Source organism: Sphingobacterium kyonggiense (assembly GCF_039536825.1).
GTDB classification, from domain to species: Bacteria; Bacteroidota; Bacteroidia; order Sphingobacteriales; family Sphingobacteriaceae; genus Sphingobacterium; species Sphingobacterium kyonggiense.
Map to the genome: position 1 here is coordinate 115,343 of NZ_BAAAZI010000015.1, position 57,671 is coordinate 173,013.

At 38.2% G+C, this 57,671-nt stretch carries 55 protein-coding genes (2 of these 55 running past the window's edge); 29 read left to right on the forward strand and 26 right to left on the reverse strand.

From position 1 onward, the window contains the following. Both ABD676_RS17165 and ABD676_RS17170 read left to right on the forward strand, forming a co-directional pair. Positions 1 to 102: the final stretch of a M28 family metallopeptidase gene (locus ABD676_RS17165; RefSeq protein WP_344675899.1), read on the forward strand. 1,566 nt of this gene lie to the left of the window's left edge; only the last 102 of its 1,668 coding nucleotides appear in the window; its start codon lies off the left edge, out of view; it ends in the stop codon at positions 100 to 102. 41 nt (positions 103 to 143) lie between these two features. Beyond that, on the forward strand, positions 144 to 560 hold the full coding sequence (locus tag ABD676_RS17170) for a hypothetical protein (RefSeq protein ID WP_344675900.1): 417 nt from the start codon (positions 144 to 146) through the stop codon (positions 558 to 560). Between the two features lie 171 nt (positions 561 to 731). On the opposite strand, the gene ABD676_RS17175 is transcribed toward ABD676_RS17170, so the two are convergent. The 4 genes from ABD676_RS17175 to proS form a co-directional block, all read right to left on the reverse strand. Next, a complete protein-coding gene (locus tag ABD676_RS17175; protein ID WP_344675901.1) occupies positions 732 to 986 on the reverse strand; it encodes a hypothetical protein in 255 nt (84 codons plus the stop codon). 74 nt (positions 987 to 1,060) lie between these two features. After that, the gene (locus tag ABD676_RS17180; protein WP_344675902.1) at positions 1,061 to 2,209 is read right to left on the reverse strand and encodes a cystathionine gamma-synthase; all 1,149 of its coding nucleotides are present in this window, start codon (positions 2,207 to 2,209) and stop codon (positions 1,061 to 1,063) included. 29 nt (positions 2,210 to 2,238) lie between these two features. Continuing rightward, on the reverse strand, positions 2,239 to 3,027 hold the full coding sequence (locus ABD676_RS17185) for a Rossmann-fold NAD(P)-binding domain-containing protein (protein ID WP_344675903.1): 789 nt from the start codon (positions 3,025 to 3,027) through the stop codon (positions 2,239 to 2,241). Between the two features lie 13 nt (positions 3,028 to 3,040). After that, positions 3,041 to 4,513 carry a proline--tRNA ligase gene (proS, locus tag ABD676_RS17190; protein WP_344675904.1) on the reverse strand — a complete coding sequence of 491 codons (1,473 nt, stop codon included), beginning with the start codon at positions 4,511 to 4,513 and terminating at the stop codon, positions 3,041 to 3,043. A 179-nt stretch (positions 4,514 to 4,692) separates the two neighbouring features. Between proS and ABD676_RS17195 the strand changes: the two genes are divergently transcribed. Together ABD676_RS17195 and ABD676_RS17200 are read left to right on the forward strand one after the other, a co-directional pair. Next, positions 4,693 to 5,949: a hypothetical protein gene (locus tag ABD676_RS17195; protein ID WP_344675905.1), complete on the forward strand. Its 1,257-nt coding sequence runs from the start codon at positions 4,693 to 4,695 to the stop codon at positions 5,947 to 5,949. A 77-nt stretch (positions 5,950 to 6,026) separates the two neighbouring features. Further along, complete coding sequence (locus ABD676_RS17200) at positions 6,027 to 7,586, forward strand: OmpP1/FadL family transporter (protein ID WP_344675906.1); 1,560 nt, start codon at positions 6,027 to 6,029, stop codon at positions 7,584 to 7,586. Between the two features lie 75 nt (positions 7,587 to 7,661). Here ABD676_RS17200 and ABD676_RS17205 read toward each other — a convergent pair whose 3' ends face one another. Then, the gene (locus ABD676_RS17205) at positions 7,662 to 9,014 is read right to left on the reverse strand and encodes an NfeD family protein (RefSeq protein ID WP_344675907.1); all 1,353 of its coding nucleotides are present in this window, start codon (positions 9,012 to 9,014) and stop codon (positions 7,662 to 7,664) included. Positions 9,015 to 9,052: 38 nt separating this feature from the next. Here ABD676_RS17205 and ABD676_RS17210 point away from each other — a divergent pair, with 38 nt between their 5' ends. From ABD676_RS17210 to ABD676_RS17220, 3 genes are read left to right on the forward strand one after another with little or no spacing between them, the layout of a single operon-like run. Further along, complete coding sequence (locus tag ABD676_RS17210; RefSeq protein WP_344675908.1) at positions 9,053 to 9,802, forward strand: hypothetical protein; 750 nt, start codon at positions 9,053 to 9,055, stop codon at positions 9,800 to 9,802. An 8-nt stretch (positions 9,803 to 9,810) separates the two neighbouring features. Further along, the gene (locus ABD676_RS17215) at positions 9,811 to 10,725 is read left to right on the forward strand and encodes a DPBB and LysM peptidoglycan-binding domain-containing protein (RefSeq protein ID WP_344675909.1); all 915 of its coding nucleotides are present in this window, start codon (positions 9,811 to 9,813) and stop codon (positions 10,723 to 10,725) included. Between the two features lie 11 nt (positions 10,726 to 10,736). Beyond that, on the forward strand, positions 10,737 to 11,375 hold the full coding sequence (locus tag ABD676_RS17220; RefSeq protein WP_344675910.1) for a uridine kinase family protein: 639 nt from the start codon (positions 10,737 to 10,739) through the stop codon (positions 11,373 to 11,375). Positions 11,376 to 11,635: 260 nt separating this feature from the next. Here the strand turns inward: ABD676_RS17220 and ABD676_RS17225 are convergent, their stop codons facing one another. After that, positions 11,636 to 12,862: an MFS transporter gene (locus ABD676_RS17225; protein ID WP_344675911.1), complete on the reverse strand. Its 1,227-nt coding sequence runs from the start codon at positions 12,860 to 12,862 to the stop codon at positions 11,636 to 11,638. 91 nt (positions 12,863 to 12,953) lie between these two features. Here ABD676_RS17225 and ABD676_RS17230 point away from each other — a divergent pair, with 91 nt between their 5' ends. From ABD676_RS17230 to ABD676_RS17245, 4 genes are read left to right on the forward strand one after another with little or no spacing between them, the layout of a single operon-like run. Then, positions 12,954 to 13,475, forward strand: coding sequence for a DUF4442 domain-containing protein (locus ABD676_RS17230; protein WP_344675912.1), 522 nt, complete (start codon positions 12,954 to 12,956; stop codon positions 13,473 to 13,475). Between the two features lie 10 nt (positions 13,476 to 13,485). Then, complete coding sequence (locus ABD676_RS17235) at positions 13,486 to 13,917, forward strand: transposase (RefSeq protein WP_344675913.1); 432 nt, start codon at positions 13,486 to 13,488, stop codon at positions 13,915 to 13,917. Between the two features lie 6 nt (positions 13,918 to 13,923). Beyond that, positions 13,924 to 14,562: an SCO family protein gene (locus ABD676_RS17240; RefSeq protein ID WP_344675914.1), complete on the forward strand. Its 639-nt coding sequence runs from the start codon at positions 13,924 to 13,926 to the stop codon at positions 14,560 to 14,562. After that, positions 14,562 to 14,987 (forward strand): c-type cytochrome, encoded by a 426-nt coding sequence (locus ABD676_RS17245; RefSeq protein ID WP_344675915.1) that lies wholly within the window; start codon positions 14,562 to 14,564, stop codon positions 14,985 to 14,987. Before ABD676_RS17240 ends, ABD676_RS17245 begins: the two co-directional genes overlap by 1 nt. A gap of 281 nt (positions 14,988 to 15,268) precedes the next feature. On the opposite strand, the gene ABD676_RS17250 is transcribed toward ABD676_RS17245, so the two are convergent. From ABD676_RS17250 to holA, 7 genes are all read right to left on the reverse strand, one after another. Further along, positions 15,269 to 16,183, reverse strand: a complete 915-nt coding sequence (locus ABD676_RS17250) for a class I SAM-dependent methyltransferase (protein ID WP_344675916.1) — start codon at positions 16,181 to 16,183, stop codon at positions 15,269 to 15,271. Positions 16,184 to 17,169: 986 nt separating this feature from the next. Then, positions 17,170 to 20,340, reverse strand: a complete 3,171-nt coding sequence (locus ABD676_RS17255) for an efflux RND transporter permease subunit (protein WP_344675917.1) — start codon at positions 20,338 to 20,340, stop codon at positions 17,170 to 17,172. Between the two features lie 29 nt (positions 20,341 to 20,369). After that, complete coding sequence (locus ABD676_RS17260; RefSeq protein WP_344675918.1) at positions 20,370 to 21,512, reverse strand: efflux RND transporter periplasmic adaptor subunit; 1,143 nt, start codon at positions 21,510 to 21,512, stop codon at positions 20,370 to 20,372. Positions 21,513 to 21,551: 39 nt separating this feature from the next. Beyond that, positions 21,552 to 22,883 carry a TolC family protein gene (locus ABD676_RS17265; protein WP_344675919.1) on the reverse strand — a complete coding sequence of 444 codons (1,332 nt, stop codon included), beginning with the start codon at positions 22,881 to 22,883 and terminating at the stop codon, positions 21,552 to 21,554. A 5-nt stretch (positions 22,884 to 22,888) separates the two neighbouring features. Further along, positions 22,889 to 23,509: a TetR/AcrR family transcriptional regulator gene (locus tag ABD676_RS17270; protein ID WP_344675920.1), complete on the reverse strand. Its 621-nt coding sequence runs from the start codon at positions 23,507 to 23,509 to the stop codon at positions 22,889 to 22,891. Positions 23,510 to 24,035: 526 nt separating this feature from the next. Further along, on the reverse strand, positions 24,036 to 24,599 hold the full coding sequence (locus ABD676_RS17275) for a hypothetical protein (RefSeq protein ID WP_344675921.1): 564 nt from the start codon (positions 24,597 to 24,599) through the stop codon (positions 24,036 to 24,038). Positions 24,600 to 24,601: 2 nt separating this feature from the next. Continuing rightward, positions 24,602 to 25,609 carry a DNA polymerase III subunit delta gene (gene holA, locus ABD676_RS17280; RefSeq protein ID WP_344675922.1) on the reverse strand — a complete coding sequence of 336 codons (1,008 nt, stop codon included), beginning with the start codon at positions 25,607 to 25,609 and terminating at the stop codon, positions 24,602 to 24,604. A 73-nt stretch (positions 25,610 to 25,682) separates the two neighbouring features. Between holA and ABD676_RS17285 the strand changes: the two genes are divergently transcribed. From ABD676_RS17285 to ABD676_RS17310, 6 genes are all read left to right on the forward strand, one after another. Then, positions 25,683 to 26,135 carry a type I restriction enzyme HsdR N-terminal domain-containing protein gene (locus tag ABD676_RS17285; RefSeq protein ID WP_344675923.1) on the forward strand — a complete coding sequence of 151 codons (453 nt, stop codon included), beginning with the start codon at positions 25,683 to 25,685 and terminating at the stop codon, positions 26,133 to 26,135. Positions 26,136 to 26,192: 57 nt separating this feature from the next. Next, complete coding sequence (gene clpP / locus ABD676_RS17290; RefSeq protein ID WP_344675924.1) at positions 26,193 to 26,891, forward strand: ATP-dependent Clp endopeptidase proteolytic subunit ClpP; 699 nt, start codon at positions 26,193 to 26,195, stop codon at positions 26,889 to 26,891. A 5-nt stretch (positions 26,892 to 26,896) separates the two neighbouring features. Next, complete coding sequence (clpX, locus tag ABD676_RS17295) at positions 26,897 to 28,147, forward strand: ATP-dependent Clp protease ATP-binding subunit ClpX (protein WP_344675925.1); 1,251 nt, start codon at positions 26,897 to 26,899, stop codon at positions 28,145 to 28,147. 72 nt (positions 28,148 to 28,219) lie between these two features. Then, positions 28,220 to 29,038: an AMP nucleosidase gene (locus tag ABD676_RS17300; protein ID WP_344675926.1), complete on the forward strand. Its 819-nt coding sequence runs from the start codon at positions 28,220 to 28,222 to the stop codon at positions 29,036 to 29,038. A gap of 44 nt (positions 29,039 to 29,082) precedes the next feature. Continuing rightward, on the forward strand, positions 29,083 to 30,447 hold the full coding sequence (locus ABD676_RS17305; protein WP_344675927.1) for a pyridoxal-phosphate dependent enzyme: 1,365 nt from the start codon (positions 29,083 to 29,085) through the stop codon (positions 30,445 to 30,447). Positions 30,448 to 30,492: 45 nt separating this feature from the next. Further along, entirely contained in the window at positions 30,493 to 31,194 is a 702-nt protein-coding gene (locus tag ABD676_RS17310) for an FkbM family methyltransferase (RefSeq protein WP_344675928.1), read from the forward strand. Positions 31,195 to 31,228: 34 nt separating this feature from the next. Here the strand turns inward: ABD676_RS17310 and ABD676_RS17315 are convergent, their stop codons facing one another. From ABD676_RS17315 to ABD676_RS17350, 8 genes are all read right to left on the reverse strand, one after another. Further along, the gene (locus ABD676_RS17315; RefSeq protein ID WP_344675929.1) at positions 31,229 to 31,537 is read right to left on the reverse strand and encodes an FtsB family cell division protein; all 309 of its coding nucleotides are present in this window, start codon (positions 31,535 to 31,537) and stop codon (positions 31,229 to 31,231) included. A gap of 148 nt (positions 31,538 to 31,685) precedes the next feature. Continuing rightward, complete coding sequence (gene eno, locus ABD676_RS17320; protein WP_344675930.1) at positions 31,686 to 32,984, reverse strand: phosphopyruvate hydratase; 1,299 nt, start codon at positions 32,982 to 32,984, stop codon at positions 31,686 to 31,688. Positions 32,985 to 33,192: 208 nt separating this feature from the next. Further along, positions 33,193 to 34,293 (reverse strand): glutamine-hydrolyzing carbamoyl-phosphate synthase small subunit, encoded by a 1,101-nt coding sequence (gene carA / locus ABD676_RS17325; protein ID WP_344675931.1) that lies wholly within the window; start codon positions 34,291 to 34,293, stop codon positions 33,193 to 33,195. 288 nt (positions 34,294 to 34,581) lie between these two features. Next, a complete protein-coding gene (rseP, locus tag ABD676_RS17330; RefSeq protein ID WP_344675932.1) occupies positions 34,582 to 35,892 on the reverse strand; it encodes an RIP metalloprotease RseP in 1,311 nt (436 codons plus the stop codon). Positions 35,893 to 35,918: 26 nt separating this feature from the next. Then, on the reverse strand, positions 35,919 to 37,088 hold the full coding sequence (locus tag ABD676_RS17335; protein ID WP_344675933.1) for a 1-deoxy-D-xylulose-5-phosphate reductoisomerase: 1,170 nt from the start codon (positions 37,086 to 37,088) through the stop codon (positions 35,919 to 35,921). 16 nt (positions 37,089 to 37,104) lie between these two features. Next, the gene (locus ABD676_RS17340) at positions 37,105 to 37,893 is read right to left on the reverse strand and encodes a hypothetical protein (protein ID WP_344675934.1); all 789 of its coding nucleotides are present in this window, start codon (positions 37,891 to 37,893) and stop codon (positions 37,105 to 37,107) included. 103 nt (positions 37,894 to 37,996) lie between these two features. Further along, positions 37,997 to 40,117, reverse strand: coding sequence for a DPP IV N-terminal domain-containing protein (locus ABD676_RS17345; protein WP_344675935.1), 2,121 nt, complete (start codon positions 40,115 to 40,117; stop codon positions 37,997 to 37,999). Positions 40,118 to 40,362: 245 nt separating this feature from the next. Continuing rightward, positions 40,363 to 40,701, reverse strand: coding sequence for a DUF3276 family protein (locus ABD676_RS17350; protein WP_344675936.1), 339 nt, complete (start codon positions 40,699 to 40,701; stop codon positions 40,363 to 40,365). A 268-nt stretch (positions 40,702 to 40,969) separates the two neighbouring features. Here ABD676_RS17350 and ABD676_RS17355 point away from each other — a divergent pair, with 268 nt between their 5' ends. From ABD676_RS17355 to ABD676_RS17370, 4 genes are read left to right on the forward strand one after another with little or no spacing between them, the layout of a single operon-like run. Then, a complete protein-coding gene (locus ABD676_RS17355; protein WP_344675937.1) occupies positions 40,970 to 41,836 on the forward strand; it encodes a LiaF transmembrane domain-containing protein in 867 nt (288 codons plus the stop codon). Between the two features lie 3 nt (positions 41,837 to 41,839). Continuing rightward, entirely contained in the window at positions 41,840 to 42,880 is a 1,041-nt protein-coding gene (locus tag ABD676_RS17360; RefSeq protein WP_344675938.1) for a sensor histidine kinase, read from the forward strand. Further along, entirely contained in the window at positions 42,877 to 43,623 is a 747-nt protein-coding gene (locus tag ABD676_RS17365; protein WP_344675939.1) for a LytR/AlgR family response regulator transcription factor, read from the forward strand. Before ABD676_RS17360 ends, ABD676_RS17365 begins: the two co-directional genes overlap by 4 nt. A gap of 20 nt (positions 43,624 to 43,643) precedes the next feature. After that, the gene (locus ABD676_RS17370; RefSeq protein ID WP_344675940.1) at positions 43,644 to 45,092 is read left to right on the forward strand and encodes a serine hydrolase; all 1,449 of its coding nucleotides are present in this window, start codon (positions 43,644 to 43,646) and stop codon (positions 45,090 to 45,092) included. 211 nt (positions 45,093 to 45,303) lie between these two features. Here the strand turns inward: ABD676_RS17370 and ABD676_RS17375 are convergent, their stop codons facing one another. From ABD676_RS17375 to ABD676_RS17385, 3 genes are all read right to left on the reverse strand, one after another. Next, complete coding sequence (locus ABD676_RS17375; protein ID WP_344675941.1) at positions 45,304 to 45,678, reverse strand: RidA family protein; 375 nt, start codon at positions 45,676 to 45,678, stop codon at positions 45,304 to 45,306. Positions 45,679 to 45,753: 75 nt separating this feature from the next. Further along, positions 45,754 to 46,182, reverse strand: coding sequence for a helix-turn-helix transcriptional regulator (locus tag ABD676_RS17380; protein ID WP_344675942.1), 429 nt, complete (start codon positions 46,180 to 46,182; stop codon positions 45,754 to 45,756). A gap of 414 nt (positions 46,183 to 46,596) precedes the next feature. Then, entirely contained in the window at positions 46,597 to 47,094 is a 498-nt protein-coding gene (locus ABD676_RS17385) for a TlpA family protein disulfide reductase (RefSeq protein ID WP_344675943.1), read from the reverse strand. A gap of 203 nt (positions 47,095 to 47,297) precedes the next feature. Between ABD676_RS17385 and purN the strand changes: the two genes are divergently transcribed. The 8 genes from purN (at position 47,298) to rimK (ending at position 54,579) form a co-directional block, all read left to right on the forward strand. Beyond that, complete coding sequence (gene purN, locus ABD676_RS17390; RefSeq protein WP_344675944.1) at positions 47,298 to 47,873, forward strand: phosphoribosylglycinamide formyltransferase; 576 nt, start codon at positions 47,298 to 47,300, stop codon at positions 47,871 to 47,873. A 162-nt stretch (positions 47,874 to 48,035) separates the two neighbouring features. Continuing rightward, a complete protein-coding gene (gene purH, locus ABD676_RS17395; protein WP_344675945.1) occupies positions 48,036 to 49,562 on the forward strand; it encodes a bifunctional phosphoribosylaminoimidazolecarboxamide formyltransferase/IMP cyclohydrolase in 1,527 nt (508 codons plus the stop codon). A 453-nt stretch (positions 49,563 to 50,015) separates the two neighbouring features. After that, a complete protein-coding gene (locus ABD676_RS17400; protein ID WP_344675946.1) occupies positions 50,016 to 50,615 on the forward strand; it encodes a hypothetical protein in 600 nt (199 codons plus the stop codon). Positions 50,616 to 50,617: 2 nt separating this feature from the next. After that, positions 50,618 to 51,106 (forward strand): DNA-deoxyinosine glycosylase, encoded by a 489-nt coding sequence (locus tag ABD676_RS17405; RefSeq protein ID WP_344675947.1) that lies wholly within the window; start codon positions 50,618 to 50,620, stop codon positions 51,104 to 51,106. Positions 51,107 to 51,193: 87 nt separating this feature from the next. Beyond that, positions 51,194 to 51,937, forward strand: a complete 744-nt coding sequence (locus tag ABD676_RS17410) for a helix-turn-helix transcriptional regulator (RefSeq protein WP_344675948.1) — start codon at positions 51,194 to 51,196, stop codon at positions 51,935 to 51,937. A gap of 46 nt (positions 51,938 to 51,983) precedes the next feature. Further along, the gene (locus ABD676_RS17415) at positions 51,984 to 53,162 is read left to right on the forward strand and encodes an AIR synthase related protein (protein WP_344675949.1); all 1,179 of its coding nucleotides are present in this window, start codon (positions 51,984 to 51,986) and stop codon (positions 53,160 to 53,162) included. An 11-nt stretch (positions 53,163 to 53,173) separates the two neighbouring features. Next, entirely contained in the window at positions 53,174 to 53,605 is a 432-nt protein-coding gene (locus tag ABD676_RS17420; protein ID WP_344675950.1) for an ATP-dependent zinc protease family protein, read from the forward strand. A 38-nt stretch (positions 53,606 to 53,643) separates the two neighbouring features. Then, positions 53,644 to 54,579, forward strand: coding sequence for a 30S ribosomal protein S6--L-glutamate ligase (rimK, locus tag ABD676_RS17425; RefSeq protein WP_344675951.1), 936 nt, complete (start codon positions 53,644 to 53,646; stop codon positions 54,577 to 54,579). 652 nt (positions 54,580 to 55,231) lie between these two features. On the opposite strand, the gene ABD676_RS17430 is transcribed toward rimK, so the two are convergent. Continuing rightward, the gene (locus tag ABD676_RS17430; protein ID WP_344675952.1) at positions 55,232 to 56,350 is read right to left on the reverse strand and encodes a TlpA family protein disulfide reductase; all 1,119 of its coding nucleotides are present in this window, start codon (positions 56,348 to 56,350) and stop codon (positions 55,232 to 55,234) included. Between the two features lie 446 nt (positions 56,351 to 56,796). After that, positions 56,797 to 57,671, reverse strand: partial view of a DUF3857 domain-containing protein gene (locus tag ABD676_RS17435; protein WP_344675953.1) — the final stretch only. 1,717 nt of this gene lie beyond the right edge of the window; only the last 875 of its 2,592 coding nucleotides appear in the window; its start codon lies beyond the right edge, outside the window — the gene reads right to left on this strand; it ends in the stop codon at positions 56,797 to 56,799.

Sequence of the window (57,671 nt, forward strand, 5' to 3'; positions counted from 1 at the left end):
CATTTTGATATTGGTTACACGCTTTCTATGGAAAAAACCTTCCCTAATTTCAAAGCAAAATCAGAGTTTAAAGAATTAGGCGATAAAAGGCTTTCAAAATAGTATATTTGTGATTGAAATTTAACGAAACTATGCTCAAAGGTATGCTACATCTACATTCAACCCTAGCAATTGTATTGCTTCTAGCCCTAGTAATCGCTATTGTGATTACCTTAATTAACTTCGCAGGAAACAAACCGTACAACCGTAAGATTGCCTTAATTGGTTTAATCAGTGCACACTTGCAATTGGTGGTCGGCTTAATTCTGTATTTCACTTCTAACCGTGGTTTTGCTAACCTATCAGGTGAGACTATGGGAGACAGTGTTTCTCGTTTATATACCGTAGAACACCCAATCGCGATGATTCTATCTATCGTGTTGATCACTATCGGTTATTCGAAATCTAAAAAGATTGCTGATTCTAAGCAAGCAAACAAAACCGTATTGATTTTTTACATCTTAGGTTTGATCCTTGCTTTATCAAGAATTCCTTATGCTACTTGGTCAATCTTAAACTAATCAAGATTCCAAGCGCATAAGCGTAAAGAAATACTCCTATCAAATAAACGGCTGCATAAAATCTATGCAGCCGTTTATTTTTATATCCTGTTCTAAAATAGCAGTCAACAAAAAAGCATCAGGAATACATCCTGATGCTTTTCTTTATATTTCAATATCGAATATTTCTTCTTATTTCTTACCGAAACCTAAGATCGCGAATACTACTTTGAATGCGATAAAAGAAGCGATAATGATAGCGATATTAGCGATCCAAGAGAATACAGAACCCAATTGATCAAGGGCAGGTATTACATCTGGTACAAAGCGAATAAATACACCTACTAAACCGATTACGATTGCAATGGTTAATGTAACATAATATTCTGTACGGTTAGCGTTGTTATCCGTATGTTTTGCTGGTCTTTCTACTGTTGTATTTTCCATATTTGATAAATCCTAATAATAGCTGCACAAATGTACAAAAGTCTTATAGGTATTAAAAATAATATTACAATAAATTAATATGCTAAGGCTTGTTCTAAATCGGCGATTAAATCTTCTGCATCTTCTACCCCTACAGATAGGCGCAATAGATTATCCACTACACCTACTTTTTCACGAATTTCCTTTGGAATAGAACCGTGGGTCATAGTCGCTGGATGATTGATTAATGATTCCACACCTCCCAAAGATTCTGCTAAAGTAAATACTTTAAAGTTCGATGCGATACGGAAAGTTTCTTGTAAGTCAGCACCTTTCAACACGATTGACACCATACCACCAAAGTCTTTCATCTGCTTTTTCGCCAACTCATGTCCTGGATGATATGTAAAACCTGGCCAATAGATCTTCTCTACTTTAGGATGATTTTTAAGGTATTCAGCTACCTGACGACCATTCTCACAATGCGCACGCATTCTCAAATGTAAAGTCTTGATCCCACGTAAAACCAGGAAAGCATCTTGAGGGCCTGGCGTTCCGCCACAAGCATTGTAGTAAAACCACAATTGTTTGTACAGTTCCTCATCATTCATTACTAAAGCCCCCATTACCACATCCGAGTGTCCACCCAAATATTTAGTCACCGAATGCATCACGATATCCGCACCTAAATCCATTGGATTTTGCAAATAAGGCGAAGCAAAAGTATTATCTACTGCATAGCGGATGTTATGCTCTTTGGCGATTTTACCAATACCTTCAATATCGGCAATTTTTAAAGTTGGGTTTGTAGGAGTTTCAATCCAAATTAATTTGGTTTTATCCGTAATAGCCGAACGAACAGCTTCCAAATCCGAAGTATTAACAAACTTGAATACAATGCCTAGAGGTTCATAAACCTTAGTGAATATACGATAAGATCCACCATACAAATCATCGCCAGTTACCACCTCATCCCCCGGTTTCAGTAAGCGAAGTACACAGTCCGTAGCAGCCATACCAGAAGAAAAAGCTAAGCCATATTGCGCATTTTCTAATGCTGCAAGACAATCTTCTAAAGCTTTTCTTGTCGGATTGGTACCACGCGAATATTCATATCCCTTGTGATCACCTGGTGCTTTCTGTTGGTAAGTCGATGTTTGATATATTGGAGTCATCACCGCTCCAGTGGTCGGGTCAGCTTCTTGACCGGCATGAATGGCTTTGGTTGCAAACTTATAATTCATATTATTTTTTATTAATTCTGACTAAGTTATTAAAATTCCAATGGAGAAGGATATTTAAATCGATAATTAAAAATTCGAGGTAAGCGATCTCCATCAACTACCTTTTGAATTGAATCCTGAGGATCAAAGGCAGCAGGTAAATCTAATTGATATTTCTTTGCAGAAGCCAATATAACATCCCTTTTCAATGGATGCTCTGGAGCGACTACATGATAGACAGACTCTGCCAGATCTTGTTCCAAGGATAGGCTTAGTAATTGACAAACATCATCTAAATGAACAAAATTAGCTGGTTGATCACCCGTCGTGCAAACACGACCTTGGAAATACTTGGCAAAAATACGCTGCTTTCCAAATAACCCAGCCAAACGAAAGATGTAGGAATTTGGCAAAAGTCCCATGATATCTTCTGCTAATTTCAACTTAGGGCTCATTCGCTCAGCATCTTTAAAGCCTTCATCAAAGACCCCATCCTCATCTGGAAAGATACCAATGGAACTTAAGAAGATCAATTTGGCATAATTTACCTTCTCCAAATAAGCCTTCACTCGATTAAACCGAGCCTCCAATTGCTCTAAAGAATTCTTATGTGTAGCAGGAATAGAACACAATACAGCATCAAATGCAGGTAAGTCAACCTCATTTATTTCAGTATCCTGATCAAAGTCATGGATATAGGCAAAAATACCATCGGCTTTTAGGCGATGGTATTTTTCCTCATTGGTGCTGGTTGCCCAGACTTGCCAATTATTTTTAAGCTGTAAATGAGCGAACTCCTCGCCTACCCATCCACAACCTAAAATGAGTAATTTTTTCATGTATTAAGCTCGATTAATAAGCCTTCGCAAATAACACGCGTTTAGTGGAAGGTTTACCGGTGAAAATACAAACGCCCTCTTCTTCTTTTGCATCCAAAGGAATACAACGAATAGTTGCTTTTGTCTCTTCTTTCACACGTTTCTCTGTTTCAACCGTTCCATCCCAGTGACAAGAAATAAAGCCACCTTTTTCTTCTAATACCTGCTTAAACTCATCATAAGAATTTACTTCGGTGATGTGTTCATTACGGAAATTAAGCGCCTTCGTGTAAATGTTCTCTTGGATTTCATCCAATAAAGTAACAATGCGAGCAGCTAATCCGGCTTGTTCAACAGTTTCTTTGGTTTGTGTATCGCGGCGTGCTAATTCCACTGTTCCGTTTTGCATATCACGCGCACCAACCGCCACGCGCAATGGCACACCTTTCAGTTCCCATTCTGCAAACTTAAATCCAGGGCGTTGTGTATCACGGTCATCGTATTTCACCGAGATATTCTGTTGTTTTAATTCACTATTTAATTGATCTACGAAAGCATCAATAGATGCTTTTTCTTCATCTGTTTTAAAGATTGGAACAATCACCACTTGAATAGGCGCTAATTTTGGAGGCAATACCAATCCTTGATCATCCGAATGCGCCATAATCAATGCACCCATCAAACGGGTAGAAACTCCCCATGAAGTAGCCCAAACGTAATCTAGCTTTCCTTCTTTGGAAGTAAACTTCACATCAAATGCTTTGGCAAAGTTCTGACCTAAGAAATGCGAAGTTCCAGCTTGTAATGCTTTTCCATCTTGCATTAAAGCTTCAATACATAGGGTATCCAGCGCACCTGCAAAACGTTCATTCTCTGTCTTACGACCACGAACAACTGGAACAGCAAGTGTTCCTTCAGCAAACTCCGCATAGACATCCAACATTTGTGCTGCCTCAGCGATTGCCTCCTCTTGGGTAGCATGTGCTGTGTGTCCCTCTTGCCATAAGAATTCAGCAGTACGTAAGAAAAGACGCGTACGCATTTCCCAACGAACCACATTTGCCCACTGATTAACCAAAATCGGTAAATCACGGTATGACTCAATCCAGCCTTTATAGGTATTCCAGATAATGGTTTCAGAGGTTGGACGAACGATTAATTCTTCTTCCAGTTTAGCTTCCTCATCCACAACGATCTTTCCATTTCCGTCATTTTTCAATCGGTAATGCGTTACTACAGCACATTCTGTAGCGAATCCTTCTACGTGGGAAGCCTCTTTTGAAAAGAATGATTTGGGGATAAATAAGGGGAAATAGGCATTGGAGTGTCCTGTCTCTTTAAAACGCTTGTCCAAGATCGCTTGCATACGCTCCCAGATAGCATATCCGTATGGTTTAATCACCATACAACCCCTTACTGCAGAGTATTCTGCTAGATCGGCTTTGATAACCAGATCATTGTACCACTGCGAATAATCTTCGCTTCGGCTGGTAATTCCTTTACTCATTCTATAAACTAAATATTAATTACGATAATAAAAACGCGGTTCTAAGCACCTTAAGGCTATAATCTCACAAAAATAAAAATATTTCGTAAATTTGAATACCGGATTAAACCCCGCTGTAAAAATTGCGTCTAAGATACTAAATAAAGACTGTATAATCGAACATTAACTGTTTTAGCATCATGAATAACAACAAGATATTATTGGGTGGGTTAGCATTAGCATTTGTCGCTTTTCTAAGCTCCTGTTCGACTAGCCAACGAACAGTATACCGCGACGATGTGTATAATAACCGCGATACACGTACCGTGTATCAAAGCCCGGATTACTACTACACCGATGAGGAAGTAGCGAGTTCTCCATCAGAATCGGCTTATTACGAAGATGAATATTCCGATGAATCGTATGCTGAAGGGCAATACGAAGAGTTAGAATATGCTAATCGTATCAATAGATTTTATTATAACGCTCCTGGTATGGGCTACTATGACCCTTGGTTTGATCCATGGTATGGTTATAGTGGATTCGGCTTTGGCTGGAATAGTCATTGGGGATGGTCATTCGGTATGGGATGGGGTTCTCCATGGTACGGTTCAGCATACTGGGGCTCACCTTACTACGGTTATGGTTGGGGATACCCAAGTTATGGCTATGGATGGGGTGGATATCCTTACTATGGTTATGGATATGGCGGATATTACGGCGGAGGCTATTGGGGTGGAACATCCTATTATAGCCACTGGGGTAATCCAAGCTATAACGTAAGAAATAATGGTGGTCGTGTTTACCGTACTCCGACAGACCGTAGCCAACGTATCTATGGAAACTCTAGCGGAAGCCGTTCATCAGTTATTACTCGTGACCGTTCTGGAAGAATCCAAACAGGTCGTGCAGCAACTGATCGTAGTGCAAGAATTAGCAATGGTTCAAGAACGGATAGTCGTGGTACTGTAAGCAGAAGTAGAGATGGAATCTCTGGTTCTCGTGGTTCGACTTCTAGATCAGAAGGTATCCGTTCAGGATCATCTTCACGTACTGAAGGTATAAATCGTGGATCATCAGGCTCTCGTTCTGAAGGTATCCGTTCAGGATCTTCTACAAACAGATCTGAAGGTATCAATCGCGGTACTACCACACGTCCTAGCAGCAATACGGGTAGAACAGCACCATCTTCTTCTAGAGGTACAATAGATCGTTCGCCTAGTGGCAGATCACAAACTCCGGTTCGTCAATCTGTTCCTTCGCGTCAAACACAACCTACACGTTCTAGTACACCTTCTCGTTCTTATGAACCACCAACCCGTTCATCAGGTAGTTCAGAACGTAGCAGCAGTGGTAGCTTCAGCAGAGGTAGCTCTTCTTCATCTTCTTCAGGTGCAGGAAGTAGCAGCAGCCGTAGCGGTGGAGGCTCTTCTTCAAGAAGTGGCAGCAGACGTTAATTTTTAAAAAAAATACATATAGCCAATATAGAATTATATTGGCTATATTCTTTTCCCCAAATTCAATCATTCATTCTATGAAAAAAAGCATACTCCCATTATCCTTTCTTTTAGCTTTTTCCGTACAACAAGTTGCCATGGGGCAATCTATTTATGACGATGCCAAAATTCTTTCCTTAGATGAGTTAAATGGAACAGCACGCTTTCGTGCTATGGGTGGTGTCAATACAGCCCTGGGTGGAGACATTAGTTCGGTATCCGGAAATCCTGCAGGCTTAGGATTCTTTGGTCAATCGGATGTTTCTGTTTCCCTCAATGTGCTTAACAATAACAATACAACCAATTTCTTTGGCAATAATAAATCAACGAATTACGCCAAATTTGGAATAGATAATGCAGGTATAGTATTGTATTTCCCTACAGCCTACGACCAAAACTATGGTTGGCAAAACCTAAACATTGGTGTAAGTGTTAATCGCCAAAACAATTATTCTGATAAAGTTACCTACTCAGGAATTAACAATCAAAACACCTTAGTACAATACATGACGGATGTCATGCATTCTGCTTCTGGCTTTGCAGCAGATTTCAAAAACTCGTATTTAGTAGAGCAATTTGCAAATCCTGATGACGGCTACTTCCCCACTGTTTTGGAGGCGGCTCCTAAAGGTCAACAAATAGACTTGATTGCAGGAGGCTATAAATACCTAACCAACTTTTCCATTGGTGCCAATTACAGCCATAAATTCTATATCGGAGGTGGCGTGGGTCTATTAGCCTATAAAAACACATACGAATCGAACGTGTATGAGCGTGGATGGACCAAACGTGCTGATGAAATCGCACCGGATAATCCAAATTCTGCCTTTACTAAACCAGGTACCATTCAAAATAAATACACCGACATAAATTACTCCATTAGTGACCGCATTATGAGTGAATCAACGGGCTATGGTGCTAATTTCAATTTTGGTATGATTATAAAACCTACTTGGGATTGGAATATAGGTTTAACTTTTACCTCCCCTACTTGGACCACCATCAAATTCGACGATTATTTGGATACAGAAGTGCATTACTACGATAATGAAACAACAACTTCTGATTTGTATAATCCATACTATTCAAAACCTGATGGAGGATCACGTGATTATTCCATTATCTCGCCTTGGAAAACTGCCTTCGGTTTAACCAAATTCTTTGGTCGAGGACTTCTTTCCGCAGATGTAGAGTATGTAGGTTATAATTCCATCCAATATGTGGATGAATCAGCTGACGCGATGATCGGTTCGGATGTGGAAATTAACGATGATTTGAAGGCAACATATAAAGGTGCTTTTAATTTCCGTGTCGGTACAGAAGTGGTGGTAACTGATCGTTTAACTGCTCGAGCAGGATATAATTATCGTGGTTCTGCATTTAAGGATACCGACAAAGGCAATTCCATCGGTACTATAGGATTAGGATATATCTTTCCTAATGCCATGTATATTGATGTGACAGCCATGCAATATCAAGCTACAGAATATTATCACCAGACGTACAGCTTAGCGCCGCTATGGAAATCAGAAGCTCCTGGTACTGACGTTAAAAACAAACGATTTAATGCAGTTATGACCATCGGTCTGAAGTTCTAACAAGAAGAACATCATAGCAATAAAAATAGGCTCTAGTAATCAAACTAGAGCCTATTTCTTTTCTTTTAAATCGCCTTAAGCATTACGCTCGGAGATCTTACGAACAAAGAGGTTGTAATTTTCATGCTTCTCCACGTAAATTTCCTCACCGGCATCTATAAATCCGTCCAATGCCACGGCATCATACCATACATTGTCAATTTCTATTTTTCCCGCAGGTCTTAATACGGTTTTCGCTACACCAACTTTATTAATCATATTGGTTTTAGTAACAGAAGAGGTATAGCCGCTATCTGATCGTTGTTCATCCTCCAACACCAATCGCTTGAATGCCCTAGATTCCAACATGTTCTTGCCAAAGATAACCATCAATACAATGGCTAAGACCATTGCACCGACTACAATAATAAATGAATTCATCAATAATCCAGGTTGAGTAAGTTTAAAATCAAAATAATCGTTGGCAACCATCGAGAATGCCAATCCGCAAAGCATTAAAATAATACCTGCAATCCCTGCTACACCGAAGCCCGGTATCACAAATATTTCCAAGGCTATCAATATCACACCTAAGATAAAGATGGCAATTTCCCAATTATCTGCTAAGCCTTGTAAATATAGTGGGGCAAAGAATAATGCAGCACAAACCAGTGCAACAAGCAATGCAAATCCAATCCCTGGAGATTGCATTTCAAAATAGATACCGCCAATAATACCAATAATCAATAAGCCACTTACCAGTGGATTAATAAGGAATGCAATCAAATGATCCACCCATGAAACCTGATGTTGTGTAACAGTAGGTTTTGAAAATTGCAGGTCGGAATAAATGTCTACATCACTTTTCACTTCTTTCTTTGCTAGACCAATCTTGACCGCTTCAGCAGTTGTCAAGGTCAGTAATTTACCATCTTCTTTAAGCTCTGGAATGGAAATACTAGGATCTACAAAGGCTTCCGCCATTTTTGGATCCCTACCACGTGCTTCAGCAGTCGCACGCATCAATCCGCGCATATAGGACTGGTATTTTTCAGGTAATACCTCTCCACTTTGATTGACTACGGAGGCAGCACCTATACTAGCACCTGCATGCATGTAAATATAATCCGCTGCTAATGAGATTAATGCACCCGCAGAGGCCGCATTGTTATGAACATACACAATAGATTTAAAGGTATTGTCGTTCAAAAGACTAGAGCGCATGGAATCCGCGAAGTTCAGAGCACCACCAAACGTATTTAGTTCAATGAGTAAATAATCGGCTTTTGTGCTTTTAGCTTGTTGGATAGCCTTTTTTAAGGTACGCCAAGAATTAGGTCCAATGTCCTCTTTAATCTGAACAGAATAAACCTGCTGCGACCAGCCCGGAACGATGTTCAGAAAATAAAGGAACAGAATTCCTAAAATGTATTTTGTAAATTTGTCCATACGTTTTGTCTTAGTGACTTAAAAAATTATCATCTCGGATGACTAAATATACGATAAATAAAGTTTTCGAGAAAGCGCTGGCATCGAATATCTGGAAAATTGAGGTTGACCCTATGCAACCTTTAATTGCAGTGGAAACACGAGATATGGATAGTACAGAAGCTACTTTTCAAGTTTTTGACTTGGAAGGCAACTGTCGTATGTCTCCTTGCCAAGCGGATGGTAAAGAATGGACGCTAGACAGCATACAGGATGGACATCTTATTCTAAAACGCGTAGGAGAACACACACCTATACAAGAAGGTATACAGATCATTGATTCTTCACAGAATAAAACGGTATTCACATCTTATGAATTTATTCTATTGGATGTGTTTTACCGAAAAGTCCATGCTCGACACCGCAGTATTGCCTCCGGTGAAACCATCGCTATTGATATTCTAACAGGACAATACAGTCCCTCACCTGAAAATAAATTTGAAATCTGTCCCAACAAGATACAATATCCAATAACCTACCAGACCAAACCCCACTTTTTAGCGTCTGAGGAAATTGAAGGGCCAATTTGGCTCTCCAAATGTGCTACACACTACCTTTGGTGTTACCACCAAGCGAATGCCGATGGTTTTTCGCTAATTTTAGCTTTGAGCGATTTAAACCGTTTACTAGATCGTCAAGTCATACTTAGTCAAATGGGGAAAATGATCCCGCAGCCTTATTTCCAGATGGACAGACAGCTGTTTTTTATGACTTTTGACAAGCGGGAAATTGTCTCTTATTTAGTATAATTGCAAGAATGATGAATGAATATTTGAATTTTAAGTCTTTTCAAAAGACAATTAGCATATTTTCAACCTGTTTCCTTTTATGTGCTGCTTCCGTAGCAAATGCGCAGTCTACAGGCCAAAGTAAAAAAACAACCCAAATCAATGGACGTACTTTTATCGTTCATACAGTTTCTTCCAAAGACACGTATTATCAGTTGAGTCGTATATATGGCATTCCTGTCAACGATATTATGGCTGCCAATAACAAGAAGAACTTACGTGTCGGCGATACAGTGAACATCCCTTCGGTAAATGCCCTTGTTGCCCCTACTGATACTGTAAAAGATCCGGTAGTAAGCAACAGTCAAGTTACCCTTGGACAACCGACAAACTTGCCTACAGCTAAGATTTTGACTGAATACAAAGTTGGCGATAATGAAACCTTATACTCCATTGCTCGCCGCTTTGCGACAACAGTAGACGATATTAAAAAAATTAATGGCTTAACCTCCGATACCCTTCGTCCTGGTCAAAGCTTAAAAATTCCAGATGGAAAAGTAATTGACCCGCAACCAACGGTAGAATCGACGACAGGCAGAATCCCAATTCCGGAAGAGATGAGTAAAGAGGAAATAGCTTTTGAAACCAATCGTTACGGTATTCGGGAGAAAAAGGAAAAAGGGATAGGCATGTGGATGTCAGACTTAGAATCTTCTGGAAAAAGTAATCTAGCCTTGCACCGCACTGCCCCTGTAGGGACCATTCTAAAAATTACCAACCCATTGACAAAAAGTGTTACCTTTGCCAAAGTCGTAGGAAAATTCTCCAATACTGCAGAAAGCCATGATGCTATTGTCATCCTTTCTAAGTCTGCAGCATCGCATATCGGTGCCTTAGATAAACGTTTTTTGATTGAAATTACCTACGGTGCCCCAATAGAATAGATAGAATACGAATGAGTGAATTGGACAAACCCTATGTCATAGGTATTGCTGGTAGTAGCGGCTCCGGAAAAACATTTTTCCTTAAAAGTTTTTTAGATCATTTCTCCGAAGATGAAATCACCTTGATTTCCCAGGATGATTATTATATCCCCGCAAACACAAAAACAAGAGAAGAAAATCGATTATATAATTTCGATTTACCAACCTCCATTGACAGGGAGACTTTTTACGCGCACATCAAAGACCTTTTTGAAGGACGAACCATCTATAAAGAAGAATATACCTTCAACAATCCAGATATTAAGCCAAAGATGCTTGAAATCAAGCCAGCAAAAGTCTTGGTTGTTGAGGGACTTTTTATTTTCCACTACGATGAAATCAATAGATTGCTGGATTATCGGATATTTTTAGATGCGGAAGAACATATAGCTCTAGAACGTCGTCTCAAAAGAGATTTAATTGAAAGAGGATATGACCACGATGACGTCATGTACAAATGGATCAATCATGTCGTGCCATCTTACAACGAATACCTATTGCCTTATCGGGAGCAATGCGATTTGGTAATCCATAACAATGTCGATGACCCTTTGATCATTCAAACGTTCACAAACGACATCGCCCAAGAACTGAAGAAAAGAATAGGCTAGTTATTTTGAATTAATCTAAATTAACTATATTTGTCTTCATGTTTGAGACAATGATTCGGTTGCAGGTATTGGATAATCTTCCTTTTGAGGATAAAAAAGGTATAAATCCCTTTTCAGACCAAGGTGAGCAGGTTTTTAAGAAATGTTGCAAGAAATACAAACGTGGAAAACGTTGTAAGAAATGCCCAGATAGATTATAATAGCAGTCTTAACTAAGCAATGCGCTGTTACAATTATTCTTAGATTATTCTTTCAAAAAATTAGTCCTCTTCCACAAAATCGAGATCTCGATCAAAACTCTCTTTTAATTTCGTCAAGGCAAATATGGCTATTCCGGTCAACAGGATCATCATAATCATCGCTGCCCAGATAATCCCAAAATACCCAACAAGCACCCCATACAACAAGGTGGAAGGTATCAATGCGCCCCGCACAAAGTTAGGTGCAGTAGTAGTCACTGTCCCTCGAATATTCGTTCCAAACTGTTCAGCTGCTATGGTAATAAATGTCGCCCAATAACCAACGCCTAGTCCCATTAAAAAGGCCAAAATCATAAACGCTTGTTCGTTTATACCTTGCCAAGTCAAATAGATAATGGAAAAAAGTAATATGAGGATTTGGTAAATAAATACTACGCGTTTTCGAGATCGAAAAACTTGCGCTAATATGCCGGCTAAAAAATCACCTAGGGAAATACCCAAATAGGTAAACATTACGCCTTTCCCGGCACTCAATGTGGTTTCTGCATTTAAGGCTTTACCTATTTCAGGTGCTTGTGTGACTAATATCCCTACGACAAACCATATCGGCAATCCAATACATAAACAATAGATATATCGTCTAAAACGTTCTTTATTATTAAACAGGATACTGATTTTCCCTTTTTCCACGCCTAGTTTTTCCAAGTTGGCAAACATTCCAGATTCCAATACACCCACCCGCATTAAGAGCAAGAGCAAACCCATTCCTCCACCTACAAAGTAGGCTGTCCGCCAACTAAACCATTCGGAAATATAATAAGCCAAGATAGCTCCTAATACCCCTACTCCAGCGACAATCATGGTACCATAACCACGCCTTTTCCGATGCATCGTTTCACTTACTAATGTTATTCCGGCACCCAATTCTCCGGCTAATCCAATTCCAGCAATAAAGCGGATAATACCATAGGTTTGGACATCATGCACAAAACCATTGGCAATATTGGCCAAGGAATACAATAATATGGAACCGAATAAAACTTTTAATCGACCATATTTATCAGCCAAAATCCCCCAGATAATCCCTCCAATCAACAGACCTCCCATTTGCATGTTCAGGACATACTCACCTAGATGGCGCATATTGGCCTCTGCAACCCCTAATTCTTGAAAAGAAGGTATACGCACTATCGAGAAGATAATCAGATCGTAAATGTCCACAAAATAGCCTAAGGCAGCTACGAAAACCAATATCCAGACATTCTTTGAGTTTTGTTCGGCACTCATAATTTAGAAATATGCCCTTAATTTAGGATAGTTCTTTTTTTATTACAATAGCAGGGCATATAATATTGGAAATTAGCTGTATTTTTACCACATGAGAGTATCTCCAAATACCTTAAAATGGGGCCTTCGACTATATCCCCCATTCTTTTTCCAACGCATCTGGGTAAAAAAGATACTCGATAATTTTTTAGGTGCGGAAGTAAAAATAAACAAGAGCTTACTGAACATTAACTCCAACAAGACCATTTTCGGAGGAACCATTTTTTCTGCTATCGACCCCTTTTATCCTATTTTGCTGGACCAATACTTCAAACATCAAGGGATTTTGAGAACAGTCGCTTGGTTGAAAACGGCACATATAGATTATATCAAGCCTGGTAGACATGACCTCTATGTATCTTTTCATTTGAAAGAAGAGGTTTTATTGGAAGCATTGCAGACCATCAAGAAAGAAGGTAAGGTCGTGAAAACCTTTCAAACGCAGGTTTTTGATAAACATGGAACCTTATGTGCAGTGGCACATAACGAGATCTATATTCGAGACTTGGAGTTTGACTTTGAAACATATCGAAAAATTAACTCCTCAGAAGAGGAACATTCCATTAAATCTTAAATAAAAAATCATGAAAAAACTGATTATCCTTAGTATCGGATTGACAGCCATTCTTAGTGCATGCAACAACAATAAGGCAGCCAAGGAAACCGAAGATCAAAAGATCTCTGAGCAAGCGATTCAGATCCATGATGAAATCATGCCGCAAATTTCTGTTTTTGACCACACAACGGTTAAAATTGATTCTATATTAACAAACCTAGCCGGTATCAAGGCTGCTCATCCAGCTATTGACACCACCAATACCCGTACCGAGCTAAGTGAGCTCAAAACGAAATTGGAAGACGCAACGGATAATATGATGACCTGGATGAAAGATTACGATGCTGTCAATGAAGATAAAGCTTATCAACAGAAAATGTACGACCGTGTGGTAGAGATGAAGAAACAATTTGAAGATGCGCAAGCAGGGATCGGTAAATCCTTAGCTGTTTTTAAATAAAATATAATGATGAGAAAATTCCTAGGCTTTGCTGGCCTAGCCTTAATAGGCAGCATTTACCTAAGCAGTTGTAGCCAAGCTGAACGCAAGCTACCCATCTTTAAAATCGCAGCTGAAGATGCCAATGGACAAGAAATCCAGGATTCTATCGAACGTAAAATCCCAGATTTCAATTTCCTGAATCAGGACAGCACGTATATCAGCCAAGATTTCTTTAAAAACAAGATCTATGTGGCTAACTTTTTCTTTACGCATTGTCCTAGCATCTGCCCTACCATGCAACGAAACTTGCTAAAGGCATATGAGAAATATAAAGGAAATCCTAAAATAGCTTTTCTATCCCATAGCATTGACTTTAAATACGACCAACCTTACGTCCTGAAGGACTATGCAAATAAATTAGGCGTTGATAATGATCAATGGCAATTTGTTACGGGCTCCAAAGCCGATATCTATGGCATGTCTGACAATTACTTAGTTTATACTAAGGTCGATGCAAATGTCCCTGGTGGATATGATCACTCAGGATACTTAGTAGTAATTGATCCTGACAAACGCATTCGCGGTGCTTATGACGGAACAGATCCAGATCAGGTGCAAAAGCTTTTAGCCGATTTAGATATCTTATTAAATGAATACAAATAATGATCTATAGATTCAGTACGATCATTTTATCCTTGGTTTTAGCGCTTAATTTATTGTTCTCCTGTAACAATAAATTGAGCGTGGAAGCCATGCAATATGCTACAATGGGGCAGAAAGTCTATACCCAGCATTGTCAAAACTGTCATGGTGCAAATGGTGAAGGCCTTGGTAAATTATACCCACCTCTCACAGATGCCAAATACCTCAACGAAAACAGAAAGAGTTTACCCTGTATCGTAAAATTTGGAATGAAAGGTGAAATTCAAGTGGACGGCAAAAGCTATAATCAAGAAATGCCAGGAGTTCCAACTCTTTCTACGCTGGATGTGGCCTATGTGCTCAGCTATGTGTCTACTTATTTCGCAAAAGATAACAAGCACTTCTCCAAAGAAGAGGTAGAGAATCTACTAAAAAACTGTCCATAACAACGCTTCTCAAAAAGAATCAATCATTTGTTTACCAGTAAGTTATAGGGGATTTGTCGATTGAAATTTTCGGGTTTTCTATAAAAAGATAAAGGTTTTCAAGCGGGGAGAATGAAAACCTTTAATAACCAATTATAAACCTAAATTATGATACCACAAAGATAAGTGTAAAATGTACACTCGTCAAGTCTTTTTTGAATATTTAACAATTTATTAACATTGGGAGATTAAAATGATAATTCTCTCTTTTACATTTTAACCTAAAGGGATGCTCCTCTCTATTATATATAGGGATTTGCCTTAATTTTCGAAATTCGAAAATGAGCATGCTTTAAGGAATTCAAAACTTCTGTATTAGGCTCCTCCTTAAAAACAATCAAACAGAGTGTTTGACCTGGGATGATTCCTAATTTCATCAACAAATCCAAAAGCATTTTCTTCATCCGTATTCGAAGAAATTTTGGGGCTGAGAGTTTGGCTTCAATTTGATCACTACCCTCAAACCAAAAATTCGGATTAAAGGACTTCGTCGCAATCATGGGTAAGTTTAAACCCGCAGCAAATTTCTCCAACTCGCGTTCGGATACCTTATACACAAAATTACCTACGGACTCATAGGAAATTCGGTTTTTCCAAACCTTATCAATTAAACCAGGTCGCAAGCGGTTCAGCACATTGTATAGTCCGAGTAATATCGGCATCCGAATCAAAGGATCCTGAGGCTCCATTAAGACAATAGCTTTTCGAGCTACTCGAACCATTTCATACAAGGCAGCATAAGGCCTAGGGAAATGATGATAACTCTCCTTACACAGCACATAATCCAAACTGGACGATTCCAAGTCCATGCGTTCAGCATTTAATCGCTGAAATTGATGTATCAAACCCTCCTGCTTCGCTAACTGCAATAAATTATCATTGAGATCTGATGCAATAACTGATTTAATATCCTGACTTAATAAATATTGCGAATCATGTCCATAGGCATCACCTAATGTTAACCAAGATGCATCCTTATCATGCAATAATGGACCTAACTGCTGAAAAAACTGATCTTGTAACCAATGATGTATACTTCCCTGATAATTCTTGAACGTACGGATAACACGCATCTTCTTTTCCATATCTGGAAATTGACTGTGGTACCAGCCACCATGTCTTTCATAACTTTCTTCTTCAAAAGAATTTCCGTACATCTTTTTTTTACAATTGATTAGTTAGGTGTAAAATTATTTAAACCAAATGTTATATATGGTATTCCACAGGTTAAATATAGGTTAAATATAATAGAGAATTACATAAAATTGCTTTGTAACCCAAGTAGATTTACTCATTCGCGTAATTGGAAGTAAGTTTATAAAAATCAACAGGTACCTCAGTCAATATTGCTTCGTAATAAGCTTTGGTATAATGGTGGATTTCCTGCATATTGCTTCGAGACTCTTAGGGAATTTCTTAGGATCTGATACGGATCTTGTTCGGATCTCGTTCGCTTCTAACCGAACGAGATCCGAAGGAGTTCCGAACGAGTTCCGAAGGAGATCCGAATTAGTGTCGAATCCAACCCCTAGCAAACCCTAAGGAAAGACGATGAGACTACAGACGAAAGACAACAGATTTTAGATCTATTGTCGGGATAGAATTTATTGAATTTTGGATAACGGTCGAAGCATGCTTCGACCCTACTTTTATGGTGTTCTGGAACAATAAAATCACGATTGTTTGTAGGGGCAATGCATGCATCGCCCACCAATTAAATTTATAACCAGCATTTACAAACAGAACGAAGTGAAGAGTCTCTGCCTCCCCCACAAGATTCCGTCGCGAAGCTAGCTGAGTGAACTTTTAACTATGCAAATCAGATAGAGAAAATAAGGTGAAATAGAGTTGTTGAAATAGAATTGTATAAATAGGCGGTAAATAGGCAGTAAACAAGCGGTCGAAGTATGCTTCGACCCTACAATTATGGTGGTTTGGAACAATAAAATCACGATTGTTTGTAGGGGCGATGCATGCATCGGCCGCCAAAAAACAACACCCAAAAACCACAATCCAAATCTATGTTCTGTTGTCTGAATTCTGTTGTCTTTCAAAACAAAAAAACGGTCGATGCATTCTCTGCATCGACCGTTTCATTATCTGTTATCTGTTGTCTGACGTCTGTTGTCTCAAACTACCCACATCAATGGGCACTCAAGTTTTTCTTTTTCTCTTCATCGAAAGAAGCTTCTAGTTCGGCGAGTTTTTTCTTACCGTAAGCTAATCTTGTGATGACAACAAAGAGTACTGGAACGATAAAGATCGCTAGGAAGGTTGCAGCGGTCATACCTCCGAATACAGTCCAGCCAATAGTTTGTCTGGAAACGGCTCCTGCACCTGTTGAAAGCATCAATGGTATAATACCCAAGATGAAGGCTAAGGATGTCATGATAATAGGACGTAGACGTAGTTTTACCGCATCCAATGTCGCATCGATCAGGTTCATTCCGATGTCTACCCGTTCTTTGGCAAACTCGACAATCAAAATCGCGTTCTTAGCTGCCAAACCAATAATGGTTACCAAACCAATTTGGGCAAAGATATTATTATCCAGGTTCGGTAATAGGGTCAATGCCAAAATAGCACCAAATACGCCCAGTGGAACGGATAAAAGAATGGAGAATGGTACAGACCAACTTTCGTATAATGAAGCCAACAGAAGGAATACAAAGAGGATACAGAGCGCAAAGATCTGTATGGTCTTACTTCCCGACTGCTTCTCTTGTAGGGTCACCCCTGAGAATTCATAAGAATAACCGTCTGAAAGTGTTTTTGCAGCAACTTCCTCCAATGCGCGAATAGCATCACCCGATGAATATCCTGGTGCAGCTTCTCCGGACAATTGTATAGAACGGAAGATGTTAAAGTGATTCACAATGGATGGATTGGTCGTTAATTCATAGCGAACTAAATTACTCACCGGCACCGGTTGTCCTTGAACATTCTTCACATACAGTTTATTGATATCTTCAATATGCATACGGTAACTGGTGTCTGCTTGTGATACGACACGGAAGTTACGTCCGTATTTTGTGAAGTCATTGACGTAGCTTGATCCTAAATAGGCGGATATGGTACTGTAGATATTTGAAATAGGCACTCCCATTCGCTTAGCCATTTCCCGGTCTACATTCAATTTATAGTTTGGAGATTTACTGTTGAATAAAGTATAGGCCATTCCAATTTCAGGGCGTTGATTAGCTTCGGCAAGGAATCCACCAACAACACGCTCAAACTCCTTGATATCGACAGTTTGCCTATCCTGAATCTCTAAGGTAAAACCACCTGAAGAACCCAATCCAGGGATTGGAGGAGGTGTGGCAGCAATAACTGTAGCTTTAGAATACCCACGATATTTCGCCATAATCGCACCTGTAATTTCCATCACTGTACGCTGACGGTCTTCCCAAGGTTTCAAGGAAACAAATAAGGATGCACCATTTGGTTTCGCAGAACGGTTCAACAAGTTCATACCGTTGATGGAAGTAATGTATGCAATCTCTGGAAAATCTTCTTGCAAGCCTTTAGATAGTTCGGTTAACACTTCTTCTGTTCTGGCACTAGACGCTCCTTCAGGTAAGTTCACACCCATAAAGAAAATACCACCATCCTCATTCGGGATAAAGCCTGATTTCTTGTTCATGAACATAAAGCCTGTTCCAATGAAAATACAGATCAAAATAATCAATATCAAGGGAGCTGCTTTAATCGCTTTCTTCACACCTTTGGAATAACGATATGTTACCTTATCAAACCAAACGTTGAATTTGTAGAAGAATTTATTTAAGCCCTTAGCGTCTTTGGTTGTTGCTGATGGTTTCAACAATAACGAACATAAAGCTGGAGTTAAGGACAGGGCGATAAATGCGGAAAGCATAACCGATACGGCAATGGTAATGGCGAACTGTTGATACAATTGCCCAACCATTCCTGGGATAAATCCTACCGGTACAAACACTGCAGCTAAGATTAAGGCAATGGCAATAACCGGTGCCGTAATGTCCTTCATGGCCCTTCGGGTTGCCTCCTTGGCATCCATCTGATAATGGTCAATATAATGCTGTACCGCCTCGACGACGACAATGGCATCATCCACCACAATACCAATCGCCAAGACAAAAGCTAACATCGTTAGGTTGTTAATGGAGAAGCCAAACATCGTAAAAAATACAAATGTTCCCACGATGGACACTGGTATTGCCAATAATGGAATCAAGGTGGCCCTCCAACTCTGTAGGAAGAAGAACACTACTATAGTTACTAAGATTAATGCCTCAATCAAAGTGTGAATTACGGAACTAATGGATGCATTTACAACCGATACAGTTTCATAACCTACTACGTAATCAACTCCTGTTGGGAATGACTTCTTTAAGTCTTCTAAGGCTTTGTAAATACCGTCTGCTGTTTCCACTGCATTACCTCCTGGAGTTTGGGAAATCATCATACCTGATGCAATATTTCCATTCACCTTTGTGGTAATACCGTAGTTAAACTGACCCAATTCCACACGTGCTACATCTTTCAAAAGCACAATAGAACCGTCTGTATTGGTCTTTACGACAATATTTTCAAACTCATCCACTTCTTCCAAATCGGAGTCCATGACAATAGGATATTCAAATACTTGGGAGTTTTCTTGCGGACGCGCACCTACAGAACCACCCGGCATTCTGGAGTTCTGTTCAGCAATTGCTTGACTCACATCAGCTGGGGACATCCCTAGATTGGCTAGTTTATTGGCATCTAACCATACACGCATAGCGAATGGCTGACCAAATGCTTGTACATCACCTACCCCTTTAACACGCAATAATGCGTCCTTAAGGTAAAGGTTGACATAGTTTGCCAAGAAATTATTGCTTCGAGAACCATCTGGAGATACCAAAGAAATCATCATCAAGATATCGGTATTCATCTTTCTGGTGGTTACCCCTAAACGACGTACGGCTTCTGGTAATACCGGTTCGGCAATACTTACACGGTTTTGTACATCAAGAGTGGCGATATCGATATCAGTCCCTACTTCAAATGTCACGGTGATACGGGAACTACCATCAGAGGTCGAGTTGGAACTCATGTAGATCATTCCTGGCGTACCGTTAATTTGACTCTCTATTGGCGTGGTTACTGTCTTTTCTACAGTTTGCGCATCAGCTCCGGTGTATACCGCAGAAACGGATACTGTAGGAGGTGCAATATTAGGATATTGACTGACCGGCAGGGTAGTCACCGAGATGATACCGATAATGGTAATCAAGATCGAGATGACCATGGCTGTGACCGGTCGTTTTATAAATACTTCTGAAATCATGCTTTAAAATATTATTGGATCTGCATTTACTATTGTTTCGGTTGTGGAGCTGCTTGTTGCGCTTTATCTACTACTTTAGCACCAGGTCTTAAAGATGAAACTCCATCGACAACAACCTTATCACCTGATTGAAGGCCTTGGGATATTACTACTTTATCACCCAATTTATGACCTAAAGTAACTTGTTTTAAATCGACAGTGCTGCTGTCAGAAACGGTGTACACACTGAATGTTCCCAACTGCTCAAAAATAGCGCGGTATGGAATGACCAATTCTTCTTTTTTAGAACTGCTGATCACATTTAAGTTCAGGTTCATTCCGGCACGTAAAGCATTGTTAGGATTAGGGAATGTAGCACGGACCTTTAAGGTTCCTGTTTGCGGATCAACGGCACGATCAATGGTTGATATGCGACCTTTATCAGCATAAGTACTGGCATCTGGCATAGTTAAGTTAATCTCGGTGCTTGCTTTGCCTGATTGGAGGTTACTGAATTCCATGATTTCTTTTTCATTAATCTGAAATTCTACAGCGATAGGATTTGTTGAGCTCACAGTATTCAACAAAGTAGTACCTGCTGACACTAAAGCACCTGTACGTACTTGAGAGATCCCTACAGAACCGGAGAACGGCGCTGTGATAACAGAACGGTTCAAGTTGGTACGAGCAGTTGTTAATGCAGCTTCTGCAGCTTGTACTTGAGCCTTTTGATTGTTGACATCGGTATAAGCATAGTCCAATGTTTGTTTAGCAATCGCATCTTTATCGGCTAATGTTTGATATCGTTGTAAATCTTTTTCCACGCGTGAAAGATTAGCACGAGCAATTTCTAAGGTTGCTTTTGCCTGATCAACTGCAGCAGCATAACGCACGCGATCGATCTCATATAATTTTTGACCTTTGCTGACATTTGCCCCATCTGCCACATATATGTTGGTGATATAACCTGAAACTTCCGCACGGATTTCAGTTTCTTGTAAAGGCACTACATTCGCTGGATAAGTTTGAGTTCCAGCAACAGTCTGATGGGAAACAGTTTCCATCGTTACTGGAATGGCCTGTGCTTGTCCTTGACCTGGACCTGCTTGCTTGCCTTGGTCCTTTTGCCCACAGGACGCGAAGATCAATCCAGAGCTCAAGAGTATAACGGTTAAAATGCGATTCGTATTCATGCTTTTGTGTTTCTAGTATGTAATTGTTAAAGGTTGTTGCTATTGTTGTATATCTACCGTTCCTAAGGCCTTCTGAATATCCAGCTTACTAGCCAATAAGGCATATAAAGAGTTTAGATAATTCAATTGACTGGTTTTAAGATCCGTTTCGGCGGTCATTAATTCTAAATAGGTCTTTAAACCGGCATCATATTGTAATTTGATGGTATTATAGACTTCTTCAGAAAGTTCCATATTGGCTTTGGCATTTTGCCATTCTACTGTATTAGCGCGATAAGAAGCCATTGCAGCAGAATATTGCGCCCCTATTTGGTTTTCCAAATTTGCTAAGTCCATCTCAATGCGAGATTCTTGCAATTCCGATTTCTTCACTTCCTGTATTCTTTTCATTCCAGTAAAAATTGGAATAGATAAGGTAAGTCCAACAGAAGATTGCGGGTAGTTATTGCCATATAAATCAGCAAAGGCACTATTACGGTAATTCAAACCATAGTTTGCAAATGCGCTTAATCGTGGCAAATAACTCCATTTCTGATACTGGGTATTCAATTTCTGGATCTCCTGCAAGTTTTTCAATTGGCGGTATTCTACCCGGTTAGCGATCTGAACTAACTCGCTAGTATCCAATAACACATTGGATTCCATATTCTGACCAGCAAAAGAAAGGCTTAGTCCGTCTGTAGGATTTAATCCCATTAAGGTCTTTAGAAAATCGTATTTGTATTTACGGAATTCTAATGCAGACTTCAATTGCGCATTGGCATTGTTTAAGGAGATCAAGGCACGTTTATAATCGGTATTATCAACTAATCCGGTTTCATATCGTGCACTCGCATCCGTATGTTGTCGCTTTAATCGAGCGATATTTTCATTTATGATATTGATTTGTTCCTCACTTGTTAGGATGTCATAGTAAGCTTTGGAAACATCGACCACCGTATTGATTCGGGTGTTTTCCAATGCGAGGTTATTTTTCTGACGGATGAACTGTGCTGCTTTAGAAGCTTGAAAGAGTCCAGGATTGATAATCGCCTGGTCGGCTTGGAAAGTCAAAGCAGATGTATTTCTTTGTCCCATGGCGATGTTCTGACCGTTGATATTGGCTGTCGGCAATTGAATAAAATGGGTTAGATTTCCATTCGCATTGATTTGAGGATACCAGCCAGATAGAGCTGATGCAATTTCCCGTTCACCGATTTCCTGATCAATTTGTGCTTGCTTAACCTCGATTTTGTTGTTTAGGGCAAAGTTGATGAGCTCGTCTAAGGTAGCATTGCTGGACAACGGCCTGTTATCCTGAGCAGTTGCAGTACCCAATGATACCACGGCTACAGATGTGTAAATAAGTAAGTGCTTAAAATTGAATTTCATATATATTATTTTTTAACCCCGTTCCATATAATTTCCACTAAGGTGTCCAACTGATCTTCCTCCAAGCGGATTTTCTCGTATAATGCACTTCTTACCAATGAAATAGCAGGTCCCAAATAGGCAGCTAATATCAATCGAACATGCAAGTCTTTTAATTGTTTTTGTTCAATCCCGGTCTCCAGAAAATGAAAAATCTTGTTTCGCTCAGACTTCTCTTTAAAGACACTAGAACGTACCTCCTCATAAAAGGGTGAACCGTAAAATTGTTCCATAAAACTGAAGATGTAGACATGGTCCTGATAGAACCGCACAATGTTTTTCCAAATGATGCGAAATCGTTGATCATAAGCCAAATTATTCTCTTCCGCTTTAAACACATAATTATTGATAATCTCTTTACAATACCAATACAATTCAATGATTAAATCGTCTTTAGAAGGGAAATAGTGGTAGATGGATCCTACCGCCACATCAGCATCCTTGGCAATCTTGCTCATGGGCGAACCGTGGAACCCGAAATGGTGAATCAAGTCTAAGGTACTACGGAATATTTGTTCCTTTTTTTCTGTCAATTGAATGTTCATTCGGTCGCAAAGGTAAGTAAACTTTTCACGTTGTTGTGTCAAATAATCGTTATAAAGAGAGGTGAGACCGCTGCGCTAGTAGATATGAGATAAGAGATCGCTGCGCTGTTAGATAGAATTTTTGAAAGTTTGAGTGTGGGGGATTTCAATGGTCGAAGGTTGGAAATAACTGAATTAAAAAACAATACATTTCCAACTCAGAGCGAAGCGATGAGTCTTTCTTCCCCAAAAAAGATCCCGTCATCCTTTATCGGAGATAAAGGAACTACACGCTATTCAGGTAGTACGCTAGGTAGGGGCGGTACTGAGTGAGTTTGAAGAAGGAGATTAATCTGTGATGAAAACGAACGGAATGTCCGCCTGTTTATCAATCATTTGATCCATAAGGTTCATTATAATTCCAATCTAGCGGGCGATGTAAGCATCGCCTACCATCATGTATATCCTCCATTCTGTTTTCTGCTGTCTGAATTCTGTTGTCTTTCAAAACAAAAAACGATCGAAATGTCTGCCCGTTTTCAATCTAAACACCTTCTCCGAGAGTCGATGATAACCGAATTTCCCTACCCTATTTCAACATCAACCCCACGGTTAAGTGGAAACTCTGGTGCTGGAAATCTTTGCGGAATGCGTTCTTTGTTAGTTGCTGGTATCCATAAGCTAAGGATGCTGTAAATTTGGTTTTACTCATACCGTCATGTAAATAAAAGAAACCGGCCTTGAATAATGCTCCTTTATCATAAGCAGGTCCTATTCCTGGAGCATAACCAGCATTTGCTAATAGACCAATTCTAGAGGCGTCATTGAAATAACCAATAGGTAATCTGCCGTCTATAAATATCGGGAAAGTGTTGAATTCATATTTATACACTTTCTGATCATCTTGGTGGGGATCATTTGTTTGGTAATCTCCTTGGAACTTTTCATTACCAATACCCAATCCTAAAAAAGCACTTTCATTAAAGTTCTTTCCAAAAATAAAATGCAAATGGTAACCATTGAATGCTCCCTTATAGCCTTCATTGGAGAATCCCAAATTAGCACCTCCCTGTAAAAGGGTATAAACAGATGATTGCGCATAAGTGAATTTTGCAGAAAGCACAATCATTAAGAATAGTAGAAATTTACGCATGTTTAGTTTAAGATTTTATAGATTAATTCAGATAATAAATCGCCACTACTGGTTAAGTGACCAACATTCATTCCTTTAGATTTTAAATCGAATTCTTTGATTAGATGAATGATTTCAAACGTTTTCCTCCGATTAAAATTGCGTGCAGCAAGTTCATACTCTTTCACGAAAAAAGGGTGCACACCTAATGCCTTGGCGGCAACAGCAGAAGTTTTATCTGGCAAGTAATGGTACTTAAGGATTTTGGTAAAGTAAGTTCCCAATGTTCCAATTACAACGGGCATCGGATTTGACTTTGGGTTAGCTGCAAAGTACTCAACGATTTGAAATGCCTTAAAGGAGTTTCGCTTGGCTAGTGCAGTATTTAATTCAAAGGAGTTAAAGTCTTTACTTATTCCAATATTTTGTTCAATATCTGTTGGACTAATTTCTCTGTCTGCAGGAACATTAAGCATCAGCTTTTCCAATTCATTGGCCACCTTAGAGAGGTCTGTTCCTAGATATTCAGCCATCATTGCTGCTGCTTGAGGATGAATCTTACGCTTGGCTGCTGCAAGTTGTTCATTAATCCAGCCCCCTATCTTGTCCTCATAAAGTTTTGCAGATTCCACTACTACCCCAGCCTTTTCAAAAAGCTTATAGGCCTTCTTACGTTTATCGAATTTTCCATATTTATAAGAAAATACCAATACGGTTGTTGGCGTTGGGTTTTCTAAGTATTTCTGTAAAAGGTCATCAGCAGTCCACTTCAAGTTCTGCGCTTCCTTGACAACAATTACCTGGTAATCACTCATCATAGGATAGCGTTTTGCCATGCTAACGATGGTATTTAAATCTGTATCCTTGCCATAAAGAACAGATTGATCAAATCCTTTTTGAGCTTCATCAAGCACTTGAGTCTCGATAGCATCGGCGATCAGGTCAATGAAATAAGGTTCTTCCCCATGTAAAAGATAAACTGGGCGAAGGTTCTTTTTCTTAATATCGGATAAAATGGATTGGGTATTCATTTGCTTACGAAAGTACGAATTTCAAGGCAATTATATTTGTTGGAATGGGACTGATATTTTCGTAGTTTTGTAAATGTTTACAGCAGTACCGTTAAACTTACCATCCTACCCCGCAAAGATTAGCAAAAAAGCAGACCAGTACTATATTTTCGATGCGTTAAGAAAGAAACATCTTTTATTGACGCCCGAGGAGTGGGTACGACAGCATTGGGTTAATCATTTGCATCAACATTATCATTATCCTTTATCATTAATGCATATTGAGGGTGGATTGAAGTTGAACAGTCTACAAAAACGACATGACTTAGTGGTTTACAACCGATTGGGTCAAGGTATACTTTTGGCAGAGTTTAAGGCTCCAACTGTCAAAATTACCGAAAACACCTTTCATCAGATCGCAAATTACAATTCTCAGTACAAAATCCCCTTACTTTTAGTGAGTAATGGAATTGAGCACTATTATTGTAGGATAGACTTCGAGAAAGGTGACTTTACATTTCTAAGCGAATTGCCATCTTTTGGATAGTAAGGAATTAAAAATTAAAATTAGTATTATATTAGTAACATAATCAGAGGAAACACAATGGACATAAATAAGGACGAATTCAGAAAATATGCGATTAAGCACCACAGAATAGGTTCACAACACGTTGATGGCTATATTGCTAGGGCACAACAACAAATTCCTAGTAACTTAACTCCTTACATTATTGAGGAACGTCAGTTGAATGTGGCACAAATGGATGTGTTTTCTCGTTTAATGATGGACCGTATCATCTTTTTGGGTGATGGAATCAACGATCAAGTAGCAAACATTGTTCAAGCACAGTTATTGTTCTTACAATCTACCGATGCCCAACGTGATATTCAGATTTATATCAACTCTCCAGGTGGAAGTGTATATGCTGGATTAGGAATTTATGACACCATGCAATACATCAGTCCAGATGTAGCTACGATCTGTACAGGTATGGCTGCTTCAATGGGTGCTGTATTATTGGTTGCTGGCGCAAAAGGTAAGCGTGCTGCCTTGAGACACTCACGCGTAATGATTCACCAACCTTCAGGTGGTGCACAAGGAGTTGCTTCAGATATGGAGATTAACTTACGTGAAATGTTGAAATTAAAAGAAGAATTATATTCGATCATTGCAGATCACTCTGGCCAATCATACGAATGGGTAGAGAAATCTTCTGATCGTGACTATTGGATGCGTGCTGCTGAGGCCAAAGAATTTGGTATGATCGACGAGGTATTGCTTCCTAAAAAAGAAACAAAATAAAAACAATGAGTAAAACGAACAATAGAGATATCCATTGCTCATTTTGTGGCATCAGTAAGAATGAGGCCCAGATGCTTATTGCGGGTGATGGTGCGCATATCTGTGACAGATGTGTGCAACAGGCGGGCGAGATATTGGCGGAGGAGCTTAAGCAGCGCAAGAATAAATCTATTCAGACTGCCTTAAAACTTATCCGTCCAAAGGAAATTAAAGATCACTTAGATCAATATGTGATCGGACAGGATGATGCTAAGAAAGTCATTTCTGTAGCAGTTTACAACCATTATAAGCGTTTAAACCAACGTGTAGAAACTGATGAAACCGAGATTGAGAAATCTAACTTGATTATCGTCGGTGAAACAGGTACTGGTAAAACCTTATTGGCAAAAACCGTTGCTAAGATTTTAAATGTTCCTTTCTGTATTGTTGATGCGACTGTATTAACAGAAGCAGGTTATGTGGGTGAAGATGTGGAAAGTATCTTAACACGTCTTTTACAAGCTGCAGATTATGATGTGGCTGCCGCAGAACGTGGAATCATTTATATCGATGAGATTGATAAAATTGCTCGTAAGAGTGATAATCCTTCCATAACACGTGATGTATCCGGTGAAGGTGTTCAGCAGGCTTTATTGAAGATTCTTGAAGGAACAAATGTTAATGTACCTCCTCAAGGTGGTCGTAAGCATCCGGACCAAAAGATGATTTCAGTAAACACCAGCAACATCTTATTTGTTTGTGGTGGTGCTTTTGATGGTATTCAAAAGAAAATTGCCAACAGATTACGCACGCAGACTGTAGGATACAAAATGAAGGATGAGGATCAGGAAATTGATTTAAACAACCTTTACAAGTATATCACACCGCAGGATTTGAAAAACTTCGGTTTAATTCCTGAGTTAATTGGTCGTTTGCCGGTGTTGACTCACTTGAATCCTTTGGATAAAGAAACGCTATTGAGCATTCTTACAAAACCAAAGAATGCTTTGGTTAAGCAGTATGTGAAGCTTTTTGAATACGAAGGCATTAAATTAGGCTTTGATGAAGAGGTATTTGAATTCATCGTCGATAAAGCTTGGGAGTTCAAATTAGGCGCTCGTGGATTGCGGAGCATATGTGAGGCAATTATGCTAGATGCCATGTTTGAGATTCCATCAACAAAAGAAAAATTGGATGACAATAACTTACAGATAACGCTGGAATACGCAAAGAACAAATTTGCGAAGACAGATTTTAAGAAGTTACATGTTGCCTAAAAAATAATCTAAACCCTCGCCTTCAAGCGAGGGTTTTTTGCAAACCTATTTTTAACTAAAAAACGACTGAACATGAGCAAGAAGATTAAAGAAATAGATTCACCAGTAACCCCAGGATTGAAAAGCAAAGAAGACATCGTTAATAATTGGCTACCGCGTTATACTGGAAGACCGATAGAAGAATTTGGCGAATATATCTTGTTAACTAATTTCAGCAATTACATCAAGTTATTCTCCCAAATGCATAATGATGCTCCTATCCTTGGAGAAGATAAACCTATGCAATCTTGTTCTGCAGAAGGCATTACCATCATTAATTTTGGAATGGGAAGTCCAGTGGCTGCAACCATCATGGATTTACTTTCAGCTATTTCTCCTCAAGCGGTATTATTCCTAGGTAAAACTGGTGGATTAAAGAAAAAAATTGGTGTTGGAGAATTGATTTTACCTATTGCTGCTATTCGTGGTGAGGGGACATCTAATGATTACTTCCCACCTGAAGTACCATCATTACCTGCCTTCGCCTTACAGAAGGCAATCTCCACAACTATTCGTGACCACTCCAGAGATTATTGGACAGGCACCATCTATACCACCAACCGCAGGGTTTGGGAGCATGATAAACAGTTCAAGAAGTACTTGAAGTCTATCCGTGCGATGGCTGTCGATATGGAAACCGCCACTATTTTCTCTGTGGGTTTTGCCAATAAGATCCCTACAGGAGCACTATTGTTAGTTTCAGATCAACCCATGATACCAGAAGGTGTAAAAACAGATGCATCGGATGTGACGGTCACAAAATCCTATGTGGAGACACATTTGAAGATTGGGATTGATGCCTTAAAGCAGTTGATCAACAATGGATTGACCGTAAAACACCTGAAGTTTTAAAATTTGTTACTTTTGTAGCAACAAACAACAGTAAATAAACTCCTATGTGGTATAATAACATCCTTGAAACCATTGGCAATACGCCTTTGGTAAAACTCAATAATGTAACTAAACATCTTAAAGGTACTATCCTAGCCAAAATAGAGACAACCAATCCTGGAAACTCGATTAAGGATAGGATGGCTCTTAAAATGATTGAGGATGCTGAAGAAGCAGGCTTATTGAAACCAGGGGGCACCATCATTGAAGGTACCTCAGGTAACACAGGGATGGGCTTAGCGATGGCAGCTGTCGTGAAAGGATACCGCTGTATCTTCACAACTACAGACAAGCAATCCAAAGAGAAGATTGATGCCCTTCGGGCTTTTGGAGCAGAGGTCATTGTATGTCCAACAAATGTGGATCCTGAAGACCCTCGCTCCTATTACTCGGTATCCAGCAGATTAGAAAAAGAAGTTCCCAATGCTTGGAAAGCAAATCAATATGACAACCTTTCCAATACAAAAGCTCATTACGAACAAACAGGACCTGAAATTTGGGAACAGACAGAAGGTAAAATCACACATCTAGTCGTAGGTGTAGGAACTGGTGGCACCATCTCAGGGACTGCCAAATACTTACGTGAGAAGAATCCAAACATCAAAGTTTGGGGAATTGATACCTTCGGATCTGTATTTAAGAAATATAAAGAAACTGGCATTTTCGACAAGAATGAAATATACCCCTACATCACTGAGGGTATTGGCGAGGATTTTCTTCCTCAGAATGTAGACTTCAATCAGATTGACCTATTTGAAAAAGTAACCGACAAAGACGCTGCTTTAATGACACGAGACCTTGCACGCAAGGAAGGAATATTTGCTGGTAACTCTGCAGGTGCTGCAGTAGCTGGCTTGTTGCAAATAGGCCAAGAGCTAACAGAGGATGATGTAGTTGTAGTTATCTTTCATGACCATGGATCGCGCTATATGGGTAAGATGTACAATGAAGATTGGTTAAGAGAACGCGGATTCTTGAAAGATGAAAAATTAACCGCCAAGACGATCTTAAAGCGAAGAGGACACCAGGAAATTGTTACTGCTGATGTCAATCAATCGGTTTTGGAAACCTTCAACATCATGAAGTCTTTGAATATTTCGCAAATCCCGTTAACACAGCAAGGCATGGTGATCGGTAAAGTAACGGAGTCTGATATCTTAAGTGCTTTACTAGAAAACCCAACCTTAAAATCTGCAGCAGTAGAGGGAATATCGACAAAACCATTCCCTTTTGTTGACTTGAACACTTCGATAGATAAAATCTCAAGTCTAATAAATAAGGATTCTCAAGCCGTATTGGTAGAGGATGATTTTGGAAAAATCAATATTATTACGCAATACGATATTATAAACGCAATTTCAGAAGTATAGTTTTCTGTTTAAATTAATTATATTTATTCCATCTAAGAGAACCGGATGGAAAGAAACGACAGATTAAAGAGGTTAGAATATTGGCTAAAGGCAAGGATTGGAAAAATTGCCTTTATTGATATAGAAGAAAAACGAAATAAACAATGGTATGGAAATGGTTATGGTGGGTTCTATGTAGATCCTACTGTAATTCCCCAAAACGCCATTGTTTATTCTTTTGGTATAGGTGAGGATATCTCCTTTGATAAAGACATCATTGTCAAACACAATTGTCAAGTATATGGCTTTGACCCAACCCCTAAATCCATTCTTTGGGTAAGTAATAATCCAGTTCCTGAGCAATTTCACTTCCATCCTTATGGAATTGGAGAAAAGACAGGAAAAGTCATCTTCAATCTTCCTAAAAACAAAGAACATGTATCTGGATCAGTTTATGGACATAACTTGGTCGATGAGACCAATCCAGTAGAGGTGCTTTTAAAAGAGTTTAAGGAGATTGTAAATGAAACAGAACATACATACATCGATGTGCTCAAAATGGATATAGAAGGCTCAGAATACGCCGTAATGGAAGGGATTCTAAATAGTGGTATAACCATCAAACAAATCTTAGTTGAAACACATGAGCGCTTCTTTAAAGACGGAAAAGAAAAAGGAGAAAGATTCTTTAAATTATTAAAAGATAAGGGCTATAAGATATTTGCTATTTCGGATACTTATCAAGAGATTTCTCTTATTAAGTCATAACAAAAAAGCTAGGAGATTATCCTAGCTTTTTTTATTATTCTTCTTTCTTCGGTGCCTCTACTTCGCTGATGATGTAGATGTCCTCCGATTGTTTTTTCATTTTATATTTTTCCCTAGCTATACGTTGTATCTCATTTGGATTGAATTGAACATCTTTAATAGATTGTTCGATCTTTTCAGTCTCTGAAGTATAGTAGGCTTTTTCTTCCTCTAGCTTAGACTTTTCTTGCTGAAAACTTACTTGTGTTGCCACATCGTAACGATCAAAGAAAAACATCCATATCACGAATGCTACTCCTGCAATTAGATATTTATTCTTAATGGTATTAATGACACGTTCCATAAATCTTCCTCGAGCAATAAAAATTCAGATAAAGATAATTATTACATTGAATATTGCAAAAGTAAGATTTCATTCAGTGTCATCTATCCAAATTTTAGACATAAAAAAAGGGATCAATTGATCCCTTCTTCCTAATAAAAATTAGTAATTATTTTTTAGGAGCATATTTGAAATCTTTACCAATAAATTTGGCATTACTTCCTAATTCTTCTTCAATTCTCAACAATTGATTGTATTTAGCGATCCTATCAGAACGAGAGATAGAACCTGTTTTGATTTGTCCACAGTTCAATGCAACAGCTAAATCAGCAATTGTTGTATCTTCTGTTTCACCAGAACGGTGAGACATTACCGAAGTATATCCGTTTGTTTGAGCCAAGTGAACCGCATTGATAGTCTCTGTTAAAGAACCAATTTGGTTAACTTTTACAAGGATAGAATTACCTACATGTTTGTCAATACCATCTTGTAGACGTTTTGTATTTGTAACGAATAAATCGTCACCTACTAGCTGAACACGGTCACCGATTTTCTCAGTTAACAATCCCCAACCTTTCCAATCGTCTTCTGCCATACCATCCTCGATAGAGATAATTGGATATTTCGCAGTTAATTCAGCAAGGTAATCCACTTGTTCTTCGATAGTACGCGTAGCACCACCTTCGCCTTCAAATTTCTTATAGTTGTATTTTCCTTTTTCAAAGAATTCAGTAGAAGCACAGTCAAGCGCTAAGCAGATTTCTTTTCCTGCTTTGTATCCAGCTTTCTTGATAGCTTCTAAGATCGTTTCAATAGCATCTTCAGTACCTTCAAAAGTCGGAGCAAAACCACCTTCATCTCCTACAGCAGTAGATAAGTTACGGTCATGAAGAATCTTTTTCAAGCTATGGAACACTTCAGCACCCCAACGTAAAGCTTCAGAGAAAGTCTCAGCTCCAACAGGCATGATCATAAACTCTTGGAAAGCGATCGGTGCATCAGAGTGTGCTCCACCATTAACGATGTTCATCATTGGCAAAGGAAGCGTATTTGCATTCACACCACCGATGTAACGGTATAATGGCTGACGGCTTTCTTGTGCAGCAGCTTTCGCTACAGCTAAGGAAACACCTAAAATAGCGTTAGCACCTAATTTACCTTTGTTCTCAGAACCATCAAGATCAATCATTAATTTATCGATGGCATTTTGCTCAAAAACATCAACACCTTCTAATGCCTTAGCAATTTTGGTATTTACATTTTCTACTGCTTTAAGTACACCTTTACCTAAATATTTCTTTTTATCTCCATCGCGAAGTTCCACTGCTTCGTGTGCTCCTGTAGAAGCTCCTGAAGGAACTGCTGCACGGCCTACGAAACCATTCTGCGTAGTAACATCTACTTCTATTGTTGGATTTCCGCGCGAATCAAGAATCTGGCGCGCATGTACGTCAATTATCAAGCTCATTTGTATATGGTTTTTTGTATATCTCTTCTTACTTAGTGTATATATAACACTAAAATAGTAATTATTATGGGTTTAATCAAAAATATGAAAAATCTATATGTGAATCTTCCCTTTTATCAAATAATTCCTTCAATTATTATAAGACAATAATCAAAAAAGCCATACCTGTATAAACAAGTATGGCTTTTATTATTTTAATCAAATTTAATTACCCTTTAATCATGGCAATGAAATCGTCAAACAAGTATCTTGAATCATGAGGACCTGGTGAAGACTCTGGGTGGTATTGTACCGAGAATGCTTTTTTACCTTTCACACGAATACCTTCAATAGAATTATCATTCAAGTTCACGTGGGTGATTTCCACTTTATCTGATTTCTCAATATCTTCTGCTACCACGCCAAATCCGTGGTTTTGCGATGTTATCTCACATTTGTTAGCAATGATATTTTTCACTGGGTGATTGATACCACGGTGACCATTGTGCATTTTGCTTGTTCTGATATCGTTTGCTAAAGCTAAGATTTGGTGACCTAAGCAGATACCGAACATTGGTTTATCAGCAGCTAAGATTGCACGAACTGTTTCAATTGCATAATCCATAGCAGCAGGATCTCCAGGACCATTTGAAATGAAATAACCATCGGGATTCCAAGCTTCCATTTCTTCGAAAGTAGTTTTTGCTGGGAATACTTTAGCATAAACCTGACGAGAGTCAAAGTTGCGAAGGATATTTTTCTTGATACCTAGGTCTAAAACAGCAATACGAGTAGGTGCTCCATCTTCTCCATAGAAGTAAGGCTCTTCCGTAGAAACCTTTGATGACAACTCAAGACCATCCATGGAAGGTACTTCTGCTAAAGCTGCTTTCAAAGAATCTACATCTAAGTTTTCAGACGAAATGATGGCGTTCATAGCCCCTTTATTACGAATATGACGAACTAAAGAACGAGTATCAATATCAGAAATACCTACCAAGTTACCTTCTTCAAAGTAATTTTGGATAGATTGATCAGCCATTTTACGGCTATAGTTGATGTTGTAGTTCTTACAAACTAAACCTGCAATTTGAATCTTATTTGATTCTTCATCATCGCCATCAATACCATAGTTACCAATATGTGCATTGGTCGTCACCATGATTTGAGCATAATAAGAAGGATCGGTAAAGATTTCCTGATAGCCTGTTGTACCGGTATTGAAACAAATCTCACCTGTAGTGGTTCCGATTTTTCCTGCTGCCTTTCCATGAAAAACAGTTCCATCCTCTAGGACTAAAATTGCTGGCAATTTGCTGTAGTTGGTCATTCTTATCTCAATTTAATTATATCCGAATTCTAAAATGTTAGTTCCTTCACTATGCTGCACAAAAAAAGCCCAAATGGGCTAACTTATCAACGATTATATTGACTTGAAGTAGTAACTACTTTTTGTGATGCTATAGGATAGAAGGTTTCTTTCATTTTTATCGGGAGACAAAGGTACAAATAATTTTAAATTGCAAATAAATATTTAGCATTTTTTCCTACTAAAATAAAAAGCCCCGGAATACATATCCCAGGGCTTATCATATCTTTTTGTATAATGCTTAAAATCTTACTTCGTCAATTTGAAAATATCATTTCCAAACACAAAGATCATCAAGGCAATCAGAATGAAGAATCCAACGATTTGAGCCTTTTCTAGGAACTTTTCCGACAAAGGCTTACCTTGTATCATCTCGATCAAAAGAAAGACCACATGGCCTCCATCTAAGGCTGGAATAGGCAATAAGTTCATAAATGCTAATGCCATTGACAGCATACCTACTAAACTCCAGAAACGAAGCCAATCTACTTCAGTACCAAACATAGTGGCAATACCTACAGGACCTGACAATGCTTTATCAGCACGAACCTCACCTTTAAACATCTTACCAAAGCCTTTGATATTATCGGTGATAACAGAAAATGCTTTACTAACACCTATTGGCAAGGACTCCATAAATCCATACGAATGGATTACTGTTGGTAGATTTCCAAATCCAATGGTAGAAGAAGTATCAGCTTTAGCCAATAGATTCAGGGCAGCACCTTGACGAATAACGCCTAAGTTGATATCCTTTCCTTTATTTGCTTTCACTTGATCACGGAAAGTATCCAGATGCTGTACAGCAACTCCATTTATGCTCACAATACTATCTCCAACTTGAAGCCCCATCTTCTCAGCTCTAGAATCTTTTGCGATTTCCTTTACAGGAAGCATCTTAAAGATTGGCTGTACAAACTCATTCTTTTTATATTCCGAAACATCATTTAAGATATCTGGCGGAAGAGTAATCTTTACTTCTTGTCCTGCACGATCAACAGTTAATACCGCATCGCCCATCAATACCTCTGAAGTCATTAAGTCCTCAAAAAACAGATTTGCTTTCTTACCGTTTACTGCAATAATCTTATCACCCTCTTGCAATCCTACTTTTTGACCTATAATTCCTGGTTTTACACCGTAAATCTGGGTATTATCAATATCTGCAGTACCATATTTGAAAGTCAGCATCCAGAATACCAAAACACCAACAATGATATTTACAATAATACCACCTAGCATAACGATAAGACGTTGCCAAGCTGGTTTAGATCGGAATTCCCATGGTTGAGGCTCACCTTTTAATTGCTCGGTATCCATGGATTCATCGATCATCCCTGCAATCTTAACATATCCTCCCAATGGCAACCATCCCATCCCGTATTCACATCCTTTGTAGTTGAACTTGAATAGTTTTACACCCCAAGCATCAAAAAACAAATAGAACTTCTCTACTTTAATTCCAAATGCACGAGCAGCCAAAAAGTGTCCAAACTCGTGTAATATAATTAGTAACGACAGGCCTAATAATACCTGAGCCACCATAATGACAATTCCCATTTATCTATTTTTAATTATAAACAATACTATTTTTTACTTATTCGAGGTATTAAACTTCGTGCCACTCTCCTACTTTCAGCATCAAAATGCAAATAATCTCCCAATTCAAGTTCTTCTTGCCAATTTACATGACACAATGTCTCTTCAATTACATCACTCATTTCCAAAAAGGAGATCTCTTCTTGAAGGAAAGCTTCCACTACCACCTCATTAGCGGCATTTAAAACACACGGACTATTCCCTCCCTTTCTCAATGCATCATATGCCAATTGAAGATTACGGAATGCTGTTAAATCTGGCTTCTCAAAAGTTAGATTAGGATAATCCATGAAATTAAATCGCTTGAAGTCATTTTCAAAACGAGCTGGATAGGTTAAGGCATATTGGATTGGCAATTTCATATCGGGAAGCCCAAGTTGAGCTTTCATAGAACCATCTTGAAATTGAACCAAAGAATGTACGATAGATTGCGGATGCACGATGACATCTATTTGTTCAGGATTTAAATCAAAAAGCCATTTCGCCTCGATTACTTCCAATCCTTTATTCATCATGGAGGCAGAATCAATAGTGATCTTGGCTCCCATGCTCCAATTAGGATGTTTTAAAGCTTGAGCTTTCGTAACAAAGGCAAGTTCCTCTCGAGACATTCCACGAAATGGACCACCAGATGCTGTTAGATAAATCTTTTCAATTGGGTTCTGCTCCTCTCCAACCAAACATTGAAAGATGGCAGAATGCTCCGAATCAACAGGTAGTAATTTTACGCCATGGGCTTTCACCAAATCATTGATTAAAGCACCTGCTACGACTAAAGTTTCTTTATTGGCTAAGGCAATATCCTTACCTTTCTTGATAGCTGCAACCGTAGGCTTTAATCCGGCAGACCCAACGATAGCTGTCAGTACAACATCAACATCATCCCGTTGCACAACCTCTTCCATGGCCTCTGCACCTAATAGAACTTCAATTCCTTGACCGGCCAAGGCATCTTTAGCTTTTTGGTAAGCTAACTCCTCACATACAACAACAACTTTGGGTCTGAATTTTAATGCTTGCTCTATCAATAGGTCAGCATTCCTACCCATGGTCAATACCGTAATCGAAAAATGATCTGGAAAGGCTTCAACCACCTCTAATGCCTGCGTCCCTATGCTCCCGGTCGAACCTAATATCGCAATATTTCTTTTACTCAATGTAGAATATACTTGGTTAAATGATATTATCCATTAGAGAAGGATCCTCTCCTCCTTTGTAGGCCTTCATCATATCCACATAAACAATGGACATCACTACACTAACCAAAGGGATAATAACAAATGAATTAACTAAACTTAAAATCTTGGACACTAACTGATAGCCCAATACTTCTGAACCAATTTGCAGTAAATGGGTTGATGCAATTAGCAAGATGATCATCAACAACCGAAAAACATTGCCCTTGGTCATAGCTAAGCTGAATTTATACGACTTAAACGTGTTAAATCCATGCTCAATGATGAAGAAAGGAAAAAATGTAGTTCTTATCAATATAAACAGCATTACAACCCCTGTCAAGAATGGGTGAATTTCATAGCGTACAGTATCCATTCCGATCCCGAGAAATAAAAGCGGGAAACAGAGCACATACATTAAACTATAAATCACCAAGGCAATCAAGGAATAGAGGATCAAACCTAGGATATAGAATAAGAATTGAGAAAATGATGGTACATATCCCCAAAATCCAGGACTGCGATCTCCTTTTGCCAAGACGATGGCATTTTTCAACAACACCAATTGAAGGCTAAAATATAAGCCTACAAATAGCAACAAAAGAAAGATTTTCAGAAAGATGGAATACGAATCTAAGTAAATGGCCAAGAAGGTCGATAGATTGGATGTCACAAACAATAAGAAACATAGACCAGCAATGGAAACATAGTTTCGCATCAAAATATCTATGGCTCGTAAAAAGACGTCATTCGCCTTAAATGTTATATCTTTAAGATAATCTAGCATGGTATTATTAATAATGCAAAGATGACAATTTTTTTTGTGGAAGCAATGATATCATTTATTAAAAAAGGCTAAGAATCAATTTTCTTAGCCTTTTTTAATTCTTTTATTTCATTTGTTGTGGAACGGGTTTCTCCAACAAATATTGGTAATAGAATCGAACTCGCTCCTTGAAATCATAAGCTGATTTCGAACGTCCGAATCCATGTCGGCTTCCAGGGTAAATCATCAATTCAAATGGAACATTGCGATCTGTTAAAGCATCCACTAATTGAGTAGTGTTTTGCAAATGAACGTTATCATCCATATCACCATGTAATAAACGTAAAGTACCTTTATATTTATCCACATAAGTTAATATCGAGCCATTCTTATAACCTTCAGGGTTTGATTGTGGAGTATCCATCCAACGCTCAGTATAGTGGGTATCATACAATTCCCAACTGGTTACTGGAGCTCCAGCAATACCGTAGTCAAAATAATCTGATCCTTTAGTCAAAGCTAAACTAGTCATATAACCACCATAGCTATGTCCTGTCATCAATAATTTATCTTTAGCAACCCAAGGTTTCGCTTTCAACCACTTGGCAATGGTGATGTAATCCACCAACTCCCAATTACCTAAGTTACGGTGCATCCATGCAACTCCTTGTTTTCCAAAATGTCCAGAAGCACGGTGATCACACTCAATCTGAATAACCCCTTCTTGAGACCAATATTCGCCATTCGTACCTTTCCAAGTATTACGAACAGTTCCTGCATCAGGACCACCATAGATACTCATGATAACTGGATACTGCTTGCTCTCATCAAAATCCGTTGGATAGGTAATAATTGCTGGCAATTGGAATTTACCGTCTTCCGAAGGGATTCTAATAAATTCTCTTCTTGCTACTTTATAGCTATCAAAATCCTTTGACTTACTATCTGCTAGTTCTTTAATAACTTTACCGTTATTATCCAATAAAGCCACTTTATTCGGAGTAAAGATGTTCGAATAGTTCGTGATGAAATACTTACCAGTCGGTGAAACTTGAACATTATGTGTATACTCTCCAAATGTCAATCTCTTCTGATTCTTTCCAGAGAAATCAACACGATATAAATCTACCGTAGCCGAGTTTTCTTTTCTAGCGGTAAAATAAAGCACTTTGCCTTTCTCATCGATATGCTGAATGCTGGATACTTGCCAATCACCTGCAGTAATTGGATTCACCAATGTTCCATCCAATTTGTATAAGTAATAATGCGCCCATCCTGTTTTATCCGATTTTAAGATGTAATGCTTATTATCTTCTAGATAAGTAATACGCTCATCGTGATCTAGATTAATCCAAGTTGGCTGCTCTTCATTATAGATTTCTTTTTTAGAGCCATTTTCAGGATTTACCTCATAGAACTTTAAATTATTTTGTTCTCTGTTCATCCATTGTACCATAATGGTTTTGCTGTTGAAGCTCCAATATGGTTGACCAAAATATTGATCATCCTTTTCATTGAAGTCCGCCCAAACAACTGGTGAACCTTCCACTTTTACAAAGCCTACTTTCACTTCTGGGTTAGGATCTCCAGCTTTAGGATAACGTGTTTCCTCTAAATAACCGTGTTGACCTTTAGAGCCATAAATCGGGAACATAGGAACTTTGGTATCATCAAAACGCATAAATGCAATTTCCTTACTATCTGGAGACCACCAGAATGCCTTATAGTTGGTCGGACGACCTAAGATTTCCTCATAATAAACCCATGAAGACCAACCGTTATAAATAACGTCTGTACCATCCGTAGTATAACGCACTTCCTTTCCGGTTGCAACATCTACGCTGTACAAATCACTTTTACGGGTAAAAGCTACATATTTACCATCTGGTGAGAGCGTTGGGTTTTGCTCATCTAGCTCTGGGGTCTTGGTCAATTGTTTTGCTGTTGCACCTGGAACCTGAATGAATACATCCTTATCTTTGACAAATACCCGAGTAGAGGTATTCGTTGGATAAGAATACGATTCTTTCTTTCCTGTTTTCACATTGACCTGAAACAATTGGTTACCGCTTCTTTCAATGTAGTTCTCAGCATCTGCCCATCCCTCAAAACGGCTTACCGCTTGAGTTAATGAAGGAGCTTGGCCCCAAGCTTGTTCAAAGCTTAACTTTTTAGTCTGACCGTTTGCTTGACCAACAGTAAGAAATAATACCGCTAATCCAGCAACAGAAAACAATTTATTCATATAATCGCTTATTAAATTTTCAATTGGAATTCCAAATTAAGAAAAACATATCCATCAAATCAACAGCTTGCTGTAACAACTTTATCTATTTTTAACGAAATCCTTAATAAATTGATAAAAACAAGATAGATGCAAGAAAAGAAAGTCTTCTTAATATGTTAATTGGTCTCTCCAGAAGGAGAATTATAAAAAAAGCCACTTATAAAGTGGCTTTATATGTTTATTTCAAGTAAAACTCGTAAACCTTAGAAAGAATAATCGTCTTTCTGTACCAGTTGACCGTTATTTTCATAACCTAAATCTTCCTGATTTGGTTCATAACGTTTTTCAACTACCTCCTGATTAGATTTGATATAGGCTACAACATCTTGTAATCCTTCTGCAAACTTCTCAAAATCCTCTTTATAAAGGAAAATCTTGTGCTTAATAAATTGGCCATCCTCAAAACGTTTCTTACTTTCCGTAATCGTTACGTAGTAATCGTTCGAGCGAGTTGCTTTTACATCAAAAAAATAAGTACGTTTTCCCGCTCTCACCTTTTTTGAAAATACCTCTTCACGCTCTTTGTTATCAAAATCTCCCATTAGATTCGTTAATATTTAAGTTTAATCCTCTATTTTCAGTCATAAATATATAATAATTAAACTCAATCATCCAAATTTTTATAAAAATTATTTGTTATAATAATTAAATTATTCACTTAACTTAAATAACAGCCGATAAAGTGGTTAGCTTTTTCACCGAAGAAATATAGTCTTTCACCGAAAAAAAACCTCAAAAGACCTATTTGCTATCGGCTGATGCTTATATTCGCAATACTTTTGAGTAAACTAAATCAAAAGACAAATGACAATGAACAATCAAAACATGGACCCAAAGGATGGAAGACCTCCTAAAAACAACAACACTTCCACCATTGTTGGCTTTATTATCATCTTTTTAGGCTTTGCCTTACTGATGAAACAATTAAATATGGGAAACATCATCCCTAGCTGGTTATTTGGTTGGGAAACTATCCTTATCATTATCGGTCTAGTAATCGGTGTCAACTCCAAGTTCGAAAAGAAATCTTCTATTGTATTAATTGCAATTGGTAGTATCTTTTTCCTGAAAAATGAATTGGACTTACACATTGGTAAATTCTTAATCCCTGCAGGAGCTATTATTTTAGGTATGTATTTGTTGAATCGTAACAAAACAAGACCACAATTACCTCCTACCCCTCCACGTGATGATGAATTTGACTGGGATAAACGTGTAGACAGCCCATTCAATACTGACCCTAATCAGCCCGTAAGTACAGATGCAAAAAACGATTCTTATGCTCAAGCAAACCCTGCTGAGCATAAGAACCTGTATAAAAATTATATGCCGGATTTTGAGAATTACCTCAAAGTGGACAACTTCTTTAGTGATACCAAAAAGGTTATTCTTAGCAAAAACTTCCTTGGTGGAAATATCACCAGCATCTTTGGAAGTACAAACTTGAATTTCCTACAAGCAGATTTGAAACAACCAGTGGTAATTGATACTTTTCAATTATTTGGCAGCACAAAAATCATTGTGCCTATGAACTGGAGAGTTTCATCCAATGTGTCTTCCATCTTTGGAGAAGTCGATGACCGCAGACCGTCATTTGAAATCACAACGGATGAAAACAAGAAAATCTACATCACAGGTACTTCAATCTTTGGCGGATTGACAATAAAGAACAGCTAAAACATGGCAAAATCAATTAGCGAACATTCCAAGCAATCGATCATCCATGCCACCTCATGGATTATTTGTGCTTTATACCTATTGATTATGTATGGCCTCCTATGGTGGTCTAAAATAGCACGTGACATTGCTATCTATGACGCCATTATCAGCGCTATGTGCATGACCGGAATTTCCTATTTGATCTTTAGCTCCCTACAATACTATATTCCAAATAATCGTAATTATTGGAAATTATTTGGCTTAGCTGCCATTTTTGCGGTTATATCCGTTACTATTACCCGTTTTTTGATCGTTCAATTTATTAATGATGACAATTTAATTTACCTGAACTTTAGTTTACCATTTCGTTTTGTCATCAACTTCCTCATCATCACCTGCGTGATGACCATCAATGTCTTTTGGAATATTCAGGAAGAGTTGTTCAGTAATAAAAAAAGAAAAGAAGAATCAGAGAAAATGGTGCGTGAGGCTGAGTTGTATAATCTAAGACAGCAGCTACAACCGCATTTCTTATTCAACAGTTTAAATTCCATCATTGCACTCATTGGAAGTAAGCCTACGGAAGCCAGAAACATGACTTTCCAGCTTTCTGATTTCCTTAGAGGTACCATGCGCAAAGATGACACCCAATTCACTTCTGTAGAAGAGGAAGTTGCTCACCTCAGTTTATACCTTGACATTGAAAAGGTAAGATTTGGTCACCGTTTATCTACAGAATTTGACTATGATGAAGAAGTCCTGGGAGCTAAAATCCCAGTTATGATCCTTCAACCCTTAGTAGAGAATGCCATTAAATTTGGACTATACAATGTAACCGAAGAGGTTATTATCAAAATTTCCCTAAATTTAGAAAATCAATTGTTAACCATCCGCATCAGCAATCCTTTCGAGGCAGACCAATATGAACAGAAGAAAGGAACTGGCTTTGGTTTATCCAGCATACAACGTCGCTTATACTTACTATATGGGCGCACCGATTTATTACAAACGGAAACGGATGGAAACATCTTCATTTCCACATTAAGAATACCACAACTATGATAAAGACGATCTTAATAGACGACGAACCATTAGCCCGAAGCATGGTGTTGGAATACCTACAACAGCACCCTGAATTTCAAGTATTAGCGGAGTGTAACGATGGCTTTGAAGGCGTAAAAGCAATTCAACAGCATCAACCCGACTTGGTATTTCTAGATATTCAGATGCCGAAGCTTACTGGATTCGAAATGTTGGAACTTCTCGATCAACAACCCCATATCATATTTACTACCGCATTTGATGAGTATGCCCTAAAAGCATTCGAAAAAAACGCTATTGATTATCTATTAAAACCGATTCGTCCAGACCGCTTCCAAAAAGCTATCGATAAATTTAAAGCTTCCTTCCAAGCACAAGTACCCCCTAAGATTGATACTGAAAAGCTGCAGGAATCCATGGAAGAAGAATCCAATGCCTTGGAGCGCGTGGTAGTTAAAAATGGAACACAAATAAAAATTATCCCTGTGCAGCAGATCAATTACCTGGAAGCTTATGATGATTATGTGAAAATACACACTAATGAAGGCATGTTCTTAAAGAATAAAACCATGAGTTCTTTTGAGAAACAATTGGATCCCAAGCAATATGTTCGTGTACATCGATCCTTCATTGTCAAAGTCGATCAATTGCAGAAAATCGAGCCAATGGAAAAAGACAGCTATATCGCAACCCTACTAAGTGGAGGAAAAGTCAATATCAGCAAATCTGGATATGCAAGACTAAAACAAATTATCGGTTTATAATTTGTTTTGTATTTTTGGGCATGAATTTCAAAATACAAAACATACTCAGCATACTATTTTTATTCAGCTTGCAACAACTCTTTGCGCAGTCAGTAGACGAACGCAATAATCGAGCTGTATTTAATCGAATTGAGTATTTTATTAATGCGGAACAACCCGATTCTATTTACGAATTAGCGGCTCCAGTTTTCAAACAACAAATTACCAAAGAGCAATTATCAGGCATTTTAATCCAACTATTTAGCTTAGGAAAAGTAAAAAACGCCACACAATACGACTTTAACAAAGGAATTGCTAAATATAAAACAGAATTTGAAAAGGAAACACTTTCCATTGTTTTAGGAATTGATTCCAATATGCAATATCATACCTTGGCCTTTCAGCCTTATTCTGCACCAAAGGAGGCCGCTGTAGATACCAGTAAAAAAGAAATCATTGCCAATGTAGCACCTAAAAACCCATTGGATAATTTTGTGGATTCCGTTGCTCGTAATTATGCCAAACAAGGAAGTGCCCAAGCATTGGCAGTAGCCATTATCCATAAAAACAAAATCAACACGTTCTTTTACGGTGAGACGGACAAGGGAAACAACACCCTTCCTGATGCCAACACCTTATTTGAAATAGGTTCTATCAGCAAAACTTTTACAGCTTCCTTATTAGCTGAAATGGTGAATAAAGGACAAGTAAAATTAGAAGATAGTATTGCAAAATATCTGCCTGATTCTGTAGCACAGAATCCAGCGATTCAAAAGATAACCTTTAGATCTTTAGCTAACCACACCTCTGGTTTACCCAGGTTAGCTGAGAATTGGAAAGCTGCTACTAAGTTCTCCGAAAATGACCCTTATGCAGCTTATGATCGTAAATTATTATTCGGATACTTGAAAAATCACCAAACTAAGGAAGAAACCGAAAGTAAGTATGAGTATAGTAATCTGGGATTTGGACTATTAGGTGAATTACTCTCCATTATAGCGAAAAAACCTTACATGACTATGGTCAAAGAATCTATCTTGACACCGTTGGAGATGACCACTACGGTAGACAAGATTGATCCAAAGATCAAGAATTTCGCTCCTCCTCATGATGATGCAGGAAACAAGGTCTCTTTTTGGAACTTTCAGTCAATGGCGGGTGCAGGTGCTTTGAAATCTTCATTAAATGATATGCTTCGTTATACTATTGCCCAATTAACCTATCCTGAAACCGATATTCAGAAAGCCATGAATCTGACAAAGCAGTTCACTTTCTTTGTGCCACCCAATTCAGACATAGGTCTAGCTTGGCATATTAATATGTTGGAAGGTGTAAATTACTACTTCCATAATGGAGGTACGGCAGGATCAAGTTCTTTTTTAGGATTTGTACCAGATGAAAAAGCAGTAGTGATTATTTTATCCAATTCAGCAAAAGATGTTACGGAGACCGGTACAGTATTATTGGAAAAGGTTTTAACCACACCTTAAAATAGAGAAAAATGGACATAAACATAAAAGGGGATCGCATAAAACGATCCCCTTTCTCATTTAGTTCAATATTCTAAATCAAATATGATTCAAAAAATTATCCTAAACGAGCACAACTGATTAGTAGATTAATACCTGTAGTTTTTGTAATGCTATGGCTATTATATCCCTATTCAGTATATATGGGTTTTAACTGTGTGCTAGGAAATTCTTAGACCTCTGCTATCACATCCACCTCCAATTTATAACCCAGATGCAACTCAGGAACGGCAACCACGGTTCTCACGGGTTTGTGTTTACCGATAAAATCAGCAAATAATGCATTAAATTGATTCCAGTATTTCACATCCGAAAGATATGCTGTAACCTTGACAACCTTTTGAAGGGAGCTTGAAGAGGCTAACAAGATATTTTCTAAATTCTGAAATACCACGGTAAACTGCTGTTCAAAATCTGCTTGATCATAGTGTCTTCCATCTGCAGCTATGGGGAGTTGCCCGGAGATAAACAAGAGGCGATTGGAAACTATAGCTGTACTACAGTGTCCATTAGGTTTAGGCAATCGACTACCTTGAAGTATTTTCATGTTTTATAATTAATTTTCATCTGTCCTATACAAAATAAACCCATGCTTAAATTTTAAAATAGAACGATATTAGCGTTACGCCTTAGGCAACTGTTTAGGAAGGCATCCTACAGTCTGTCGGAAGAAGCGAGTAAAATGACTTTGATCAGCAAAGCCACATAGGAAAGCGACCTCTGTGAGCGAATATTTCTCTAATTTTATCAGTTCTATCGCTCGAATTATTCGGATTTTTCGTTGATACATTCGGACTGTACTTCCTAAATATTTCGAGAAATATTTTGAAATTGTTACTTTGTGGACACCACAAACTTCTGCCAAATCATCCAAACTCACGTGTTTATTCCAATTTGCAAGTAAATGAATTTTTGCTTTTCCAACCCAAGCAGGGACTCTGTTGTGTGAAACCAATTTCTCGTCACTATCGGTTATCGACAAAATTAACGCCTCAATCTCTGCGAAAGTGCGCGCATCATGGTAAACCAATTCTTTGTATACATTAATCATCTTAAAGCATAAGCTAAGCGAACCAGATTAATCGTCATCAATCTAATTCATTCATAAATAATCAATAGGCTTCTTCGAACAGTTCTGTTCTCAACTGTCCAGAGTGGGAATGTGTCTTTTCATAGGTGGGTAAGTTTTGTCTTAGGTAGACTGTATATGAAAAGAATAAACCGCTAAAACTGATTTATTAGTATGGCTGTCGTATCATTAATCCTTACTTCTGTAAAGCCATATACTCCTGACGAGGTCAATCATTTCGAGGCTTTTTATGCCTCTATCCATACCTTTTAGTCATTTTTAGACTTATCCTACTCGCCTTTTCGTAAGATAAAGTTACTTATATTTTATTTACAATAATAGAAATATTTAATAATAAGAGAATTTAAACCCTATTAAGTAAAGATTTAGCTACATCTATTTATCTCTTTTCAAGTATGGCAACATTTTTATCAGCTTATCTTCCGACTCATCATACAGGAGCAATTTGCCGCTTTTACGGTCGTAGATGTAGCTGGATGGAAAATTTTTAGGATTGAACAACAGAATAAATTCCCCTTCAGGGTCTCTTAAAAAGTGGACTTGAGGATGCCCTTTCAGCTTCGGCGCAAACATATTGATATAGCCATCAATTAATTGCGTGGATTCCATAGAAATAAAATAGTAATCAACCTTTGGATCCAATTCCTTTAGCTTATCTCCTAATGCAGAACCAAATGCTTGACATGGTCCACAGCCAGGATCAAATAATACAAAAACCTGTTTGTTGTCCATATTCAATGAATCTCGAGTAACACGTTGTCCTTTATCATAAGTTAAAAATTTCTTGAATGCAGGAATACTATCCGGCACTTGCGCTTGAACGGTCGTAATAGCTAACAAAATAAAAAGACAAAGCAACTTAAGATGTTTCATTTAATTATAATTAAAACTTGGTTTTTAAAGGTATTCTAAAAGTAATTAAGATAGTAAATATTCCATAGAGAAGTGTAATACAAATTTATAGGAGTGAAATTATGACCTAAAAAGCCCGAAATATCCTATACTTATCCATCCTTTCCAAAAAAACCGTTATATTTGGTATTTATCAGGTTAAACATTACTATTATCAATTCACTGTGAAAAAGCGTATTGCAATTTTTGCTTCAGGATCCGGATCAAATGCTCAAAAAATAATGGAGCACTTTAAATATGCAGACAATGCCGAAGTGGCCCTTGTCTTAAGTAATAACCCGGAGGCCTATGTGCTTCAACGTGCCGATAACTTTGAGATCCCTACGCATGTTTTTGACAAACACAGCTTCTACCAAACCGATGAAGTTGTAGACCTTTTAAAACGCTTAGAGATTGATATTGTCGTGCTTGCAGGATTCCTATGGTTAGTACCTGAAAACCTACTTAAAGCATTCCCTAACAAGATTATCAATATCCACCCTGCCCTATTACCAAAATTCGGCGGAAAAGGAATGTACGGTGACCGTGTTCACAAAGCAGTTTTAGCAGCTGGCGAAGAGGAACATGGAATAACAATTCACTTTGTGAATGAAAACTTTGATGAAGGTGAAATTATCTATCAAGCAAAATTCCGTATTGAGCCAGGTGATACCCTTGAAATCCTTAAATTCAACGGTCAACAATTAGAACACCAACATTACCCAAAAGTCATCGAAAACTTATTGAAGAAGTATAACTAGGAATAATTGTCTATAGACCGCTTCGCTGTTAGATGTGAGAGAGAGACTGCTTCTAACAGCGAAGCGGTCTCAATCCTATGTAACAGCGCAGCAATCTCAAAAAAATCCAACCTCATCAATCCCAAAAAAAATAATTACCTTTGCGGCTCCAAATAATACACAATGAATCATCCTGTAAAGATTAAAAATGCATTGGTATCTGTTTATTATAAAGACAACCTTGCACCACTAATTCAGTTACTTAACAAATACGGAGTAACATTTTACTCCACAGGCGGAACCGAAGCCTTTATTAGAGACTTGGATATCCCTGTAGAGCGTGTTGAAGACCTTACCGGTTATCCTTCCATTTTAGGTGGACGTGTAAAAACTTTGCACCCAAATGTTTTCGGCGGAATTCTTTCTCGTCGTCCGTTAGCTGATGATAAAGCTCAATTAGAAACGTATAACATCCCAGAGATTGACTTGGTCATTGTTGATCTTTATCCGTTTGAAGAAACTGTTGCTTCAGGTGCTTCGGAACAAGATATTATTGAAAAAATTGACATCGGTGGAATTTCCCTAATTCGTGCCGCTGCAAAGAACTTCAATGATGTTGTGATTATCTCTTCTAAAAACGACTATACCGAATTAGAAGAAATCTTAGCAGCTCAGAATGGTGCTACTTCATTAAAGCAACGTAAGTCTTTTGCAAAGCGTGCATTTAACACGTCTTCGCACTACGACACCGCCATCTTTAATTACTTCAATCAAGAGGAGCCGTTAAACGTATTCAAACAATCTGAACAAGATGCGCAAGTATTACGTTACGGTGAAAACCCACATCAAAATGGAGTATTCTTCGGAAACTTAGATGCCATGTTTGATAAATTAAATGGAAAAGAATTATCCTATAATAATTTAGTGGATGTTGATGCAGCAGTTGCTATTATCGATGAGTTCACTGAACCAACCTTTGCTATTCTTAAACACACCAACGCATGTGGTGTTGCTTCACGTCCAAATGTAAAAGATGCTTGGTTAGCAGCATTAGCGTGTGATCCAGTTTCTGCTTTTGGAGGGGTATTAATCACCAACCGCGAAGTAGATCTAGAAACAGCAACAGAAATCAACAACTTGTTCTTTGAGGTTTTAATTGCTCCTTCATACAGCGCTGAAGCATTAGAAGTACTTACAGCAAAGAAAAACCGCATTATCCTACGTCGTAAAGAGGTAAAATTACCTTCACAACAGTTCAAAACATTATTGAACGGTGTGATTATGCAGGATAAGGATGGTACAGTTGAAGGTCCAGAGCAAATGACAGCGGTGACAGAAGTAAAACCAAACGAAGCTCAATTGCAGGATTTATACTTCGCTAATAAAATTGTAAAACATACGAAATCCAATACCATCGTTTTTGCCAAAGACAATACCTTAATTGCTTCAGGTGTAGGACAAACTTCCCGCGTTGATGCACTTAAACAAGCTATTGAAAAAGCAAATGCTTTTGGATTTGATGTGAAAGGAAGCGCTATGGCATCTGATGCCTTCTTCCCATTCCCAGACTGTGTTGAAATCGCAGGTGATGCTGGTGTAGCAGCTGTACTTCAACCAGGTGGTTCTATCAAAGATCAATTATCCATCGATATGGCCAATGAAAAAGGTGTTGCCATGGTAACAACTGGTGTACGCCATTTCAAACACTAATCCATACGATTATCATAAGGCAAAGCTTCCTACATCAGGAAGCTTTGTTTGTTTTACTGGATATCCAGCACCTTCATCTACACATAATTTCATTACCTAAATAGGGATATTCAACATCCTGTTTTTGCATTCTTCATCACTCAATTTCTGTTGTCTTTTGTCTGTTGTCTAACTGTCTCTTACAGAGGTTTTATTCGCTACTCTTACGGATCTCCTTCGGAACTTGTTCGGATCTCCTTCGGATCTCGTTCGGTTAGAAGCGAACGAGATCCGAACAAGATCCGTATCAGATCCTAAGAAATTCCCTAAGAGTCTCGAAGCAAAATGGAAGAAATTTACAAGCAATACCTTAGAAAATAAGTCGATATTAGGGTCTTTGATGGGGTCAATTATACTCCAATGGAACCATTTTTGATTCTAACTGTTGTATAAGAACATATAAGAAAGTAAAAGATGAAAGTATATAGCTATTTGATTGTTGCATTTTCCCTGCTTGTTTTAGCTTGTCAATCTCCAACAAAAACCGACACTTCTGGAAATACGGATAGCTCAAAATTCGTAGAAAATGACTCCAATACTATTGCCAAAGACAGTTTATCCTTAGTCAAAGCAAATTATGAACGAATTCATGCAATTCAGAACTGGGATAAGATTGACTCTGCTCAAATACATGAATCTACCGAAGGTGGACAGGTAAATTATTATTTTAAGAATAATGTATTAGAGAAAATGCGCGCTTCCCATTATGGGGAATCAGGTTATACCCATGTAGACTATTATTTGTTGAATAATGAATTATCCTTTGTTTTTGAAGATGTCTATCAATATAATGCCCACATGTATTCTCCAGAATTTGATAATTCCAAAACGAAAAAAGGATGGGAAAATCGATTCTACTATTTTGACAATGTGTTTTTTAAATTTATTGGCACCAAAGAACAGGAAGCAGATCTTGCGGGTACAGCAGACCGAGCAAAGGTGCATCAAGAGATGTTTAAGAAATTCTTGAAAATCAAGGATAATGGTTATAAAGACGTAGATGCACTTCCTTAGCTATGGCTTTTAAAAATTCCTTTCCCGTCATCATAAACGAAGAAGCTGAAATCTTGATTTTAGGTTCTTTGCCCGGCGATTTATCGATTGCTAAACAGGCTTATTATGCACATCCACAAAATCGCTTTTGGAAGCTGATGGCTAACTTGTTTAATCGGGAGCTATCAGATTCTTATTCAGAGCGTGTTCAACTTCTTCAAGATAACCGAATAGCCTTATGGGATGTTTGTAAAAGCGCCTACCGTGAGGGAAGCATGGATACCGCTATACAAGAGGTGGAAGCAAATGCCATTCATGAGCTATTAAGCAGTTACCCCAAGCTCAAGAAAATAGTCTTTAATGGTCAAAAAGCAATGAAACTTTATGATAAGCATTTGAAGAGAATGGATGGGATAAGCTATTATTGCATGCCCAGCACAAGCCCTGCAAATGCCAGTTATAACCTGAACCGTCTGATGGAACATTGGTGTGAAATATTAACAAATGATTAAGTTTAACTAGTTTTATGATTAATATTTGTTGTTTTATTTAGGATTATTGTAAATTCACAGCACAAATCAAATTGAAAACTAATTATTATGAAATTCCAGGAATTGGAATCAGCGCTGGAAGAACTGGTTCAACAATTGTCAGATGCAGAACTATTGCATCCCGACAAACTATATAGTCCAGATTTTCTTGACCAAATAAATCAATCGAAGTACTTGATTACCTTGCATGATGTGCAGTATTACCGACCTATCGGTATAAACGATGCCATGAAGCATTTCTATGGTTTTGAAAAAAATTGGTTAACCGGCATGGATTATTTCTACTATCTTCAAACCATTCATACCAGCACTTACCACACTTTATTAAATTCCCTTACCTTTTTTCGCAAAGACAAACCCAATTACCTGAACTTGGAATACAAACTGCTGCATCATAGCAAGCAATTTAAATTAGTTTGGGGATCAAGCAAGACCATCATCCGTTCTGAAAAGGGTAAACCATTATTCGCCATTACAATTGCCATAGAGGGTAAAGGGGCAGAAAGCACGAGCAAAGCTGGAATGATCCTTCAATTGACAACAAGGGAAAAAGAAATCGCTAAACTGCTGATTGAAGGCCTAAATAAAAATGAAATTGCAGAGCGCCTGTTTATTTCTGCTGCCACCGTTCAAACACATTGCAAATCCATTTATAAAAAACTTGAAATCAACAGAATAAGCGAATTAATCAGCTTAGGAGACACCTATTCCTTTGCGGAGGCTGATGCCGATATGATGGATATCGATCTTTCACAACTAGACCCTAACGGTTTACGTTTGGGGATGGATTGAAAAACATTCGATTTAATCGGTTGGTTTGTTTATTTTTGCAAGCAAGATGTCAGATTTAAAATACAACCAACGTGGTGTATCCGCTGGAAAAGAGGATGTGCACAATGCGATTAAAAACATTGATAAAGGTTTATATCCACAAGCCTTTTGTAAGATTATCCCTGATATATTAGGTGCTGATGAGGCATGGTGCAATATTATGCATGCTGATGGTGCAGGAACAAAATCATCTTTAGCCTATGTGTACTGGAAAGAAACTGGTGATGCCAGTGTTTGGAAAGGAATAGCGCAGGATGCTATTATCATGAATTTGGATGACTTACTGTGCGTTGGGGCTATTGACAACATCTTACTTTCTTCTACGATCGGTAGAAACAAGAACTTGATTCCAGGTGAAGTGATTGCTGAAATCATCAACGGTACAGAGGAAATCTTGGCCGAGCTACGTGAAATGGGTATTGGTATCTACTCCACTGGTGGTGAAACTGCCGATGTGGGTGATATCGTGCGTACGATCATTGTTGATAGTACCGTAACTTGCCGCATGAAACGTGAGGATGTAATTTCTAATCACCGCATCCAAGCTGGTGATGTTATTGTTGGTCTTGCATCTTATGGACAAGCCAGCTATGAAACAGCATACAACGGAGGAATGGGATCCAATGGATTGACTTCAGCACGTCATGACGTATTCAGCAAATACATTGCAGAAAAATACCCAGAGAGTTTTGACCCGGCAGTACCTTATGATTTGGTATTTGCAGGTGGAAAAACCCTAACAGATAAAGTAAAAGTGGAAAATGGAGAAGAAGTAACTGCGGGTAAATTGGTGTTATCACCTACGCGTACTTATGCTCCGGTTATCAAGCAGATATTAGACAAATATCGTTCACAGATCCATGGAATGGTTCATTGTTCCGGTGGTGCACAAACCAAGGTTTTACATTTTGTAGATCAGGTGCATGTGATTAAAGACAACCTTTTTCCAATTCCAGCCTTATTTGAACTAATCCAAAAAGAATCCAATACGGATTGGAAGGAAATGTATAAGGTTTTCAATATGGGGCACCGTATGGAATTATACGTTCCACAGGAAATAGCGGAAGATTTGATTGCTATTTCAAATTCATTTGGGATTCCAGCACAACTAATCGGTCGTGTGGAAGCTTCAGAAAAGAAACAAGTAACGATTCGCTCCCCTTACGGAGAATTCATTTACGAGTAAATTCTTAGTGCGTGAAGGGCAAGAAGATCATTGGACGAACCGAAATCATTGACTTACCCGAGTTAGGTCTCTATAATATTGAGGCAAAAACGGATACGGGAGCAGAGACTTCTGTTTTACACTGTGAACAAATGGAAGTGGTCAAGCGCAAGGGTCACCTGTACATCATTGGGCATATCCGTCCGAACCTAGAGAGTGAGCAGGTTTTGAAACTGACCTTTCCGGTACATCGGGAGCGGACAGTGAAGAGCTCCTTTGGGCAGTCTGAAATCCGTTACATCTTCTTGACCAAGGTTCGCATGTTTAACGAGCTATACGACATTAAATTGTCATTTCGCGACCGTTCAGCCATGTCCTACCCCATGTTATTAGGGCGTAATTTTATTACAGGAAAATTCTTAGTGGATGTATCCAAGAAAAACTTGGCATCCAATATGATATAATATATAGAAGTTTATCATCTGTAAACACAACAAGCAACGTGAAAATAGCCGTTCTATCGACAAATAAGTCGTTATATTCAACCCGTCGCCTAGTGGAAGCTGCGATCAGCAGAGGCCATGAATGCGAAGTCATCGACCATAGCAAATGTTATGTTGGTATCCGTCAGGATCAACCGACTATGCACTATAAAGGTCAAGAAATTCCAGGCATTGACGCCATCATCCCTCGTATCGGTAATTCCGTAACCTTCTATGGTTCGGCAATCGTACGTCAATTTGAGGTTATGGGTGTTATCTCTGCCAATCAAAGTCAAGCAATCACCCGCTCGAGAGACAAACTGCGTTGTTTGCAGATTCTTTCTGGTGCAGGACTAGGTTTGCCGGTAACAGGCTTTGCCCGTACGGCATCCAATGTTGATGACTTGATCAGTATGGTTGGTGGTGCTCCATTGGTAATTAAATTATTGGAAGGTACGCAAGGAATTGGCGTGGTGCTTGCCGAGACGAAAAAGGCTGCATCATCGGTTATTGAGGCTTTCTACGGCCTTGGAAATAACATTTTGATTCAAGAGTACATCAAAGAAGCAAAAGGCTCTGATATCCGAGCTTTCGTAGTGGACGGTAAAGTGGTTGGTGCCATGAAACGTACTGCCAAAGAAGGCGAGTTTCGCTCGAACCTTCACCGTGGTGGAACTGCCGAGGTAGTTACCTTGACCCGTAAGGAACGTGAAACTGCCATCGCCGCGGTTAAAGCAATGGGATTGACCGTAGCAGGTGTGGATATGTTGCCTTCAACCCGCGGACCATTGATTCTAGAAGTTAACTCATCCCCTGGCCTTGAAGGTATAGAAAATGCAACAGGTAAGGATATAGCCGGTGAGATTATCAAATACCTCGAAAGACAATATGAGGCTAAGCAACTCGCAAAGCCAACGACCATAAAAAGAAAAATTAAAAAAGAAAGCAAGTTGTAATGACTTGCTTTTTTTTATAGTAGTTAGTATTTAGTATATAGTATTTAGACCCGTGATGGGAGATAGATGGGAGACAACAGATGGTAGACAACAGACCTGTTAAGTTGTGAAAAATTAAGGTTGTGCAGGCGATGCATGCATCGCCCGTACTAACAATCGTGAAATAATTTATACTAATACTCCTAACCTTAGGGTCAAAGCATGCTTCGACCGTCTTTAAATATCCATAATATCTAATCCGCAAATAGGTCTAAATACTCTGTACTAACTACTAAATACTACTTTTTATATCGGGCAGACATTCTGCTGCGCTAAGTACTGCCCCTACCTTTGGCTGCTATAAAACGCTTATTATCGAGCCATCTAGATAGCACGTTAGGTAGGGGCGGACTGAGTGAGTTTGAGGGAAGGGGATTTATTCCCGACGATAACGAACGGAATGTCCGCCCGTTTTTTTTAAGACATCAGATAAAAGGTTTTTAGATATTATTTATTAACGGGCGATGCATGCATCGCCCCTACAAACAATCGTGAAATAATTTATACTAATAATCCTAACCGTAGGGTCGAAGCATGCTTCGACCGTCTATAATCCCGCCAATAGGTCTAAATACTCCGTACTAAATACTAAATACTATAAAAAATCGGTCTCCTACTCCCTAACTTTTAAATTTGCATTTTCGATAAAACCATTTTCATCGATAAGAATAGCCCTTGGGATATAATTGATGTTGAACATCAGGTTTGAAACCTCTCCATCAAATCTTTTAAGTTCAGAAATATGGATGGCAAAATTGAAGTTGTGGACCTTAATTCCTTTTAACCAATCTTCTTTATTACTATCTAAGGAAATGGCGAGTATTTGGATATTTGGATTTGCTTCTGCATATTTTCTTAAAAAAGGAAGATTAGCGATGCAAGGTCCACACCAGGACGCCCAAAATTCCAATAGTACTTTTTTACCTCTGAAATCTGATAATTTTACCATTCTCCCAGATGTATCAGCCATAGTGAAATCATAAGGTTTATCCTTTTTTGCAATACGCTTAACCGCTTCAATTTTTGCTCCTAATTCTATCCCTTCTGGGCTATCACGCAACTCAGGTGATAGCTTCTTAAATAAGCGTTCAAGTTTTTCTGGATCTTTCTCTAAACTTGAAAAGGCGAAATACTTTAGGAAGTATAATGCTACATAGCGGTCGGGGAACTGTTCAACAATGGGCAATTGATGCATACTAACAATTTTATAAATGGGTTGCCATAAAGACTGATTATTAATATCCTTTTCTGCCTTTCCTTCCTTTAATAATTGTTTCTTGGTCCATTCAACTTCTTGGGGAAAGATTTGGAAAATTCGCGAACTTCGGGCATAAATAAAAGCATCAGGATTCTTAGGCTCTATATTGGAGAAAACACCCATTTTATTTCCATTCATAGAATTGTAGCGTGCTGGATGAATAATTAACTCATTCTCACCTGGCATTAATAAGAATTGATCAAAATCTTTCCAATCCTTACCTTTAATAAAAAGATTGGTCAGCACTCCTTGCATTTTCATCTCCCCTTCAAATCGGAAGCTATTATTCTGAATTAATACACTATCTTCTTTAGGTTCTGGTTGAGAACTATAGTTCACAAAGCTAATATGAACCGTCTTACCATTTAAATCAACTTCAGGACTAATGGTACCAATGATACTAAAGGCTTTCTGCGCATATAATATAGAACTGCTGAATAATAGTGCAATTAAAAACAATAAGGTTCTAAACATCACAAATGAGATATATTAATTTGTCAATTAGTTAATTATCTAAATTTAAAAAAATGAATATTACTAATTATCTCGTTCATCACATTTAACAATATTTAAGAACTATATGCTTAAAAAAAAGAAACATTGGTTTTTATAGAAGTCGGAGAAAGTATGGTGCTTTGACCGTCTTTAAAGATCTATAAAATCTAATCCGCCAATAGGTCTATATACTCTGTACTAAATACTGCCCCGAAGGGCTAAGACTCTTCGCTTCGCTCTGAGTTGGAAGTGGTTATGTTTCTTAAAAGAGGTCGAAGCTTGTATCGCCTCTACAAACAATCGTGAAATAATTTATACTAATAATCCTAACCGTAGGGTCGAAGCATGCGTCGACCGTCTATAATCCCGCCAATAGGTCTATATACTAAATACTCCCTACTAAATACTATAAAAATGCGATCTATCTACTCTGTTAACTTACGTTCATCAATAATTATATCTTGTTCTTTTTTGTATGGTACAGTAAAAGTTCCTTTCACACGATTGGAATATAGCATATAACTAACCCATATTGCTGAACCAATTAAAGAAAAGACCAATATTCCAATTGCTACAATAATATTTTCGCTACGATAGCCTAAAATAAAACCGGCTGAAATTGATATTAAATATTGAACTGCCATAGCAATTCGAAGAAAAATAAATGTTTGTGGAAATATATTTCTTCTTTTTAACATCAAAATCGTAGTGTAAACACAAAAAACCAGGATAATTGCTGCTAATGATAAAGAAATAAAGCGGAACAAGAAGCCGATGCCAAACTTTAAACCACTCTGTACTGACAGTTGATCCCAGAGAATTTTACCAGCTATTCCTGTTGGAGAAAAGCACAATATTAAATATAGAATAATATTGAAAAACATTCCGATTAGAACCAGAATAAGCCAACCTCCTAGGCCATTATAACTTTCTTCTTCCTGAATTTTAACTATACTGGTCGGTTTTCTTTTATTATAAACATTTACGATATACCAAACACAGGCAGCAATTAATAAAAATTGAAATAAAAGTGCCATGCCATTATAAGAAAATAATGCAGAAATATTTACAATAGTCAAATATCCATCTTTATTTACAGAGTAGCCGTTCATAAATAGATCAACTGCAGCTTGACGGTCCTTGATAAACTTTTGAACTTCATTGACGGGAACATGATCCTGATAATACTCTAAAATATTATTCACCATCAAGGTATCACCATAACTGATCGCATTATGGGTCATGGAATAAGATTCACCTTTAAAAACATCGTTTTCCGTAAAACTTCCAATTGGCCGAT

What these genes read in the sequence shown, in the direction of transcription:
- ABD676_RS17170 (WP_344675900.1), top strand. Translation starts at nt 144, where the DNA reads ATGCTACATCTACATTCAACCCTAGCAATTGTATTGCTTCTAGCCCTA.
- ABD676_RS17175 (WP_344675901.1), bottom strand. Translation starts at nt 986, where the DNA reads ATGGAAAATACAACAGTAGAAAGACCAGCAAAACATACGGATAACAAC.
- ABD676_RS17180 (WP_344675902.1), bottom strand. Translation starts at nt 2,209, where the DNA reads ATGAATTATAAGTTTGCAACCAAAGCCATTCATGCCGGTCAAGAAGCT.
- ABD676_RS17185 (WP_344675903.1), bottom strand. Translation starts at nt 3,027, where the DNA reads ATGAAAAAATTACTCATTTTAGGTTGTGGATGGGTAGGCGAGGAGTTC.
- proS (WP_344675904.1), bottom strand. Translation starts at nt 4,513, where the DNA reads ATGAGTAAAGGAATTACCAGCCGAAGCGAAGATTATTCGCAGTGGTAC.
- ABD676_RS17195 (WP_344675905.1), top strand. Translation starts at nt 4,693, where the DNA reads ATGAATAACAACAAGATATTATTGGGTGGGTTAGCATTAGCATTTGTC.
- ABD676_RS17200 (WP_344675906.1), top strand. Translation starts at nt 6,027, where the DNA reads ATGAAAAAAAGCATACTCCCATTATCCTTTCTTTTAGCTTTTTCCGTA.
- ABD676_RS17205 (WP_344675907.1), bottom strand. Translation starts at nt 9,014, where the DNA reads ATGGACAAATTTACAAAATACATTTTAGGAATTCTGTTCCTTTATTTT.
- ABD676_RS17210 (WP_344675908.1), top strand. Translation starts at nt 9,053, where the DNA reads ATGACTAAATATACGATAAATAAAGTTTTCGAGAAAGCGCTGGCATCG.
- ABD676_RS17215 (WP_344675909.1), top strand. Translation starts at nt 9,811, where the DNA reads ATGATGAATGAATATTTGAATTTTAAGTCTTTTCAAAAGACAATTAGC.
- ABD676_RS17220 (WP_344675910.1), top strand. Translation starts at nt 10,737, where the DNA reads ATGAGTGAATTGGACAAACCCTATGTCATAGGTATTGCTGGTAGTAGC.
- ABD676_RS17225 (WP_344675911.1), bottom strand. Translation starts at nt 12,862, where the DNA reads ATGAGTGCCGAACAAAACTCAAAGAATGTCTGGATATTGGTTTTCGTA.
- ABD676_RS17230 (WP_344675912.1), top strand. Translation starts at nt 12,954, where the DNA reads ATGAGAGTATCTCCAAATACCTTAAAATGGGGCCTTCGACTATATCCC.
- ABD676_RS17235 (WP_344675913.1), top strand. Translation starts at nt 13,486, where the DNA reads ATGAAAAAACTGATTATCCTTAGTATCGGATTGACAGCCATTCTTAGT.
- ABD676_RS17240 (WP_344675914.1), top strand. Translation starts at nt 13,924, where the DNA reads ATGATGAGAAAATTCCTAGGCTTTGCTGGCCTAGCCTTAATAGGCAGC.
- ABD676_RS17245 (WP_344675915.1), top strand. Translation starts at nt 14,562, where the DNA reads ATGATCTATAGATTCAGTACGATCATTTTATCCTTGGTTTTAGCGCTT.
- ABD676_RS17250 (WP_344675916.1), bottom strand. Translation starts at nt 16,183, where the DNA reads ATGTACGGAAATTCTTTTGAAGAAGAAAGTTATGAAAGACATGGTGGC.
- ABD676_RS17255 (WP_344675917.1), bottom strand. Translation starts at nt 20,340, where the DNA reads ATGATTTCAGAAGTATTTATAAAACGACCGGTCACAGCCATGGTCATC.
- ABD676_RS17260 (WP_344675918.1), bottom strand. Translation starts at nt 21,512, where the DNA reads ATGAATACGAATCGCATTTTAACCGTTATACTCTTGAGCTCTGGATTG.
- ABD676_RS17265 (WP_344675919.1), bottom strand. Translation starts at nt 22,883, where the DNA reads ATGAAATTCAATTTTAAGCACTTACTTATTTACACATCTGTAGCCGTG.
- ABD676_RS17275 (WP_344675921.1), bottom strand. Translation starts at nt 24,599, where the DNA reads ATGCGTAAATTTCTACTATTCTTAATGATTGTGCTTTCTGCAAAATTC.
- holA (WP_344675922.1), bottom strand. Translation starts at nt 25,609, where the DNA reads ATGAATACCCAATCCATTTTATCCGATATTAAGAAAAAGAACCTTCGC.
- ABD676_RS17285 (WP_344675923.1), top strand. Translation starts at nt 25,683, where the DNA reads ATGTTTACAGCAGTACCGTTAAACTTACCATCCTACCCCGCAAAGATT.
- clpP (WP_344675924.1), top strand. Translation starts at nt 26,193, where the DNA reads ATGGACATAAATAAGGACGAATTCAGAAAATATGCGATTAAGCACCAC.
- clpX (WP_344675925.1), top strand. Translation starts at nt 26,897, where the DNA reads ATGAGTAAAACGAACAATAGAGATATCCATTGCTCATTTTGTGGCATC.
- ABD676_RS17300 (WP_344675926.1), top strand. Translation starts at nt 28,220, where the DNA reads ATGAGCAAGAAGATTAAAGAAATAGATTCACCAGTAACCCCAGGATTG.
- ABD676_RS17305 (WP_344675927.1), top strand. Translation starts at nt 29,083, where the DNA reads ATGTGGTATAATAACATCCTTGAAACCATTGGCAATACGCCTTTGGTA.
- ABD676_RS17310 (WP_344675928.1), top strand. Translation starts at nt 30,493, where the DNA reads ATGGAAAGAAACGACAGATTAAAGAGGTTAGAATATTGGCTAAAGGCA.
- ABD676_RS17315 (WP_344675929.1), bottom strand. Translation starts at nt 31,537, where the DNA reads ATGGAACGTGTCATTAATACCATTAAGAATAAATATCTAATTGCAGGA.
- eno (WP_344675930.1), bottom strand. Translation starts at nt 32,984, where the DNA reads ATGAGCTTGATAATTGACGTACATGCGCGCCAGATTCTTGATTCGCGC.
- carA (WP_344675931.1), bottom strand. Translation starts at nt 34,293, where the DNA reads ATGACCAACTACAGCAAATTGCCAGCAATTTTAGTCCTAGAGGATGGA.
- rseP (WP_344675932.1), bottom strand. Translation starts at nt 35,892, where the DNA reads ATGGGAATTGTCATTATGGTGGCTCAGGTATTATTAGGCCTGTCGTTA.
- ABD676_RS17340 (WP_344675934.1), bottom strand. Translation starts at nt 37,893, where the DNA reads ATGCTAGATTATCTTAAAGATATAACATTTAAGGCGAATGACGTCTTT.
- ABD676_RS17345 (WP_344675935.1), bottom strand. Translation starts at nt 40,117, where the DNA reads ATGAATAAATTGTTTTCTGTTGCTGGATTAGCGGTATTATTTCTTACT.
- ABD676_RS17350 (WP_344675936.1), bottom strand. Translation starts at nt 40,701, where the DNA reads ATGGGAGATTTTGATAACAAAGAGCGTGAAGAGGTATTTTCAAAAAAG.
- ABD676_RS17355 (WP_344675937.1), top strand. Translation starts at nt 40,970, where the DNA reads ATGAACAATCAAAACATGGACCCAAAGGATGGAAGACCTCCTAAAAAC.
- ABD676_RS17360 (WP_344675938.1), top strand. Translation starts at nt 41,840, where the DNA reads ATGGCAAAATCAATTAGCGAACATTCCAAGCAATCGATCATCCATGCC.
- ABD676_RS17365 (WP_344675939.1), top strand. Translation starts at nt 42,877, where the DNA reads ATGATAAAGACGATCTTAATAGACGACGAACCATTAGCCCGAAGCATG.
- ABD676_RS17370 (WP_344675940.1), top strand. Translation starts at nt 43,644, where the DNA reads ATGAATTTCAAAATACAAAACATACTCAGCATACTATTTTTATTCAGC.
- ABD676_RS17375 (WP_344675941.1), bottom strand. Translation starts at nt 45,678, where the DNA reads ATGAAAATACTTCAAGGTAGTCGATTGCCTAAACCTAATGGACACTGT.
- ABD676_RS17380 (WP_344675942.1), bottom strand. Translation starts at nt 46,182, where the DNA reads ATGATTAATGTATACAAAGAATTGGTTTACCATGATGCGCGCACTTTC.
- ABD676_RS17385 (WP_344675943.1), bottom strand. Translation starts at nt 47,094, where the DNA reads ATGAAACATCTTAAGTTGCTTTGTCTTTTTATTTTGTTAGCTATTACG.
- purH (WP_344675945.1), top strand. Translation starts at nt 48,036, where the DNA reads ATGAATCATCCTGTAAAGATTAAAAATGCATTGGTATCTGTTTATTAT.
- ABD676_RS17400 (WP_344675946.1), top strand. Translation starts at nt 50,016, where the DNA reads ATGAAAGTATATAGCTATTTGATTGTTGCATTTTCCCTGCTTGTTTTA.
- ABD676_RS17405 (WP_344675947.1), top strand. Translation starts at nt 50,618, where the DNA reads ATGGCTTTTAAAAATTCCTTTCCCGTCATCATAAACGAAGAAGCTGAA.
- ABD676_RS17410 (WP_344675948.1), top strand. Translation starts at nt 51,194, where the DNA reads ATGAAATTCCAGGAATTGGAATCAGCGCTGGAAGAACTGGTTCAACAA.
- ABD676_RS17415 (WP_344675949.1), top strand. Translation starts at nt 51,984, where the DNA reads ATGTCAGATTTAAAATACAACCAACGTGGTGTATCCGCTGGAAAAGAG.
- ABD676_RS17430 (WP_344675952.1), bottom strand. Translation starts at nt 56,350, where the DNA reads ATGTTTAGAACCTTATTGTTTTTAATTGCACTATTATTCAGCAGTTCT.